The sequence below is a fragment of the Gracilimonas amylolytica genome (assembly GCF_002911695.1).
In the GTDB taxonomy this organism is placed as follows: domain Bacteria; phylum Bacteroidota; class Rhodothermia; order Balneolales; family Balneolaceae; genus Gracilimonas; species Gracilimonas amylolytica.
This window is the reverse complement of the sequence record NZ_PQBS01000005.1, coordinates 57,672-106,484: the sequence shown is the minus strand read 5'-3', so window position 1 is coordinate 106,484 and position 48,813 is coordinate 57,672. Positions and strand designations below refer to the sequence as shown.

Annotated in this window: 39 protein-coding genes and 1 tRNA gene (1 of these 40 cut by a window edge); 19 read left to right on the top strand and 21 right to left on the bottom strand. The window is 44.3% G+C overall.

Annotated elements, in window-relative coordinates; genetic code table 11:
* Nucleotides 1-215 precede the first annotated feature (215 nt).
* The gene (locus C3B73_RS00805) at nucleotides 216-1,442 is read right to left on the bottom strand and encodes an FtsX-like permease family protein (protein WP_103663726.1); all 1,227 of its coding nucleotides are present in this window, start codon (nucleotides 1,440-1,442) and stop codon (nucleotides 216-218) included.
* A gap of 126 nt (nucleotides 1,443-1,568) precedes the next feature.
* The gene (lysS, locus tag C3B73_RS00800) at nucleotides 1,569-3,098 is read right to left on the bottom strand and encodes a lysine--tRNA ligase (protein ID WP_103663725.1); all 1,530 of its coding nucleotides are present in this window, start codon (nucleotides 3,096-3,098) and stop codon (nucleotides 1,569-1,571) included.
* A gap of 253 nt (nucleotides 3,099-3,351) precedes the next feature.
* Here lysS and C3B73_RS00795 point away from each other — a divergent pair, with 253 nt between their 5' ends.
* From C3B73_RS00795 to C3B73_RS00785, 3 genes are all read left to right on the top strand, one after another.
* The gene (locus C3B73_RS00795; RefSeq protein WP_103663724.1) at nucleotides 3,352-5,601 is read left to right on the top strand and encodes a hypothetical protein; all 2,250 of its coding nucleotides are present in this window, start codon (nucleotides 3,352-3,354) and stop codon (nucleotides 5,599-5,601) included.
* Nucleotides 5,601-7,124, top strand: a complete 1,524-nt coding sequence (locus C3B73_RS00790) for a DUF5723 family protein (protein ID WP_103663723.1) — start codon at nucleotides 5,601-5,603, stop codon at nucleotides 7,122-7,124. Before C3B73_RS00795 ends, C3B73_RS00790 begins: the two co-directional genes overlap by 1 nt.
* Before the next feature lie 64 nt (nucleotides 7,125-7,188).
* Complete coding sequence (locus tag C3B73_RS00785; RefSeq protein ID WP_232802895.1) at nucleotides 7,189-7,479, top strand: hypothetical protein; 291 nt, start codon at nucleotides 7,189-7,191, stop codon at nucleotides 7,477-7,479.
* Between the two features lie 58 nt (nucleotides 7,480-7,537).
* Here the strand turns inward: C3B73_RS00785 and pncA are convergent, their stop codons facing one another.
* From pncA to C3B73_RS00765, 4 genes are read right to left on the bottom strand one after another with little or no spacing between them, the layout of a single operon-like run.
* On the bottom strand, nucleotides 7,538-8,146 hold the full coding sequence (gene pncA, locus C3B73_RS00780) for a bifunctional nicotinamidase/pyrazinamidase (protein ID WP_103663721.1): 609 nt from the start codon (nucleotides 8,144-8,146) through the stop codon (nucleotides 7,538-7,540).
* A 6-nt stretch (nucleotides 8,147-8,152) separates the two neighbouring features.
* Complete coding sequence (locus tag C3B73_RS00775; protein WP_198597247.1) at nucleotides 8,153-9,550, bottom strand: nicotinate phosphoribosyltransferase; 1,398 nt, start codon at nucleotides 9,548-9,550, stop codon at nucleotides 8,153-8,155.
* Nucleotides 9,551-9,609: 59 nt separating this feature from the next.
* Nucleotides 9,610-10,215, bottom strand: coding sequence for a penicillin-binding protein activator LpoB (gene lpoB / locus C3B73_RS00770; protein ID WP_103663720.1), 606 nt, complete (start codon nucleotides 10,213-10,215; stop codon nucleotides 9,610-9,612).
* A 32-nt stretch (nucleotides 10,216-10,247) separates the two neighbouring features.
* On the bottom strand, nucleotides 10,248-11,579 hold the full coding sequence (locus C3B73_RS00765) for a COG3014 family protein (RefSeq protein ID WP_103663719.1): 1,332 nt from the start codon (nucleotides 11,577-11,579) through the stop codon (nucleotides 10,248-10,250).
* A gap of 52 nt (nucleotides 11,580-11,631) precedes the next feature.
* Between C3B73_RS00765 and C3B73_RS00760 the strand changes: the two genes are divergently transcribed.
* The 4 genes from C3B73_RS00760 (at nucleotide 11,632) to C3B73_RS00740 (ending at nucleotide 19,029) form a co-directional block, all read left to right on the top strand.
* Nucleotides 11,632-13,260, top strand: coding sequence for an Ig-like domain-containing protein (locus C3B73_RS00760; protein WP_103663718.1), 1,629 nt, complete (start codon nucleotides 11,632-11,634; stop codon nucleotides 13,258-13,260).
* Nucleotides 13,261-13,266: 6 nt separating this feature from the next.
* On the top strand, nucleotides 13,267-14,154 hold the full coding sequence (locus C3B73_RS00755) for a mechanosensitive ion channel family protein (protein WP_103663717.1): 888 nt from the start codon (nucleotides 13,267-13,269) through the stop codon (nucleotides 14,152-14,154).
* Nucleotides 14,155-14,253: 99 nt separating this feature from the next.
* Nucleotides 14,254-17,724, top strand: coding sequence for a methylmalonyl-CoA mutase family protein (locus tag C3B73_RS00750; protein ID WP_198597246.1), 3,471 nt, complete (start codon nucleotides 14,254-14,256; stop codon nucleotides 17,722-17,724).
* Between the two features lie 597 nt (nucleotides 17,725-18,321).
* Complete coding sequence (locus C3B73_RS00740) at nucleotides 18,322-19,029, top strand: TlpA family protein disulfide reductase (RefSeq protein WP_103663715.1); 708 nt, start codon at nucleotides 18,322-18,324, stop codon at nucleotides 19,027-19,029.
* 71 nt (nucleotides 19,030-19,100) lie between these two features.
* On the opposite strand, the gene C3B73_RS00735 is transcribed toward C3B73_RS00740, so the two are convergent.
* From C3B73_RS00735 to thrS, 11 genes are all read right to left on the bottom strand, one after another.
* Nucleotides 19,101-19,784, bottom strand: a complete 684-nt coding sequence (locus C3B73_RS00735) for a tetratricopeptide repeat protein (RefSeq protein ID WP_103663714.1) — start codon at nucleotides 19,782-19,784, stop codon at nucleotides 19,101-19,103.
* Between the two features lie 70 nt (nucleotides 19,785-19,854).
* Complete coding sequence (locus C3B73_RS00730; protein ID WP_103663713.1) at nucleotides 19,855-20,550, bottom strand: ABC transporter ATP-binding protein; 696 nt, start codon at nucleotides 20,548-20,550, stop codon at nucleotides 19,855-19,857.
* Complete coding sequence (locus C3B73_RS00725; RefSeq protein WP_103663712.1) at nucleotides 20,550-21,368, bottom strand: TIGR00282 family metallophosphoesterase; 819 nt, start codon at nucleotides 21,366-21,368, stop codon at nucleotides 20,550-20,552. Before C3B73_RS00725 ends, C3B73_RS00730 begins: the two co-directional genes overlap by 1 nt.
* Before the next feature lie 36 nt (nucleotides 21,369-21,404).
* Nucleotides 21,405-21,701 carry a cell division protein ZapA gene (locus C3B73_RS00720; RefSeq protein WP_103663711.1) on the bottom strand — a complete coding sequence of 99 codons (297 nt, stop codon included), beginning with the start codon at nucleotides 21,699-21,701 and terminating at the stop codon, nucleotides 21,405-21,407.
* The gene (locus tag C3B73_RS00715; RefSeq protein ID WP_103663710.1) at nucleotides 21,698-21,952 is read right to left on the bottom strand and encodes a hypothetical protein; all 255 of its coding nucleotides are present in this window, start codon (nucleotides 21,950-21,952) and stop codon (nucleotides 21,698-21,700) included. The genes C3B73_RS00720 and C3B73_RS00715 overlap by 4 nt, the downstream gene beginning before the upstream one ends.
* Nucleotides 21,953-21,968: 16 nt before the next feature.
* Nucleotides 21,969-24,377, bottom strand: coding sequence for a phenylalanine--tRNA ligase subunit beta (gene pheT / locus C3B73_RS00710; RefSeq protein WP_103663709.1), 2,409 nt, complete (start codon nucleotides 24,375-24,377; stop codon nucleotides 21,969-21,971).
* A 17-nt stretch (nucleotides 24,378-24,394) separates the two neighbouring features.
* A complete protein-coding gene (gene pheS, locus C3B73_RS00705) occupies nucleotides 24,395-25,402 on the bottom strand; it encodes a phenylalanine--tRNA ligase subunit alpha (protein WP_103663708.1) in 1,008 nt (335 codons plus the stop codon).
* A 165-nt stretch (nucleotides 25,403-25,567) separates the two neighbouring features.
* A complete protein-coding gene (gene rplT, locus C3B73_RS00700; RefSeq protein ID WP_103663707.1) occupies nucleotides 25,568-25,915 on the bottom strand; it encodes a 50S ribosomal protein L20 in 348 nt (115 codons plus the stop codon).
* Nucleotides 25,916-25,934: 19 nt separating this feature from the next.
* Nucleotides 25,935-26,135 carry a 50S ribosomal protein L35 gene (rpmI, locus tag C3B73_RS00695; protein ID WP_103663706.1) on the bottom strand — a complete coding sequence of 67 codons (201 nt, stop codon included), beginning with the start codon at nucleotides 26,133-26,135 and terminating at the stop codon, nucleotides 25,935-25,937.
* Nucleotides 26,136-26,210: 75 nt separating this feature from the next.
* On the bottom strand, nucleotides 26,211-26,753 hold the full coding sequence (gene infC, locus C3B73_RS00690; RefSeq protein WP_103663705.1) for a translation initiation factor IF-3: 543 nt from the start codon (nucleotides 26,751-26,753) through the stop codon (nucleotides 26,211-26,213).
* An 18-nt stretch (nucleotides 26,754-26,771) separates the two neighbouring features.
* Complete coding sequence (gene thrS / locus C3B73_RS00685; protein WP_103663704.1) at nucleotides 26,772-28,715, bottom strand: threonine--tRNA ligase; 1,944 nt, start codon at nucleotides 28,713-28,715, stop codon at nucleotides 26,772-26,774.
* Nucleotides 28,716-28,882: 167 nt separating this feature from the next.
* On the opposite strand from thrS, the gene C3B73_RS00680 reads away from it, so the two are divergent.
* Nucleotides 28,883-31,045: a PAS domain S-box protein gene (locus C3B73_RS00680; protein WP_103663703.1), complete on the top strand. Its 2,163-nt coding sequence runs from the start codon at nucleotides 28,883-28,885 to the stop codon at nucleotides 31,043-31,045.
* A 24-nt stretch (nucleotides 31,046-31,069) separates the two neighbouring features.
* Here the strand turns inward: C3B73_RS00680 and C3B73_RS00675 are convergent.
* Nucleotides 31,070-31,143, bottom strand: a tRNA-Val gene (locus C3B73_RS00675).
* A 169-nt stretch (nucleotides 31,144-31,312) separates the two neighbouring features.
* On the bottom strand, nucleotides 31,313-31,687 hold the full coding sequence (locus C3B73_RS00670) for a four helix bundle protein (RefSeq protein ID WP_103663702.1): 375 nt from the start codon (nucleotides 31,685-31,687) through the stop codon (nucleotides 31,313-31,315).
* A 502-nt stretch (nucleotides 31,688-32,189) separates the two neighbouring features.
* Between C3B73_RS00670 and nusB the strand changes: the two genes are divergently transcribed.
* From nusB to ychF, 3 genes are read left to right on the top strand one after another with little or no spacing between them, the layout of a single operon-like run.
* On the top strand, nucleotides 32,190-32,660 hold the full coding sequence (gene nusB, locus C3B73_RS00660) for a transcription antitermination factor NusB (protein ID WP_103663700.1): 471 nt from the start codon (nucleotides 32,190-32,192) through the stop codon (nucleotides 32,658-32,660).
* Nucleotides 32,661-33,338, top strand: coding sequence for a metallophosphoesterase family protein (locus C3B73_RS00655; RefSeq protein WP_103663699.1), 678 nt, complete (start codon nucleotides 32,661-32,663; stop codon nucleotides 33,336-33,338).
* A gap of 14 nt (nucleotides 33,339-33,352) precedes the next feature.
* Nucleotides 33,353-34,447: a redox-regulated ATPase YchF gene (gene ychF, locus C3B73_RS00650; protein ID WP_103663698.1), complete on the top strand. Its 1,095-nt coding sequence runs from the start codon at nucleotides 33,353-33,355 to the stop codon at nucleotides 34,445-34,447.
* Nucleotides 34,448-34,479: 32 nt separating this feature from the next.
* Here ychF and add read toward each other — a convergent pair whose 3' ends face one another.
* On the bottom strand, nucleotides 34,480-35,472 hold the full coding sequence (gene add, locus C3B73_RS00645) for an adenosine deaminase (protein ID WP_103663697.1): 993 nt from the start codon (nucleotides 35,470-35,472) through the stop codon (nucleotides 34,480-34,482).
* Between the two features lie 142 nt (nucleotides 35,473-35,614).
* Here add and polA point away from each other — a divergent pair, with 142 nt between their 5' ends.
* Entirely contained in the window at nucleotides 35,615-38,368 is a 2,754-nt protein-coding gene (polA, locus tag C3B73_RS00640) for a DNA polymerase I (RefSeq protein WP_103663696.1), read from the top strand.
* A 448-nt stretch (nucleotides 38,369-38,816) separates the two neighbouring features.
* Here polA and C3B73_RS00635 read toward each other — a convergent pair whose 3' ends face one another.
* Nucleotides 38,817-39,389 carry a pentapeptide repeat-containing protein gene (locus C3B73_RS00635; RefSeq protein WP_103663695.1) on the bottom strand — a complete coding sequence of 191 codons (573 nt, stop codon included), beginning with the start codon at nucleotides 39,387-39,389 and terminating at the stop codon, nucleotides 38,817-38,819.
* 568 nt (nucleotides 39,390-39,957) lie between these two features.
* Here C3B73_RS00635 and C3B73_RS14040 point away from each other — a divergent pair.
* From C3B73_RS14040 to C3B73_RS00605, 7 genes are all read left to right on the top strand, one after another.
* Nucleotides 39,958-40,752 (top strand): phytoene desaturase family protein, encoded by a 795-nt coding sequence (locus C3B73_RS14040; protein ID WP_232802894.1) that lies wholly within the window; start codon nucleotides 39,958-39,960, stop codon nucleotides 40,750-40,752.
* 87 nt (nucleotides 40,753-40,839) lie between these two features.
* Nucleotides 40,840-41,460, top strand: a complete 621-nt coding sequence (locus tag C3B73_RS14035) for a phytoene desaturase family protein (protein WP_232802884.1) — start codon at nucleotides 40,840-40,842, stop codon at nucleotides 41,458-41,460.
* An 11-nt stretch (nucleotides 41,461-41,471) separates the two neighbouring features.
* Complete coding sequence (locus tag C3B73_RS00625) at nucleotides 41,472-42,104, top strand: rhomboid family intramembrane serine protease (protein WP_198597245.1); 633 nt, start codon at nucleotides 41,472-41,474, stop codon at nucleotides 42,102-42,104.
* Nucleotides 42,097-43,014 carry a rhomboid family intramembrane serine protease gene (locus tag C3B73_RS00620; RefSeq protein WP_232802881.1) on the top strand — a complete coding sequence of 306 codons (918 nt, stop codon included), beginning with the start codon at nucleotides 42,097-42,099 and terminating at the stop codon, nucleotides 43,012-43,014. Before C3B73_RS00625 ends, C3B73_RS00620 begins: the two co-directional genes overlap by 8 nt.
* Nucleotides 43,014-44,234 (top strand): flavodoxin-dependent (E)-4-hydroxy-3-methylbut-2-enyl-diphosphate synthase, encoded by a 1,221-nt coding sequence (gene ispG, locus C3B73_RS00615; RefSeq protein WP_103663694.1) that lies wholly within the window; start codon nucleotides 43,014-43,016, stop codon nucleotides 44,232-44,234. Before C3B73_RS00620 ends, ispG begins: the two co-directional genes overlap by 1 nt.
* A 338-nt stretch (nucleotides 44,235-44,572) precedes the next feature.
* Nucleotides 44,573-47,617, top strand: coding sequence for a SusC/RagA family TonB-linked outer membrane protein (locus C3B73_RS00610; protein ID WP_198597244.1), 3,045 nt, complete (start codon nucleotides 44,573-44,575; stop codon nucleotides 47,615-47,617).
* Nucleotides 47,618-47,642: 25 nt separating this feature from the next.
* A protein-coding gene (locus C3B73_RS00605; protein ID WP_103663693.1) for a RagB/SusD family nutrient uptake outer membrane protein crosses the window boundary here: on the top strand, nucleotides 47,643-48,813 show its 5' portion. Its footprint extends 731 nt past the window's final position; the window shows 1,171 of its 1,902 coding nt (coding positions 1-1,171); its start codon is at nucleotides 47,643-47,645; its stop codon lies beyond the right edge, outside the window.

Sequence of the window (48,813 nt, the reverse complement as noted above, 5' to 3'; positions counted from 1 at the left end):
ATTGGCAGTGAGTTCTATTCTATTTAACACCTAGCTGCTAGTATGTAAGTCAGAGACTTGCAGTTCAAAGACTCTTTATCCATCACCCGGCTCTGGTAATATCAGACGATCTTCCGCAAATAAACTGAGCCGAATGATGGGGTGATATTACTAGAAAGAGAGCCCGAAGGAAATATTTCGAGATTCATTAAAAGATTCGAATTTATCTATCTAAACTACCTACCAAACGTAATGACCTTTACGGGATCAGTATTTGCCGCCACTCTTGCCGGGAACCATGAGGCCAATCCGGAGAGAATGAAGGTAACGAGTGTTACGATCACAAAATCGATGAAATGGGGCTCCACCGGGGCGTAACTCATGTAGTAATTTTCCTGAGACAAGGGGATGATCTGGTAGTTAACCTGAAGGTAGTAAAATAGCAGGGATATGAAGATCCCGATGGCCAAGCCCACACCGGCTACAAGTAAGCCTTCGATCAGAAATACCCGCCGGATGGCCTTTGATTTACTGCCTATGGTTTTCAGGATACCAATATCTCGGGTTCGCTCAAGTACCATCATTAAAATAGCACCAATAAGATTGAAAGCGGCCACGATGATCATCCCGCTGATCACCAATGGGATCATATTCTCCTGAAGCTCCACCCAGGCAAATATATTTCCGAAGATCGTAAAGATGGTTTCTATGTAGAATGGAAAAATGATGGTTTGTCCCAGTGACTCTTTGAATACAGAGATATCTGTATCATCGTTAACCCTGATCTCAACCGCATCAGCCTGGGTCTCAGAATATTTGAAGAGACTACGGGCATGTTGCCGGTCTACCAGGGCAAATACTCCGTCAAACATATCAATACCGGTTTCGTAGATACCGGATAGACGGAATTGTTTGATCTCAGGTGAATTGATGAGGGAAGGGATGCCCTCTATTGTATATAAGGTGATCACTGACCCAATTTCCGCTTGAAGGTCGTCGGCCAGTTCTTTTCCGATCACAATACCCGCTAAGCCGGATGTATCTGTACTGAGATCATAATCTCCCTCTGACAAATAGTTGGCAATACCATGGTCAGGTACTTCACGATCTACACCTTTTAAGGTGGTTCCGGTCACGTTATCGCGGGTCTGAATCATCACCTGACCCTGTATTACGGATTGTTTAAAGGTGATCTCAGAATAGCGATCCAATTGGGTAAGTAGAGTATCTACCCGCTCTATTGGTCGGTTCACAAATGAATTAATGGTCACGTGAGGGGCAAATTCCATGATCTTCCCGTTGATCGTGGATTTGAAACCATGAACGATAGATAAGGCGATCAGGAGTCCGGCAGCACCAATGGCAATTCCGGCAATGGACATATATTTGATAAAGGAAAGAAATCCCGAACTTTTTCGGGACCCTTTGAAGTATCGTTTTGCAAGATACCACTCAAATCTCATGTGTTAGGTATTAGTTATTCGTTATTTGATAAATGTTATTTCGAACTTTGTACTTCACCCTTAAGACGGGATTAATTATTCGTCAAAGACGTTTTTGAATAACGAATATACCATTAACGAACTCTTTTATTCAGGTTTCATTTGTGGGAAGAACAGTACATCACGAATGGAATCTGAGTTGGTCATGATCATGGCCAACCGGTCAATGCCGATCCCAATACCTGCAGTGGGGGGCATGCCGTATTCCAGGGCACGGATAAAGTCATCATCTATGGTCATGGCTTCCTCATCACCACCGGCACGCAGTTTAGCCTGCTCTTCAAGGCGTTCTCTCTGATCGATCGGATCATTGAGCTCGGTGTAGGCATTGGCGATCTCCTTACCATTACAGATGGCTTCAAATCGCTCAACCAATCCTTCTTTGGAGCGGTGTTTCTTGGTAAGCGGGCTCATTTCGATGGGGTAATCGGTGATGAAGGTTGGCTGTATCAGTTTACCTTCCACATACTCACCAAAGATCTCATCAATGATCTTACCGGAACCGAAGGATTCATCAAGCTCGATGTTCAGCTCTTGGGCTACTTTCTTCAATTCATCCAGGTCCTTGCCATACAGGTCGTGCCCGGTTTCCTTTTCAATGGCCTCAAATAATGGAATTCGCGGCCACGGAGCTTTAAAGTCGATCTCGTGCTCGCCCACCTGAACTTTGGTTGAACCGTGCAGTTCAAGAGCTACTTTCTCAAGCATCTTTTCGGTGAATTCCATCATCCAGTTGTAATCCTTGTAAGCCACATACAGCTCAACCTGAGTAAATTCCGGGTTGTGGAACCTTGACAGGCCTTCATTCCTGAAATCTTTTGAAAATTCATAGACCCCATCAAAGCCACCAACGATCAATCGCTTCAGGTACAGCTCATTGGCAATACGCAGATACAGGTCCATATCCAGGGCATTGTGATGTGTAACAAAAGGTTTTGCCGCGGCTCCACCATAAATAGGCTGCAGGATCGGTGTTTCCACTTCCAGGTAGCCCTTTTCATTCATCATATTACGCATGGTCTGAACCATTTGCGTACGTTGTTTAAAGGTCTCCCTTACCTGAGGGTTTACGATCAGATCCACATAACGCATGCGGTACCGCTGTTCCTTGTCAGTAAAGGCATCGTGAATGACCTTTTCGCCATCTTCATTTTCCACTTCTTTGGGAGTGGGGATTGGCCGGATGGTCTTGGACAGAAACTGAAATTCTTCTGCATGGATGGTGGTTTCACCGGTTCGGGTTTTAAATACAAACCCTTTGATCCCTACTATGTCTCCAATATCAGCAAGCTTTTTGAAAACGGTGTTATATTCTTCCACGCCTACGTCGTCACGCCGGATGTACACCTGAATCGTGCCTTCAGAATCCTGCAGATTAAAGAAGGAAGCTTTCCCCATAATACGTCGCGTCATAATGCGACCGGCCACGCTAACCGTTTCTGTTTCAGGATTATTCTCTTCATCCCTGATCAGTTTATCATCGTCTAAGATCTGTTTAGAGGTATGGGTCACATCAAAAGAGTAGGGATACGGGTTAACGCCCATTTCTTCTAATTGTTCAAGTTTTTCCCGGCGAATTTCTTCCTGTTCGGAAAGACTTAATTCCTGATCAGACATGTAGTACTTTTTAATTTTATTTACAGGTTTTTGATAAGCACCAAAAATACCGAATTAAGCTGAGAATTGTGAGTTTAAACGTCAATTAGTTTAATAATTCGGATTTATGAAAATAGTTCATCACACCTTCATAGAAATTACTTAAACAGTTCCTAATACTTTTTTAACAAAGGTCTGATTAGATTCAGTGAAAACAACGATCAATCAACTCTACATTGTGCGGTCAAAAACCACTAACTCAAGACATACCGTTATGCGTAAAATATTTGTTTCGTATCTGGCGGTTTTAGGAATTTTGTTATCAGCTTGTGAAATGCCTGATGATCCTAATTTCAGAACTTCCCATCGTATTGAGGCTCCTGTCATGTACAACAAAACGTTCCAGTTTATGGGGCAGGGCTCAAATGTTCTTATAGATACCACCTCTTCAGATTTTGATTCTCTCTTTTCTGTGGACGGAGATAACTTTATAACCATTTCTAAACAAGAAGATTTTGATTTTGGTGATCTGAATGATGCCATTCCTGAAGTCGATGTCACTCCAACAACTTTCGATACAGAAATCGGAGAGATCGAGATCGGCAGTTTTTCATCGGGATCCGGTGGGAACCTTGGTGAGGCAAGCTTTCAGGAAATTACCGGGTTGAATCCCGCTTTATTTTCAGCAGGGACACCAATACCAGGCGGACAAACCCCGACTCCTGTAAACATACAGGTTGGAGCAAATACCGATTACTTTGTAAGTGCCACCATCAAAAACGGCTCGGTTGAACTCACGCTGACCAACGATCTTGGTTTTGATATTGATGCCGCAGATATAGACCTGAGATCAGGCAGTACGGTGATCACTACAACCACTTTCAACAATGTAACCCATGGCAGCAACGTCTCGGGACAATTTGTTTTTGACAACGGTGATGTACTTCAGGACTTGAACGTGGATGTGTCGGTCACTTGGTCAGCCCAAACCTCTCAGGACAATCCAGGCAGTTTGATCGTGGATAGCCTGGAAGGGGTAGATCTGGTGGCCTCTGAAGTGGAGGCTGCTGTGGAAGCCCAAACTTTCGAAAGCAGTGATGTGACTACCCTGGATAACACTGAATTCCAGTTCACTGAAGCCGCCCACTATGTGGAATTACAATCGGGTGACTTGATGATCTCTGAGATCATCAACAATCTGGATATTACCATAGAAAATATGACGATATCATTTCCGGGGATACGTACGGCACCTTATGCTGAAGGAGATTCATTGGTCATAGTGTATAATGGAGCAACCGAGATCACCAGAAATGGATCAGCTCCGGCCAGAAGTATGGATCTTTCCGGCTACCGCATTTTTGCAGAAGGCAATCAGGTTGAATACAAAATCTCGGCTCAAACCGAAAACACTCAGGAAGGCAGCGGGTCTGAAACCCGGGTTATCTCCGAGACCGATAATGTTGCAGCTACCGTATCTATCAATAACCTGCAAATAGCAGAAGCATTTGGGGTGATTGTATCCAAAGAAGTGCTGTTGGGTGATGATGATCCAAACAACGGGGTCGATCAACTGGACCTTTACAATGACACAGAGGCTGAACTGACAGAAATTGATGGACTTGAAGATCTGTCCGATAAGCTTGATGGCATTGAGTTTACTGAACCAACCATTTCCATCGACTACACGACCAATCTTGAAGTGGGAGCAACCGTTTATGGTGCTTTCTTAGGTATAAATTCCAACAATGAGGTGATCTACCTGACGGGAGATGCCGGAAGTGAGTATGAGGTCACAACACAGGTCCCAGGATTGAATGCGAATGGAGTGGCTTTAGAACCTGAAGATCTCATTAAATTTGATATCGATACAAATACCGGCAGCGGTTCGATCAATTTTGATGCGTCAAACACGAACGTGGATGACTTTCTCAACAACCTGCCTGATCAGATCAGATTTATTGGTAAGGCCATGGTTAATGAAAATAATGAAGCCGGAACCGTGACTTCACCTATCGAATTTGAACCGACGATCAACGTGAATATTCCGCTTGCACTGAGAACCACGCAGGCCGCTACGTTCACGGATACTACAGATCAGGACCTGGGCGATCTGCCATCCACACAAAATGGGGATGACAGCCGGCTCACTGAAGGACGTATCATCATAGATTACACCAATGGTATTCCATTAGAGATAGACCTTGAGGTGACCTTCATGGATGAAAATTATACACCCATTACCAGCATACCGATTTCAGGTGACGAGCTTAAACTGATGGCATCAGGCATTGATCAGGGTACACAGTTTGCCAATGCACCTTCTTCAGGCTCTATGCAGATCGTACTCAACGAAAGCCAGCTGGAGCAACTGTATCAAACCAGATATCTGGAAATATCAGCCTGGTTGCTGACAACAGATACAAACAGTGACGGAGTAGGAGATGATGTCAGGATCAGAACCACAGACGCGATCACACTTTCAGTGAGTGCAGATCTTAGCATCGAAACGGAGGTAAACTAATGAGACGTTCTAATTACTTTAACAGATTACAGAAATTAACCGTTTTGATGATCCTTATAACAGGTCTGATCTCGGTTGATGCACTATCGCAATCCCGCCATTTCAATGCCCAATCCGTAGGAATGGGAGGGGGCGGAACCGCTTATATTGATGGTTTTAATGCCAATTTTGTGAACCCGGCCAACCTCATGCTGGATACGCACAGAAACCGAACACAGATCGGTATTGCACCAACCGGGTTTAAAGCCGGGGGGACACTCGCCAACTTTGCCGTGTATAACGATTACCTGACCACAGGCTTACTGATCTCCGGCGAAACCCGGGAAAATATGCTTAATGACTGGTTTGGTGAAAGTTCTGCCAATACCCGACAAATGGCCGGTACGGTAAATCTATCGCCCATTGGTGTTTCTCACCGAAGAGCCGGTCAGGCTTTTAGTATTGCCACCCGATTCCGGTTCACGGAAGATCTTACGGTCAATAAGGGACTTGCCGAACTAATGACCTATGGTCTGGATGCCGATAAATTCTCGGATCCTACCCCTGTCAATTTCAATTCAAGTACTGTGGCTTTTGCTGAGATCTCGTTCGGATATGCAAGAAAGATGCTGGAGATCCCTAACCTGTTGTTTGCAAAAGATGTGAAACTGTACGCCGGTGTGGCTCCAAAATTTCTGTATGGAGTGTATGCCACTGATGCAGATTTTCAGTCGACTTTGCAAATGACAAGAGGAAGTCAGAGTTCTCCATTTACCGTAAATCATGATTTCAGTTACAGCCTGAATACCATCGGGCAGCTTTCAGAGCAGTTACAAGCCTTTGAAGCGGCCTACAATCAGGATAGTGATGCTGATATCGATGATTATGTGGATTATGAGGGGGATGACATTGGTGATGTGGATGCCACAGGTTTTGGCGTTGACCTTGGGGCAACCCTTGAGATGGATGTATCTTATCTGCCTATTCCGTTATTCATCGATAAAGACAAGACACTTCGGCTGTCTATGTCCATTACAGATCTCGGATCCATAACCTATAAGAAAACCCCATCCCGTATTTATGCAGATGGCGTATTCACGTATAATGGAGCTCAGGATGAAGATTCGTTTGACGACTATTTCGACAACCTTGGAGACAGCCTTAAGACCGATGTGTACGGTAATTTTGATGCCGAACAAACCGGCGGTATCAAACACACCTTGCCGGGTATGTACAACTTCGGCGCTTCTCTGGAGATGGGTAAACTTTTGGTTGCCCTCGACTATGGGTTTGGTTTCAATAATGATGGAATCAACTCAAGACGAAGTGTTCTGAACCTTGGGGCTCAGTACAGACTGTTTGGGTTTGTGCCTATCCGGGCGGGAACCACTTTAGGCGGATATTCCTCAGCAGCGTATTCAGCGGGGATCGGACTTGATTTCCAGTTCCTTGAGTTCACGGTTGGAGCCTCAACAGTAGCAAATTCCCGAAACTCAGGAAGTTCTGCTACAGCTGCTTGGAGTGGGTTTGTGATCAGGTTTTAGAAGAATTTGATCTGTACGAAACGAATTAAACATCTTAAAAGCTCGTTATGTGGGTCAATTAAAAATGATCCGCATGACGAGCTTTGCTATTTATGAATTTGTGGCTTTTATACTTGCCCTACCATTGAGCTATGCATTGGCATGGGCGGCAAGAAAGTACACTTTTTCGACCTACAAAGATGAAGTGGATCGGCTGTTTGCGGCAGTCTGGAATGGAGAGGAGGAAGACGAATTAAACGCCTGGCTGAAAGTGTACCGGATCTATCTTGACAAGAGATCTCCAAAGAAGAAACGATACTACTCAGTAACATTAATTCTCTCAATAAGCAGACGATATACAGTTCGGTTTTGGTAGATGAAAAAGGCAACCTTAAACAGGGCCCGGATCCCAAAGAAACAGACCCACGTCTGACTTAGATCTCCGAAGAAGTAATCATATTAACACCGGCTTCCTTCATTTCTTGCATGGCTTTTTCCACGGATCCTTCGATATCGATTCCGCGTACGGCATCGGTGATCAAATTTACCTTATAACCAAGCTTACGGCCGTCCAAAGCGGTCCATTTCACGCAGAAGTCGGTGGCAAGTCCGCCAACGTATAGCTCCTTAACACCCCGTGCCTGCAGGTATCCGTGCAATCCGGTTACCGTGGTTTGATCGTTTTCGAAGAAAGCCGAGTAGGAATCAATATCTTTTCTAAAACCTTTACGGATGATGAGTTGTGACGGTTCAAGCCGTAGTTCTTTGTGGAAGTCAGCTCCTTCGGTTCCCTGAACACAATGATCCGGCCAAAGAACCTGCTCTCCATACTTCATTTCAACGGTATCGTACGGTGATTTGCCTTTATGATTTGAAGCAAAGGACAAATGAGAGGAAGGATGCCAATCCTGAGTTTGTACAATACAATTGAAGGCATCCATAATGTTGTTGATAGGGGAGATAACCTCGTCGCCACCGGGAACAGCCAACGCGCCTCCGGGACAAAAATCGTTTTGAACGTCAACAATGATCAATGCTTTCATAGATATCTAAGCTTTTTTGAGTAATTCAATTTTCAATTCACGCAGTTGATTACTTAAGCCCACTTTGTAAACATGGGGATTATCAAATCGTTTGTGCTCATCGTTTAATTTCTGAAGTCTTGAATGAGCGTATTGGGCACTCTCTTTAAGGGTAGGGATCTCAATAACAACCTGACCGTTTTCAACCACTTTGTGCTGTAACTCTTCTGACCTGAGGTGCCCTACATTGGTCGAACGATGAGTTATGTATGGGTGATAGATCACGTCCGGGATCTCTTCATCAGCCAGGGCAATGCCATCACTGTAAAAACTCCCATCCTGATTGAAATAGCGGATCACTTTTTTGGCATCCGGCAGCGTGACCTTTTCTTCATTTTCTGAGATCTTAAGGGTGGGCTTACCGTTGATGGAACTCAGTTTATATACTCCATCCAGGGCAGGGTCGTCATAAGCTGTAACCAGTTTGGTTCCAACCCCAAATAGATCGATCGGTGCCCCCTGATCGAACAAACTCTTGATTAGGTACTCATCAAGCTGATTGGAAACAGCTATCTTAACGTACTCGAGGCCGGCTTTATCCAGCATCTCTCGGCTTTTACGGGCAAAATAAGCGAGGTCACCACTATCAAGACGTATACCAACAAGTTTGTGACCTTTTTCTTCCAGTTCCTTGGCGACCTTGATTGCATTGGGAACGCCATGTTTCAGGGTACTATAGGTGTCCACTAATAAGATGGATGAGTCCGGGTAATATTGAGCATAGGTTCTAAAGGCTGTCAACTCATCCTCAAATGATTGGATCCAGGAGTGAGCCATGGTGCCGTTGACCGGAATATCATTTTGCATGCCTGCCAGCACATTCGATGTTCCTTCAAATCCACCGATGATCGCTGCTTTGGATGCCTGTAATCCACCCAAACCCTGAGAGCGCCTAAGCCCAAAATCGACGACCGGTTTTTCACCGGCTGCCTGTTTGATTCGGGCAGCTTTAGTGGCTATCAGTGAAGAAAAATTCAAGGTATTCAATAATAATGTTTCCAGGATTTGAGCTTCAATAATGGTACCCTCAACCCGAAGCACCGGTTCATTAGGAAAGATCACTTCACCTTCTTTAACGGAATGGATGGTAGGTTTGAATTCAAATTCTTTCAGGTAAGTAAGGAATTCTTCTTTGAAACCCTGCTTCCGCAAAAAATCAATTTCATCTACATGAAATTTAAAATTCTGAATCATCTGAAGGAGATCACTTAAGCCTGCGAATATTACATACCCTCCGTCGAATGGGAGTCGGCGAAAGAAGTAGTCAAAGGTAGCGGGTTGTTCATGACGACCGGAGAGAAAATATCCCTGGGCCATGGTCAATTCATAAAGGTCGGTGTAAAGAGCTGGTTTTTTTAAGATCATGAGCGCAAAATAAAAAGGCTTTCCGTAAATCAGAAAGCCTTTAATGATTTTAGGAGAATTTAACCCCTGAAATTTCTGCGTTCAACGATCTTTTTGATCTTCTTGTTGCCGATCCACACTTTCTGATTGGTTTCGACATTGATCAGTTCCATATTGACCGTATAGAAAACTGAAACGGTTCGGCCACTTGGGGTTTCATCCACAATTGAACTGATGTTTCCGATCAGCATAAAATCGGCTCCGAGTTCCTGAGCCATGGCCTTCATGGTTTCTGCCGAAGCATATTGTTGCTGTTCCATACGTTCCTGACGGATATCCTGCCGCTCCTCACTACTGGCAACCACGCTGACCGCTCCGGAGTTTACAAAAGCCCGTTCGATCTCTTTGGTCATTACTTCCGTGTCAATATGTTCCATGCTTTCATTTCTGACATTACCTACGATCACGACAGGCTGTTTCTGATATTCTCTGCTGTATTGATTCAGCCAGGGTTTGGTCATGGCATCACTGATCATTTCTTCCGATACCATACGGGCATCGGTCTCATTCCAGCGACCTGAGAGGTCGGTTGTTTCCTGTGGGTCTGTTCGGGTTACCTTGGCCGTAGGTCTGCATCCGCTAAAAAGGATCAGAAAAGCCATGGTCACTAATGTTGCGTATTTCATAATTCTGAGGGTTGTGTTTGTATGTTAAAAAATTACTGCGAGAAAATGGATTCCACCAACAAGAGCTCATTGGTTCCGGTAACGTTGACTTGATAGGTCTCTGAATAAAGAACGGTATGATTGGCTGATAGGTATTCAATTTCAAGGTCGTGATTTCCTGGCGGAAGCTTTATGGTATTCACCCAGGCTTTACCCGGCATGGTCTGCCAACCTCTGAGATCAGCCTTTTCACTGGCTTCCTGACCTATGATCCCTAATACCTCCAGCAAGAATCCCCAGTTCTTGTGTTTTTCTTTCACACTTGAACTGATCAGGGTGGAACCGGTTGCCTTTACGGTTGCCCTAAGCAAACCACGGGTGTAGATGATCGGTTTTTTGGCCTGATAGATCTCTGCGGAAACCTCATCCATCTCTTCCACCAGATATAAAGGAGCAGAAAGAGAATCGGTTCGGATACGAATGCCGTGCACGCTGGAGTTATACATCATCAGCTTTGGCAGGGAAAATTTTACGTAAAAGCTGTTGTCATCGCCGCTATCCAGAAACAAGCGAAAATCTTCCTGTACCTTCTTTGGGGCCTGCCCGGAAAATGCGGTCACTAATACATTATAAGACTGAGGATCCATGATATGATTCAGGTTTTCCGGATCCGGTTTTGGTAAATGCCCAATGGTACCTTGTTCATGTATAGCCGAAGCAAATTTTTCATATTCGATGCGGGCATTGTCAGGCCGGCCGGTTTTTGAAAATAATACAGAAGACAGAAAATGGCTGAATGCACTGTTCTGAATATTGACATCTCCCGAACTCCACTCGTTACCCGTGCTGTCAGACTTTGCAAAGGCCTCCACCAGGCCCTTAAGCCTGATATCGAGTCGTTCCATTTTGTAAGCCATACGCCGGGCTTCAACCAAAGCGGCTTCCCAATCCTGCTGATGCATAAAATTCAGGCTTTTAAAGGCATTCAGGTAAACGTCTTCATACGGTTCCCCGTCATACACCAATGAATTGTCGTTATTCAGGAAGGAACCGATACCCCGGCTGATGCTTTTGGTGTAAGCGTCTTCGATCTGAATTTCGGCCTGACTAAAGTAGGCATTGGAGCTGTCATAATGGCCGGCAAAGTGATAGATCATTCCACCTTCAAGGTTTTTCAGAACGGCATCTTTAGATCGGTAAACATCTTCGGTCTCAAATGACTGCATAAGCTCGGAAGCTTTATCATAATTGCCTGCGGTAAATGAGTTTCTTAGATCAACCTGTGCATCATCCAATACGTAGGCATGGCATCCACTAAGTAAAAAGAGTACCCCAAGGTAAATTAGATGAAATCGGGCACGATTTATGGTTATCTTTGCAGTCATTAATAGCAGATGAAATAAGTCTGATTGAATTTAAAGTCAACAATAGTAGTGAATGTACGTGAATCTTAACCGATTGTTATATCACATATTGGTGTTAGCTGTGTTTTTTGGAATATGGTCGTGTGCAACACCAATGGCACCAACCGGTGGGCCTCAGGATAAGGCCGGACCTGTGGTTGAAAACACCATTCCTGAAAGTGGTACCGTCAATTTTGAAGGCAGAACCTTTGAGTTTTATTTTGATGAATTTGTGAACCGAAGCAATGTACCCAATGCCATTACGGTGGAACCGGATCTGGGGATCAGCTATGATATATCCTGGAAACGAAAAATGATGAGCATTGAATTCGAGGATGACTTCCCGGATTCTACAACGGTGATCATCAAACTCGGGACAGACATCACAGATACCCGAAATAACAAAATGTCCAAACCGATCACCCTAGCAATTTCAACCGGTGATGAAATTGACAGCGGACAGATCATGGGTAGAATTCGTTTGGCTGAAACCGGGGAATCGGCTCCGGATAAAAAAGTACTTCTTTACCGTCAGCCGTTTGACCTGACTAAACGAGCCACCTATCAGGCACAGACCGACACCGGTGGGGTCTTCAATTTTTCTTATCTATCAGAAGGTACCTACAAAGCGTTGATCGTAGACGACCGAAATCGCAATAAGATCTGGGACAGGGAAAATGAGAGTGCCTATCCATTCTATGAAGAGAGTACTCTACTCAGTAAATCAGGGTCTGACACCCTTGATGTGGTATATACGGCTCAACCTGACACCCTAAAACCCATATTGCAGGGAGTGGGGCTTTTTTCACAAAACAGAATGAGGTTACGCTTCAGTGAAAATATCACCACCCAAAAGGATGTTAGGTTCACCATTACAGACAGCCTCGAAAATAATTATACCACGGCCTATCCATTGTACATTTCTGAGGAGGAGCCCTTTGTCTTGTTTGCTCAGAGTGAAGATCCTTTGTTAGAGGATAATAGCTACAAAATAGACCCACTGGGTGTAACGGATAATGCAGGTAACTTGCCTCAGGAAGACCTCTTTGAATTTACGGGGACTTCACAGGAGGATACCACTCAGCAACGTATCATCGGCCGTGATCTGGAAACAGACCTCTTGGTTAATGATTCACTGACCATAGTTTACGCGGCTCCCATTTCCGAACCTGAGATCGTTGATTCACTGGTTGTAATAGAGGGCGATATCGATTTTGATGATTGGCCTGAAATTATGGTTGAAAACAACCGGTTGATCATTGGCCCTCAGGAAAACTGGATCGAAGGAGTGGATTATCAGTTTCTGGCTTGGAATCCCATGACACAAAGAAGGCAACTTTTTGAGCCGAATATCTGGGATTCAACTGAGTATGGAGAGATCGACATCCAAATACTTGATGCCGATTCAACTCATCAACATGTAGTCAGCTTGAAGGATCCTTCAGGAAGGGAGATCAAAAAACTTGAATTTAATAGACAACAGACAATAACTGATCTGCCCCCCGTTACATATACCATCACGGTATTCAGGGATGAGAATCAGGATGGAAAATGGAATAGGGGGCAGGCTGATCCTTATCGGTCGCCCGAAAAATATTACATTCAACAAAACCTGAATGTGCAGTCAGGATTTACATCAGAAGTACAAATTACGTTTAATTAGATCAGTATGAGTGACTTTTTTGATCAATACATAGATCCGTCTTTTCACATTCCGTTACTGGTAGGCGTCATCATATTGCTGACCATTATCATTGCGTCGGTTACCACACGTATCATCAATTTGATGATCAAACGAACCAAAGCAGCTGATGATAACGAAGATGTGACCAATCTCGTCTTTTTCAAGCGGTCGGTCATTGTTCTGATCTATACGACCGGTATCAGTTTTGCCATTTACATGATCCCTCAGCTTCGAGTGATCGCAACCTCTTTGCTTGCCGGTGCCGGTCTGTTGGCAGTGGCCGTTGGTTTTGCTTCGCAGGCTGCTTTATCGAATGTGATCGGAGGGCTGTTCATTGTGATCTTTAAACCCTACAAGATCGGTGATCGTATTTTGGTCAGAACAGACCTGACAGGAGTTGTTGAGGACATTAATCTTCGTCATACAGTGATCCGTAACTTCGAAAATAAACGCATTATCATTCCCAACTCTGTAATCAGTAATGAGGTTGTGATCAACTCAAATTATGAAGACAGTCAGATCTGTAAGTTCATAGATCTGGGAATCAGCTACGATTCGGATATTGACCTGGCCAAGGAGATCATGAGGGATGAGGTTGAAAAGCACCCGCTTTCGGTGGATGTGCGCACAGAAGAACAAATAGAGGCAGGAGAACCCAGAGTCCCGGTCAGGGTAATTCTGATGGGGGAGTCGTCGGTGAACCTGCGAGCCTGGAGCTGGGCCAATAATCCTCCGGATGCCTTTGTTATGGAATGTGACCTGCTTGAGAGTATTAAAAAACGCTTTGACAGAGAAGGAATAGAAATTCCTTTCCCACACCGAACACTGGTGTATAAAGAACCCAAAAATAAGGGCTCAGGACCTGTTCTCTGATCTGCTGCCGGGTTTAATAAACAACGTAAACAAGCATCGAAAATCCCTAAACAAATCGTTATCTTTTGGAACCGCTTCCAAACATCAAGAAATTAAGTTATGTCTGTAGAAACGAAGTCTAAGTCATCAAAGAAGAACACTACCGAAGAAAACGGAACGCTGAATCCACAGCCGTATCAATCCAAGAACAAGATCCGTTTTGTAACGGCCGCCAGTTTATTTGATGGTCACGATGCCAGTATCAACATCATGCGCCGCATTCTGCAAAGCAGCGGGGCCGAGGTCATACATTTGGGGCATAACCGATCTGTGCACGAGATCGTGAATTGTGCGATACAGGAAGATGCACAGGGTATTGCCATCAGCTCGTATCAGGGTGGTCACGTTGAGTACTTCAAATACATGATCGAGCTTCTTGAGGAAAATGGAGCCGGACATATCAAAGTATTTGGTGGCGGCGGCGGTGTGATCGTGCCGGAAGAAATTGAAGACCTGCACAAAGCCGGAGTAGCCCGCATTTTCTCTGTGGAAGATGGGAGTAAGATGGGACTTCAGGGCATGATCAATTTCATACTGGAAGCCTGTGACTTTGACCCGATCGAGGTGAATAAGCCGGACATGAAGAAAGTGCTGAAACGGGAAAATGGACAGCTTGCAAGAGCTCTGACCGCCATTGAAAATGATCATACAGATGTTTTGACCTATCAGGATGGTAAACTGATCGATGCCAAGGATAAAGTTATAGAGATCAGCGAAAAGACCATTCCACTGATCGGGATCACAGGAACCGGGGGGGCCGGAAAGAGTTCATTGACCGATGAGATCGTACGCCGATTCCTGACAGAATTTGATGACCTGACCATTGGTATTATTTCAGTAGATCCATCAAAGGTAAAAACAGGTGGTGCCTTGCTGGGTGACCGGATTCGCATGAACAGCATTGATACCGACCGTGTGTATATGCGAAGTATGGCAACCCGAGCCTCCAACCGTTCCACAAGTAAGGGATTGCTGGGAGCCATTGAACTCTACAAGGCTGCCGGTTTTGATCTCATTATTGTGGAAACATCAGGAATTGGTCAGAGTGGTACGGAGATCGTGGAATACACAGATATCCCGATCTATGTGATGACGAGCGAATATGGAGCGGCCACTCAGCTTGAAAAGATCAATATGCTGGATCTGGCTGAATTAGTGGTATTGAATAAATTTGAGAAAAAGGGTTCGCTCGATGCCCTTCGTGACATCAGAAAGCAAATGATCCGTAACTCGGGAAGATGGCATGCCAAGCAGGAAGATATGCCGGTGTATCCAACCATAGCCGCCCAGTTCAATGATGAAGGGGTGAACCGCTTGTTTAAAGCTATTGTGGATCACATCAACGACCGTTATGAGATAGGCTGGGAAACCAGAATCTATACGAATCCACATCCTGCAGAAGATATTCAGGCTCAGGCCATCATTCCCGGAAAACGTGTTCGTTATCTGTCAGAGATCTCTGAAGCTGTACGTGATTATCATGAATGGGTGGATGAGCAGGTAGATGTTGCTTCCAAACTGGATCAGGTATCAGGTACCATCGATCAGCTGGAGAACTGGAATCCTGATGAGAAGGAAGTCATAAAAGACAACCTGGCCAAAATGCGCGAGCACTGGCTGGCAAAACTGGATGTGCTTCCCAAGCGGATCATTGAAGGATGGGATGAGCTGTTCGAACAATATCAGCAGGAGTATTTTGAGGTTAAGATCCGTAATAAGACCTTCAAAAATAAATTGTACCGTGAATCACTCAGTGGATTGATGATACCGCGTGTGGCTCTTCCGAAAACGAAGAACAAAGGCGAGCAGCTTAAATTTGCCCTGAAAGAGAACCTGCCGGGTTATTTTCCCTACACAGCCGGGGTGTTTCCATTTAAGCGGGAAGGGGAAGACCCAACCCGAATGTTTGCGGGTGAAGGGACTCCTGAGCGGACCAACAAACGATTTCACTATGTTAGTGAAGGAATGCCGGCGGCCCGACTTTCCACCGCATTTGACTCGGTAACGTTATACGGTGAAGACCCGGGTTATCGCCCTGATATTTATGGTAAGATCGGTAACTCCGGTGTGAGTATTTGTACACTGGATGACATGAAGAAACTGTATTCCGGCTTTGAATTGACCTCTCCAAAAACATCAGTTTCCATGACCATTAATGGTCCGGCGCCGATGATACTGGCTATGTTCATGAACACAGCCATTGATCAGGAGGTAGAGCGTTACCTCAGGGAAAATGGCAAGTGGGAACAGGCTCAGAAAAAGATCAAAAAATACTTCAAAGACCGGGGAGTAAAACAACCTCAGTACAGTAATGAGATTCCTGCCGGCAACGATGGATTCGGTTTGGGTTTACTGGGAGTTTCAGGTGATAATCTGGTAGATAAGGAAACCTATGAGAAGATCAAGGAAGACACGCTGAATGTTGTGCGTGGTACCGTTCAGGCCGATATCCTGAAGGAAGATCAGGCTCAGAATACCTGCATTTTCTCCACCGAATTTGCATTGAAAATGATGGGTGATATTCAAACCTATTTCACTGAGCATAAGGTCAGAAACTATTACTCTGTGTCAATTTCAGGGTATCACATAGCGGAAGCCGGTGCTAACCCGATCACACAGGCTGCTTTTACCTTAGCCAATGGCTTTACTTTTGTGGAGTATTACCTTGCAAGGGGACTGGATGTGGATGATTTTGCCCATAACCTGTCGTTCTTTTTCAGTAACGGACTGGATCCGGAATATGCGGTCATCGGCCGGGTAGCCCGAAGGATCTGGGCGGTTGCCATGAAGAATAAATATGAAGCCAATGATCGTTCTCAGAAGCTGAAGTATCACATTCAAACCAGTGGCCGTTCGCTGCATGCACAGGAGATCCAATTCAACGATATCCGAACTACTCTTCAGGCCTTGCTGGCGATCTATGATAACTGTAACTCGCTGCATACCAATGCCTATGATGAGGCGATCACCACGCCAACTGAAGAATCGGTCCGTCGAGCTCTTGCCATTCAAATGATCATAAACAAAGAGCTGGGAACCGCCAAGAATGAAAATATCAATCAGGGATCTTACTTTATAGAAGAACTGACCGATCTGGTTGAAGAGGCTATTCTGACTGAATTTGATCGTATTACGGAACGTGGTGGGGTGCTTGGAGCCATGGAGAATATGTACCAGCGTGGCAAGATCCAGGATGAATCGCTTTATTATGAATCCAAGAAACATTCCGGGGAACTTCCAATTATTGGAGTGAATACCTTCCAGAAAGAAGAGGGAGGTGAGGAAGAAGAGAAAGAGATCGAGCTCATTCGTTCAACCGAAGAGGAAAAACGACAGCAGATCGAAAACCTGGAAGCTTTTTGGAAACGTAATGATAAAGAGGCCGAGCAGGCGATCGCAAGACTCAAGGAAGTAGCGCGTAACAAAGGTAATTTATTTGAGGAGCTCATGGAAACCGTGAAGGTAGCCTCACTTGGACAGATCTCCCATGCACTGTATGAAGTTGGTGGGCAATACCGGCGAAATATGTGATGTCAGCTTATATAAGATCTTTTCAGTCTTGAGCGAATCGGAGACTGAAAAGTTTATGCTCAGGAAGTCTCAGGCCTCCAATACGGGCTTTGGTTTTTCTTTAGTCTAATTCCTTTTTTTGCCTTAATTCAAGTCAGTGACTTGCTAAAGATCTGCTCTTAAATCAGCGCTCGGCAGGTTTTTGGATATTGAATAATATTATTGAGGCTCGCTGTAAGACTTAAGAGATCTAAGGGAATTCTATTCAAATCAATAGCGAATCAATTTTTAACAGTCCGGTTTTGTCGATGTACCATTGAGCACTACTGTATGGATAATCTTGTGGTCTTTTGCAGAAACCAGCCTTTACAGGATTGTAATGAGTGTATTTCATTTTCTGAGAATAGAATGAGTTGCTTTTGATTTCCATAGGTCGATTATCCTGACGCCAAAACTGGTACTTAGTATTATTTGAGTTTTTACTCCCAGCTTTTCTGAACATCCACAGCATCCATTTTCTTCTGCTTTCCTTTGTATTTGATTCGAGGTCATTCAAAATTGAATAGGCAGTAAATTTTTTAAAATCTCTTAGTATATCCGAAAGGTTAAAACCTTCTCTTGCACTACCGTTTTTTTGAGGGAAAAGTGGAAGGAAATACGCTTGAGATGTCAGTTTTTGATGGGGTGCACGCCTTCCTCTTAATAGGTACTTTTGATGAAAGGGATAACACGTGGAGTGGCGACCTCATACTGGATGATGGATATTCGAGGCCATTTACAGCAATCCCGGATGATAAGGCTGAATTACAGGATCCATTCGAAGTGATCGATCTGAGTAACCGAAAGATCAAACCTGATCTGGATAAGCTGGCTGTTTTGGGTGAGCAAATTGTGGACCCTGAACAGTATGAAGGAAAGGTTCTGATCATTCAGCTGATGGGTACCTGGTGCTCCAACAGTCAGGATCAAACCCGATACCTGACCCAATGGATCGAAGAGCATCCCGATAATCAGGTGGAAATACTTGCGGTCAACTACGAGGCTAATTATTCAGAGGAGTACGGCCTGAACAGAATTGAGACCTATAAGCAGCGATTGAATATCCCATACAACATGATTCTTGGTGGGCCGCTATCCAAGACGAGGGCGGCCGATCCTTTCACTTTTATGGATGAGATCATGGCATTCCCTACGCTGGTGTTTGTAGATAAACAGGGGTATGCCCGCTATGTGCACAGCTACTTTACAGGACCTGCCACCGGGGAATACTTTGAGGAATTTGATCACCGGTTCAACGACATTGTAAATGAGCTTTCGGCAGAGTAGGGCAGGAATTCACTGAAATAAAAAAGGCCTCTGATCGAGGCCTTTTCATATATAAAACGGTTGATTGCAGATCAGTTAGCGGCGATCATGCCTTTCAGTTTTTGTGATTCAGCAAATTTGCTGCTCTGCGGGTAATCTTCAATGATTTGTGTAACCAGTTCGTTAGCTCTTTCGTTGTTACCGGCTTTGTGATAAGCTTGTGCAGCCTCAAACAGGTTTGAAGGAGTGGTAACCTCATTTTCATCCCAGTTGGCCGCCTCAACGAATTTTTGAGCGGCAGCTTCATGACTTTCATTAGCCATTAAAAGACGGGCATGGAAAGTAAGCGGACCAACTCCCATAATGCCATCCGGTATATCAAATGACTCCATGTAATTCAGAGCATTTTCAACGTCCCCTAACTCAAAACTTGAAACAGCAGCGTAATATATAGCGATGTTACCTGCGTTTGTTCTTGGAAATTCATCAGCGATCTGATCGAATCCATAGGTCAACTCAAACTCGTTACCATAAAGAGCATTTTCATAATCGCCCTGAGAATAGTAGCCTTCAGCTATTGCAAGCAATTCCTGGGCTTGACTTTCCTGTGCTCCTGAGTAATAGTTGTATCCAATGATACCGCCAATCAAAACAACGAGTCCGATAATGGTACTTAGTACGGTTACTTTGTTTTCAACATAAAAGTTGGCCGCACGATTGTAATTCTCAATTAACGGATCCGATTCTAATTCTTCTTTTGAAAGCCTTTTCGACATGATTTTTAAATTAACTTACTTTGATTATTAAGGGTGTAAAAATAGGACAGTTTCAGCTTTTACCAAAACATTAAAATGGTTCAAGAATGCCTTTTTTAAGCTGCAGGATACGATCTGAACGTCCTGCAATTTCTTTCTCGTGGGTGATGAGCAGCACCGATACTCCCATCGCATCCCGAAGCTCAAATAACTGATCGAGGATCAGGTCGGTATTTTCTGAATCAAGGTTACCGGTGGGTTCATCTGCCAGGATCACTTTTGGATTGTTCATGAGTGCTCTTGCCATCGAAACTCGCTGTTGCTCTCCACCTGAAAGTTGTGTGGGGCGGTGATCGGCTCTTTCCTGAATGCCAAATAAACCTAACAGCTCATGAGCCCGTTTATAGGCTTCAGTTGAAGAGGTGCCTGCGATAAGGGCAGGCATGGCAATATTTTCAAGGGCGGAAAATTCCGGGAGCAGATGATGGAACTGAAATACAAAACCGATGTACCGATTCCTGAATTCTGCCAGTTCATCCGATTTCAGCTCTGTGATATTCTTACCGTCCCAGAATACATCTCCGGAATCCGGTGTATCTAATCCTCCTAAGATATGCAGCAATGTACTTTTACCACTGCCACTTGAACCGATGATAGAAGTTATGCTGCCTTCTTCAACATCAATATCCATACCCTGAAGCACCCTAAGATCATCTTTATCGGGTCCGCCGGGAAAGCTCTTATAAAGGTCTCGAGCACTAAGTACGATCTTTTTCGATTCTTCCATCAGCCCTGAATAGAATTAGTGAGTCCGGGATACGTCACCGGTTCAATGTGCACACATTTTCCTGTTTCCACATCCACCTTTGCCAGAACGCCGGATATCTGATTGTCACCTTTGGCCTGCTTATATTTTTGATGCACACCGGTCATAAATCGTTTAATAGCTACTTTCTTGTCCATGCCAAGGCAGGAGTTATATGACCCGGTCATGCCTGCATCGGTGATATAACCAAGGCCTTCGGGTAGTATCCGGGCATCATTGGTTTGAATGTGGGTATGGGTTCCGGCCAGCACCGAAGCTTTTCCGTCAATATGCCAGCCCATGGATACTTTTTCAGCGGTGGCTTCGGCATGAAAATCCACAAAAATGATATGCGTTTCCTCGCGGATCTTTTCCAGGGCCCACTCAGCAGCGGAAAAGGGATCATCGATGGCTTTCATGAATGTACGCCCCTGAATATTCAGTACGCCTACTTTTATAGCCTCATTACTTTTCAAGGGGAAGACACTGAAACCCAGTCCGGCATTCCCTTTTGGATAATTGAGAGGGCGGAGGATATGGTCGTGTTCTCTCATGTAATCAAACACTTTCCATTTGTCAAAGGAATGGTCGCCACCGGTTACCACATCAACTCCCAATTCAAGGAGATTCTTGATGATCTTACGATTGGTGCCAAATCCCTCATGAGAGTTCTCGCCGTTAGCGATCACAAAATCGGCGTTATATTTGGTGATGAGGCTGGGTAGAAAGGTATTTGCCATTTCCAGCCCGGCGTCACCAACAATATCACCTACAAAAAAAATGCTGATAGTATCAGCCAAAATAGTCTCCTGAAAATTAGTCGGTATTAGATTTAATTACGTCTCTTTAATCTCTTTAAGTAACCGTTCCAGACTGTGATTCACGCGTTCCATCAACACTTCTTCAGAGTCTTCCAGTTCGCTGTTGGTGCTTCTCAATTCGAAAAGTTCTTCAGCAATACTCAGGGCAGCCAGCGTCATAACAGTTGATTCGGGCTGCTTTACCAGTTGCTCGCGATAGGTCTTGAATCGTTCATCAACGAAACGACAAATGCGTAACATGGCTTCTTCTTCATGATCCTCGACCTTGAGAGGGTATTGCTTGCCAAGTATGGATACTTTAATGGATTTCATGAGTCAGCCCCCAGGTGATGATCGATCTTGGAAATCAGTCCTTTAACATGCTGTCGTAAAGCCAGACGTTCACTTTCGCTAATGGCAGAAAAGATATCGGTTTGTTTTTCATGCTCTTCCTCAAGCTTTGCCTTGAGTCTTGCATTGTCACGTTTAAGCTCGCGGATCTCTGCTTTCAGGCTATCCACCTCGGTTCCGACTTCATCTAAAAGCCGCCTGAACTTATCAGTCTGTTGTGCAAGTTTATTCATGTATCTGACGTTTGAACTAACCTCTGAGTTTGGCAGAAAATTGTTTTTCGAGGGATTTAACGATCCTCTGAATAATAGGTTCTACTTCTTTGATATTCAAGGTCTTGTTACGATCAAGGAAATGTAGTCTGAAGGCAATGCTTTTGTTCCCTTTTCCGATCGATTCTCCCTCAAAAACGTCAAAAATACTGATGTCCTCAAGTTGCTCACCGGCTTTCTGTTTGATCACATTCATCATCTCACCGGCTGTGATATTTTGTGGTACGGTGACTGCGATATCAAATTCAAAAGACGGGAATTTAGGTACGGCTTTGAATGTACTCTCGGGTACGGAACTCAGGATCTCAGCGATGGCTGTAACCGATAACTCGGCTACAAAGGTATCCTGTTCAAAATCATAGGCTTTCTTGAGCTTCTCTGAAGGAATGAACAAACTTCCGATCTTTTGATCTTTCCAGTGATACTCAAGCGTTTCGGCATCAGCCGCATTTGAATGGATATGTTCAGCCAGTCCCAATTTAACAAAGAAGGCATTGACCAAAGCTTTTAGATCAAAAACGGTATAGGATTGAGCGTCCTGAAGCCATGAATCTTTGTTTTTAAAGCCTGCCAGACCATACAAGACATGTACGTCTTCTTTGATGCCTTCATAATAAGTCCCTTCTTTATCGGCATTAAAAACGTGACCAACTTCAAAAAAGCGAACACCGGATGCTTTTCGGTTGAAGTTATAGGAAGCTGACTTCATGAATCCGTGAAGAAGGGAGGGACGCAGGGTACTGTTATCCTTGTTAAGTGGATTCAGGGCGTGGATCATCTGATCTTCATCACCATACAGGGCTGCGTCTTTTTCTGCGATCAGTGAGTTGGAGTAGATCTCACGCAGACCTAATTGCTGAGCCGTTTCCCTGATCTTTTGATTCAGTTTTTCCCAATCGTTAATGGCTTCGGAGGACACAAAAATTCCATGATCCGGTGAAGGGATCTTATTGTAATCGAAAAGACGGCCTACTTCCTCGATCAGGTCAACTTCGCGTTCAAGATCAGGGCGAAAGGTTGGGATCTCAAACGTGATGCTATCCTCATCTTTTGTGGTCACTTCAAGTTCCAGCCCATTGAGGATCTCAACGATGGTGTCAGTATCAAAATCAGTTCCGAGTAAACGGTTGGTATAACTCTTTCTGAGCGTCAGCTGATGAGAATCAGTAACAGTAGGATGAACGTCGATGGTTTCATCTGAAATGGTTCCACCTGCAACCTCCATGATCAACTGGGCAGCACGTTCAGCAGCAATGGCTTGTAAATTAGGATCAATTCCACGTTCGAAACGGTAAGAGGCATCGGTTTGCAGGGCTTGTTCTTTGGCCGTTTTACGGATGGAACCGGGATCGAAATACGCGCTTTCGATGAGAATATCCGTCGTGTTGTCACTGACTTCAGAATCAACACCACCCATAACACCGGCAATAGCAACAGGGCCTTCACCATCACAAATAAACAGCGTGCCCGGAGTGCACTTTCGCTTAATATGATCCAGGGTCTCAAATTCGATCTCTTTATCAAAATCTTTTACGATGATCTCTTTGCCGCGAATGGTGGCATAATCAAAAGCGTGCAGGGGCTGACCCAATTCATACATCACATAATTGGTCACATCCACCACATTGTTTACAGGACGTACACCAATGGCTTTCAGTTTATTTCTAAGCCAGCTTGGTGATTCTTTGATCTCAACACCTTTAACCATTTTACCTACGTAACGATGACACTTGTCCGCATTTTCGATAGCGATCTTAATATCATCAGACGTTTCGACGGTTTTACCTTCAGGTGTATCCGGTTTTTTTAGATCCAGATCTAAAGCGGCCGCAAGGTCGCGAGCTACCCCGAGGTGACAGGTGGCATCCGGTCTATTTGGTGTGATGGCAATGTCAATAATGGTATCTTCATATAGATCAAAGATCTCTGAGATCGGCTTTCCAATGTCAAGGCCGTTATCGAGTACCATGATACCGGAGTGGTCGGTACCCAGTCCCAGTTCGTCTTCAGCACAGATCATACCTTCAGAAACCTCACCCCGGAGTTTGGCTTTTTTAATAGTGAGGCTGGAACCGTCATCCAGTTTGATCGGAAGGGTGGAACCAACGGTAGCAACAGGCACTTTTTGACCGGCGGCTACATTCTTTGCTCCACAAACGATCTGTGTTTTGGAGTCACCAAGATCCACATCACAGATCTGAAGCCGGTCAGCATTCGGATGAGCTCGTACATCGAGTACCTCACCTACGATCACTCCCTCAAGCGAGCTGCCATAGGATTCAATCTCCTCAACTTCGAGACCAATAAGCGTTAGTTTTTCAGCGGTTTCCTCCGGCGAAAGCGGAAGATCTATAAATTCTTTAAGCCAGTTGTAAGATACTTTCATTAAAGTAGAGGAGGTATTTAGTTAAACTGTTCTAAAAAGCGAATATCGTTATCGTAGAAGGTACGGATGTCATCAATACCGTGGCGCAAGATAGCGATCCTTTCCACGCCCATACCCCAGGCAAAGCCCGTGTATTTTTCAGGATCAACACCGGCATGTTTGAAGACGTTTGGATCTACCATGCCTGAACCGAGGATCTCAAGCCATTTACCGTCTTTTTCAGAGCCCCACCAGACATCCATTTCAAGGCTTGGTTCTGTAAAGGGGAAGAAGCCGGGGCGCAATCGATATTTCACATCAGAACCAAACATAAGTTTGGCAAAAGTGATCAGAGTTTCTTTAAGATCGGCTACACTCACGTTTTCATCCACGTATAAGGCTTCCACCTGGTGGAAGAGGAAATAGGATTTTGGTGAAACGGCTTCATTCCGGTAAACACGTCCCGGCATGATAGCACGGATCGGAGGCTTGGTGTTTTCCATCAAACGGATCTGAACCGGAGAGGTGTGAGTTCTAAGCACCAGGTCCTGCATGTTGGGATCATCACTCTTTCGGATGAAAAAGGTATCCTGCTCATCCCGTGCCGGGTGATTCGGAGGAAAATTCAGGGCTGTAAAGTTATGAAAATCATCTTCGATCTCAGGTCCGTCAGCAATGGTAAACCCGAGTCGGTAAAAGATCGATTTCATTTCCTCAAGGGTTTGAGTCAATGGATGCAAAGATCCCAGAGGGTAGGATGGAGGGGTAAGGGTAATATCATCCCTTGCGCTCAGGTCTTTACTTTGATCCTGCTCAAGTGAAAGCTTGGCGTCCTCAAATTTGGTTTCAGCCAGATTTTTAGCCTGATTCATGGCCTTGCCGACTTCAGCACGGTCTTCCTTAGGTACCTTGCCCATATTCTTGAACATGGATTGTACCCGGCCGTTACGTGATAAGAATTCGAGGCGGTAGGCTTCAAGCTGATCTTCATCAGTAATTTCAAACTGCTGAATATCCTGTTCTAATACTTTTATGTCATCAAGCATGTGATGATTTTTGTGGTGGTTAGTTAGGTGAATAAGTGAATAAGGAAATAAGTAAACAGGACGAAAACCTTATGTACTTATTTCCTTATTGACCAATGGCCAAAAATAAAAAAACCGGTAAACCTTATGAAAAAGATCTACCGGTTTATATCATAAATTATGCAATTAAGCAGTGGCTTCCTTTACAATAGCAGCAAACGTGTCTGCATCGTGTACGGCTAGATCAGCAAGTACCTTACGGTTGATCTGCATATCCTTCTGCTTCATCGCGTGGATGAGCTTGGAATAGGTAGTACCGTTTAGTCGAGCTGCCGCATTGATGCGGGTAATCCATAATCGACGGAAATTACGTTTACGATTCTTCCTATCGCGATATTGATACAGAAGACCTTTCTCTACTGCATTCTTCGCAATGGTGTAAACGTTTTTACGCTTGCCCCAGTAACCTTTCGCTTGATTTAAAATCTTCTTGCGACGGCGACGGGAAGCCACAAGGTTTAATGAACGTGGCATTTTGTCGTTAGTTTAATGATTAAAATTTATAAGGGATCTGCTTTTTGATAGACTTTTCATCGGCCTTATCAACCAATGTAGCCTTACCAAGCTGTCTCTTAGTTTTACTACTTTTCTTAGTCAAAATGTGACGCTTAAAAGCTTTCTTACGCTTAATTTTACCGGATCCGGTAACCTTAAACCGCTTTTTAGCTCCACTGTTACTTTTCATTTTTGGCATGGAAATCCACCAACTTTTGTGAAAATTTAAAGACTTATAAAATAGGGAGATTTAAAGCCCTACGCAATGAAGGAATTAACTTTTCGAGGGGGTTAGCATCATGATCATTCTGCGGCCTTCCATATTGGGCTTAGATTCGATCTTACCCACATCAGATAGGTCTTTAGCAAGCTGCAGAAGCAATAATTCGCCTTTTTCGGTATAGAGCATATCACGGCCCCGGAACTGTACAGTGGCTTTTACCTTGTCACCGCCTTCCAGAAATTCGCGTGCGTGGCGAGTTTTAAATTCAAGATCATGATCATCCGTATTGGGACGGAAGCGAAGCTCTTTAACAGAAACAGTGTGTTGTTTCTTCTTGGCTTCTTTCTCTTTTTTCTTTTTCTCGTACATGTATTTACCGAAGTCGATCACCTTGCAAACCGGAGGTTTGGCTTTGGGTGCAACTTCAACTAAATCCAGATTGTACGATTCAGCTATTTTTATGGCGCGATCCACCGTAGTGATCTCGTGCTCTTCATCCGGTTTGATAACTCGAACCTGGGATGCATTGATTTCGTCGTTAATTCGGGGACGATCCTCATTTTGTGGTCGTCTCTGAAAGTTTCTTCTTGCGATAGTAACCTCGTTGTTTTGTTAGTCTTTAGGTAAAGCTTTTGTGTTAATTTCTTCTTTAATGTCTGAAAGAAAATCAGAAAAATTGAAAGTTCCAATATCTCCGCGCTTGTGGCGGCGCACTGAAACCGTGTTATCCTCAACTTCCTTCGCACCAACTATTAACATATATGGTGTCTTGCTCGTTTCAGCATCTCGGATCTTTCCTCCGATCTGCTCACTGCGTTCATCTACTGAAACTCTTACCCCAATATTCAGTAGCGCAGTTTCAAGTTCTTTGGCGTAAGGGATCTGATCATCCGAAATAGGGAGGATCTTAACCTGCTCAGGTGATAACCACAGTGGGAAATCGCCGGCAAAGTGTTCGATCAAAATACTGGTGAACCGTTCCATGGATCCAAATGGAGCCCGGTGAATAATGACCGGACGGTGTTTTTCATTGTCTGAACCGACGTAGGTCAGGTCAAACCGTTCAGGCATTACATAATCGACCTGCACCGTACCAAGCTGCCATTTTCGCCCGATGGCATCACGTATAATGAAATCGATCTTGGGTCCGTAAAAGCTGGCTTCTCCGGGAGCAATGGTATAATCCAGCCCCATTTCATCGGCGGCTTCACGGATCTCGGTCTGTGCCCGATCCCAGTATTCGGTATTTCCGCCATATTTCTTGTCATTGTCATCACGGTAAGAAAGTCGGATATCGACCGGCATACCAAAAGTGTTGAAAACCAACTGAGTCAGCTCAATAGTGTTCTTGATCTCCTGCTTAAGCTGATCATGTGTGCAGTAAATATGCGCATCATCCTGAGTAAAACCACGTACGCGAGACAGTCCACTCAACTCACCGGATTGTTCATACCGGTAAACGGAGCCGAACTCAGCCAGTCTGAGTGGCAAGTCACGGTAACTTCTCATTTCATTGGAGTAGATCCTGTGGTGATGAGGGCAGTTCATAGGCTTCAGCATGTATTCCTCATCATCCACCTCCATAGGGTTAAACTGTGAGTCTTTATAATAAGGGTAATGCCCTGAAGTCTTATATAACTCAATATTTGCTATGTGAGGAGTGATTACCTCTTTATATCCGCGTTTCTTCTGTTCGTCTCTTAGAAAAGCTTCAAGCGTTCTTCTTAAAATTGTTCCGTTAGGTAACCACATTGGCAGGCCACTGCCCACCATGTTATCGATCATGTAAATACCCAGCTCTTTTCCGAGCTTACGATGGTCTCTTTTTTTAGCTTCTTCAATACGGTGTAGGTGTTCATCCAGCATCTTTTGCTTTGGAAAACTTATCCCGTAAATACGGGTCAGCTGTTTGCTGTCAGAATCCCCGCGCCAGTAGGCACCGGCCAGGCTGGTGAGTTTCACCGCTTTTACATCACCGGTGGATGGGATATGAGGTCCACGGCAAAGATCTGTGAACTCTCCCTGTTCATAAAAGGTGATGGTGCCATCTTCAAGATCCTGGATCAGGTCAACTTTATACTCGTTGCCTCTTTCTTTATAGAAGGAGAGGGCTTCCTCTTTGCTCACTTCCCTGCGCTCGAATTCAGATTTCTTGCGAGCCATTTCAATGAATTTCTTCTCGATCTTAGGCAGGTCTTCTTGTGTGATCTGTTTATCCCCAAAATCAATATCGTAATAAAAACCACTTTCGATGGGGGGACCAATACCGAATTTGGCTTCCGGGTATAATTCCTGAATGGCTTCAGCCAGAAGGTGTGCCGAAGAATGCCAGAAAGTGTATTTGCCATCCTCACTGTCCCAAGTATTGATAGTGATGTTGGCATCTTCAGTAATAGGGCGGTCAAGGTCAATGATCTCTCCATTCACGGTAACACTGAGTGCGGCACGAGCCAGGCCCGCTGCAATCGATTGTGCTACTTCCAAACCTGTGACACCTGATGAATATTCTCGTTCGCTTCCGTCCGGTAAAGTTAAAGTAATTTGTTGGTCAGCCATTCAATATTTAATTCTCAAAATTCTTAATGCCTGTAAGATAAAAAAAATGGAATGCACACACAGCCTTATTCCTGAGATATTTTTAAATCAAATGTAATTGGAATTACTAAATGATAAATGGCATATTCGTTCGGCTCGTAACTAAGATATGGTAGTACTGAAACTTCATGATTTTTAACTCCGATGTAAGTTTCTTTGACGCACAACCCATGTTCATCTGCGAACAGGTTTCGTTAAAGATCTTGGATGTAAACAAAGCAGCAACTGATCTTTTAGGTTTCTCTAAAAAATATCTGGTTGGAAAAAAGATACATAAGATAGCTTCTAAAGCGGATGTAGCTGGACTATCGCTGAGTGCCAACGCTCAGAAAAAGTTGGGTTCAAACGACATCTGGCGAATTGAATGTGAGAGCGGAGAGGTGAAATTCTTTCAGCTTTCAGCTCATATGATCAACTACACCGGGGTGCCTTCAAAACTGGTGATAGCACACAACGTGACCAATGTTGTGACCAAAAAGATCCTGAAGGGTAAATTGCTTTCCAGTCAGATCAGCTTCAATAATTTTCCCCTGGCCGAGATCGAATGGAGCCGGGATATGAGCATCACCCGCTGGTCTAAAAAGGCTGAGGAATTGTTTGGATATTCCTCGGAAGAAGCTTTGAATGAAAAGTCCATGATCGAACGGTTCATCCATAAAGATGACCTGGAGTTCGTAAAGCATCAGATCGATAAAACGTTGGAGGAAGGGGCAAAAGAGTTCAAGGTGATCAACAGAAATGTTACCAAGAACGGCAAAGTTGTTTATTGTGAATGGTATAATTCGCTGCTCTTCGATAATGATGGAAATTTAGTATCGGTGTACTCATTGACGCATGATGTGACTGACAGGGAGGAAGCCCTGCTGGAGACCAAGCGGGGTATGATGAGCTATGAAGATCTGTTCAATTCTATCAGTGACGCCATTTACCTGTTAAATAAAGATGCTCACATAATTGAGGTGAATGAAGGCCTTGAGCGTACCTTTGGCTACAAACGCAGTGAAGTTGTAGGAAAACACTATCAGATCCTGACCGCACCCGGTAAATATGATGCAGATCGTTTTATTGAGATCAAAAAGAATGCTGAAGCAGGCTTTACCGAAAAATTCGAGGGCTGGGGCAAGAAGAAAAGCGGCGAAGTATTTCCTACTGAGTTCCAGGTTAGCACCGGAAATTATTTTGGTGAAGAGGTGCTTATCATCATTGAAAGTGACGTCACTGAACGGAAGAGATCAGAAGAAGAACTCAAGCAAAGGGAGGGCTTATTAAGCAAGCTCTTCAATTCAAGTCCGATCGGTATCGCATTGCTGAATGAACACCGTGAAGTCGAGATGGTAAATGATGGATTTGAGCAGTTGTTCGGATATCGTGAAGCCGAACTCAAAGGACTTGAATTGGATAAAATGATCGTGCCGGAGAACGAGCATGAACTGGCTATTCAGTTAAGTGAGAGCGAGAAAGTAAAACAGGTGGTTCAAAAAAGGATCCGGAAAGATGGCACGATCATCGATGTGATCATTTATGTTGTGCCGGTGGTTGTCGAGCGAAAGATCGTAGGAATTTACGGTCTGTATGTTGACATCACCGACCGGATCGAGGCTGAGAATAAGATCTATGAGTCGCTGCGTGAAAAGGAAATGCTGCTGGCAGAGATCCATCATCGTGTGAAGAATAATCTGGCTGTGATCACCGGTTTGCTTGAGCTTCAAACCTATTCAGCTGAGAATGATTCAGCCCGCCGGATCCTTAGAGAAAGTCAGATGCGAGTTAATTCTATTGCCCTGGTGCATGAAAAGCTATACAAGAGTGAGGATTTTTCTGAAGTGGATCTCAGCCAGTATTTTGAAGAATTGAGTGAGGTGATCTATCAAACCCTCTGTCATAAAGACAAGCAAATTGATATAACACTTGATGTGGAAGATGTGAAACTCCCTATCATACAGGCTATTCCGTGTGGATTGATCCTGAATGAGATCCTTACCAATAGCATGAAACACGCGTTTGAAGGTATTTACGAGGGTCAGATACGGATCAAGCTAAGAAAAGAAAACTCACGCATCTTTTTTGAAATGTGTGATAATGGAGTGGGCATGCCTGAAGAACAGGAAGTTGATATTGAAAACTCAATGGGGATGACACTGATCAAGACCTTATCCAAACAGCTGGGGGCTACCTACGAACTTGATACAAGTCATGGAACCTGCTACCGGTTTACCTTCGAAAAGAAAGAAAACGAAAAATTTGATGGACCGGAAAAAGCTAAATTGATTAAAGCAGTAGAATCGGTCTGAGAAAAGATAGGGAGCTAAAAAATGTGCGTCCTACTGGATTCGAACCAGTGACCTCTGCAATGTCAATGCAACGCTCTAACCAACTGAGCTAAGGACGCATTTCTTAAAATAAAGAGCCTCAAATATAGGCACCTTTTCGGGAGTATTACAACGAAAGTTTTTGAGTTTTTAATAGTGGAGCCAGATTCGGTTCATCGCAGATCGGTCTATCGGTTAATCGTAAATCAGTTATTGAACTGCGAACCAACGATGGACCGAAAGACCGATTCACCGATTTATATTCTGGTGTAGCTTTTTTCTGGAAGTCTGAACGCTTTTTACAAAAATTGAGATCAGTTCATTGCTTTCTTTTAAACCTTCCAATAGGTATTGATCAGTTGTGTATAACTTTGAGTGGTGAATAATTCTTAGACATACAAAAGATTCCCTTAGCTCTTTTAGGATGACTTGTAACTTGTGTATAAAATCTTTTAGAGATTCAGCACTTCTTGCTTCCCCATAATTTAAAGCAGGTGATGTTCCGCTTCTTACTAGTTGTCCAGATAGATGATTGCCAGCCTTAGTTGAAGGAATATCATCAAGAATTTTTATGATGAGAACAGAAAATTTGATCAATCTGTTTTCCAGGTCTACTTTATTCATACTCGTTTGTTAGTTATGATCTGAAATGTTAGAGCAGTTTCAAAAGCATTCCTTACAAAGAAAAATCGGTCCATTGCAGCTCGGTCTATCGGTTAATCGTAAATCAGTTATTGAACTGCGAACCAACGATGGACCGAAAGACCGAATCACCGATTTGGAGGTTGGAATAGATTGTAATGCAATTACCGCTCCAACGCAGAGCGTATGGAGCGAGGGCAAAAGGGGGTAAGCGCCAAGTCTCTTTGTACTACTTTCTGCGACCATCCGCCTGATCTGCTTTATTCGCGTTCTATTCCTTAGGTAAATAATGAATTCATCACGGATATAAGGGATAGTCGAAAATCGGTCGTTCGGTGAATCGTTGATCAAAAAGAACTGAACTGCGTATCATCGATGGATCGAATCTCTGTAATTATTAGAGAGAGCTAAAATTTTACGGCAGGCTACACAATTGTTTAAACAAACCCGTATCTTTGGCGCTCATTAAGACTAGTTATTTGGCATGATAAAACGCAGACAAGTTAGAGAAACTGTTCTCAAAGCAATTTACGCTTACCAGCTGAGCAAAGATACGACTCAGCATATAGTGGATACGCTCATTAAAAAAGAAGAATTTGCAAAAGACAAGGAGCTGCGTAGGTTCGCCGAGAAACTCTTTTTCAGAACCCTGGAGCATGAAGAGGAGCTCGACGAAGTCATAGTAGAACATATTAAAAACTGGGATATCCAAAGATTAGCTCTCATAGACCGGCTAATACTTAAAATGGCTATTTGTGAGCTGTTGTATTTTGAGGAGATCCCAACCAAAGTTAGCATAAACGAAGCCATTGAGATCTCCAAACGATACTCAACGGCAAAATCGGGTCGCTTTATTAACGGAATTTTGGATGCAGCGTTGACCGACCTTAATGAATCAGGACGTATTAATAAAAAAGGACGAGGACTGATTCAAAAAACGTTGGGTTCACAGTAAATGCAAAAAGACAAAAAGATAATTGTGATCGGGGATATTCACGGTTGTGCCAAAACCAGTGAAGCACTTCTGGAAAAACTCGAATCCGAGTTCGGAAACCATGTGTTCTATGTGTTTCTGGGAGACTATACCGATCGTGGTTCCAATTCAAAAAAAGTGGTAGATCAGCTGCTGGAATTCGATCAGTATCACGATTGTATATTTCTGAGAGGGAATCATGATCAAATGCTGCTGGATGCCTATGAAAACAACGAGTGGGATCTTTGGTTGAGTAATGGAGGGGATACGACCCTGAAGGATTACGATTCAACTCCGGATCAATTTGATTTACCTAAAGCCCACTATGATTTCTTTAATGACACACAGATCTACTGGGAAACAGAAGATTATTTCTTTGTGCATGCAGGCATTTCACCGGATATGACCATTCAGGAAAACCTGGATAGTGAGTTTGAAAGAGAACAATTTTTGTGGCAGAGAGATCATATCTACTCGACCAGAAACCTTTGGGAGAAAACGGTGGTGTTTGGCCATACACCGGTCAAAGAACCCATAATCAAAGATAATATGATCGGAATTGATACCGGTTGTGTGTACGATCGCCCCGGATTTGGTAAGCTGACCGCGATCTTACTTCCAGATCAAAAGATATTTCAACAATATAGTTTAGACGTTTAAAACAGAGTTAATTCATGAGTTTAAGATGTGGAATTGTTGGCTTGCCCAACGTTGGTAAATCAACCCTATTTAATGCCCTGAGTAATGCAGGCGCTGAATCTGCTAACTTTCCTTTTTGCACCATCGATCCCAATGTGGGCATGGTACCGGTGCCGGATGAAAGGCTTCATAAATTGGCAGAACTGGCGGAATCCCAGAATGTGTTACCGGCCAGCATTGAGTTTGTGGATATTGCCGGATTGGTAAAAGGCGCCTCAGAAGGTAAAGGCAAGGGGAATGCGTTCTTATCTCATATTCGTGAAGTGGATCTGATCCTGCACGTGGTGCGTTGTTTTGATGACGATGATATCATTCATGTTGAGGGCAGTGTGGATCCGGAAAGGGACATTGCCATCATTGAGGAAGAGCTGATCCTTAAAGACCTTGATAGCGTTGAAAAGAGAGTGGAAAAACTCAAGAAAGAAGCCAAAAGCGGCGACAGAAAGATCGTAGCACAATTGGAAGTGGTTCAGCGACTGGCGGATCATTTAGGAGAAGGAAATTCAGCTCGAACTTTTGAAGTCTCTAAGGAAGAAAGAGAGGCTTACAAAGATCTGTTTTTGCTTTCTGCCAAGCAGGTGCTATATGCCTGTAATGTGGGAGAATCTGATCTGGAATCAGGTAATGAGTATGTAAATACCGTCAAAAAGATCGCTTCTAAACACGATGACGAAGTTGTGATGTTCTGTGCGAAGATAGAAGCTGAGATCGCAGAACTGGATGAAGACGAGAAAGAAATGTTTCTGGAAGAACTGGGGGTTGAAAGTGCCGGTCTGGACAGACTTATAAAAGCCGCTTTCAGGGAACTTGGATTGATCACCTATTTCACGGCCGGACCTAAAGAAGCTCGCGCCTGGACCATTAAGGAAGGTACCAAAGCCCCGCAGGCAGCCGGTGTTATTCATACTGATTTTGAGAAAGGATTTATCCGGGCCGAGACCATTGCCTTTTCAGATTATGAAGAACTGGGGTCAGAGAAAGCTGCCCGAGATGCCGGAAAAATGCGTCAGGAAGGAAAGGATTACGTGGTGAAAGACGGGGATGTGCTGCTGTTCAGGTTCAATGTTTAAATATACCAGAAGAGGCGTATCACAATACGCCCTTACTGACTTATTTTAAACCCATTAGATAATTTCTCGCGTAATTTTTCTTTTGTGTCTTCATCACAAAACGCTGCATCAATGGCGTAATGGTTGACCTTCAGGAACTGCTCCTTTTGCCAGTCAAAGTGTTTGTTTAGCTTTTCGTATTCCTCGGTAAGGTTCACGTTTGAGATGGCTCGTCCGTCTGTATTCACACTCAATGAGTTTCCATTATTGTAAATATCATTGATGCGGTGGTGAGCAACTGCATCGTAAATACCGGTTTGAACATTACTGGTAGGGCATACTTCAAGATGGATATTCTTTTCTTTCAGATCGTTCAGTAAAGCACGATCCTCGATACTTCTGACCCCATGACCAATGCGCGAAGGATGGAAATGTTGCATTGTTTCCTTGACACTTTCAGGTCCACGAGCCTCACCGGCGTGCGCTGTACATGGTATATGGTGCTTCCGGGCGTACTCAAAGGCTTTGACGTGGTTATCGATGGGAAGGGTTTCATCGGCAGCAATATCAAATCCGGTCACATTGGTACCCTTGAATTGTTCAACCAGTTTAACCGTTTGAAGGCTTTGCTCTTCCGAAAAATGTCGCAGGGTGCACAGGATTATACGGGCTTCAACCCCTGATTTTTTAATGCCTTTTGACGTAGTCTGATCTACAATATCTACGACCTCTTCAGGTGAAAGTCCTTGTTCAAGATGCTGAAGAGGAGCAAACCGTATCTCAGCATAGATCACATGATCCTCTTTTAGTTGCTGAAAGAGATCAAGGGTTACGGCTTCGAGCTGTTCTGCGGTTTGCATAATGGCAATGGGAGCCGCCGCGCATTTAAGGTACTCTTCCAGGCTGGCACAATTCTCAGGAGCGATGAAATCCCGTTCATAATCTTCCTGTGTTGTTTCAGGACGTAGTTTTCTTACAACCTCAAAGCTCAAGGAGCAATCAAGATGGAGGTGCAATTCAATTTTCGGGAGTTCTTGGATGTTCATATAAATTTATTTCGAAACTCCGTAGGGGTATTTCATGAATTACCCCTGCGGAGTTTGATCAAGTTCGAATCTTCATTCGTAATTCGGGTCAAAAAAAATTAGTTTCCTGTAGAAAATTAAGGCTCTAAACTTAACCAAATTCATGTCGAAAAAACTGCTTTATTTACTGGATGGTATGGCGCTTGCCTACCGGGCACACTTTGCATTTATCAACAGCCGCCTAAAGAATTCTGAGGGAATCCCAACCGGACCGGTGTTGGGGTTTGCCAATACGCTTCAAAAGATGCTGGACGAGAAAGAACCCACCCATATTGCGGTTGCCTGGGATACGCATGCGCCGACCTTCCGCCATGAGAAAGATGAGGAATATAAAGCTCACCGTCCGCCACAACCGGAGGAACTGAAGATCGGGATCCCACTCATTAAGGAAATGGTGGAAGCCTGGGGAATTCAAAATCTGGAACAGGACGGTTATGAAGCCGATGATATCATTGGGACCATAGCTAACGGAGCCAATGCGGATGATGTAGACGTGATGATGGTGACACCGGATAAGGATTTCATGCAGCTGGTGCATGATCACATCCACATGATGAAGCCGGATAACAACAACGGTGGATTTGATATCATCGACCGGGAAGGGGTGAAGGATTATTTTGGGGTGTATCCTGAGCAAGTAATCGATGTGTTGGCAATGATCGGAGACTCTGCCGATAATATTCCCGGGGTGCCCGGAATTGGAAAAAAGGGGGCTCCTAAACTCATCAAAAAATACGGTTCGCTTGAGGCGGCCATTGAAGATGCCCCAAATATCAAAGGAAAACGTGCGCGTGAGGGATTGACTGAATTTGGAGATCAGGCACTTCATGCTAAGGAAATGGTCACGATCAAGACCGATGTGCCGGATACCGTGGAATGGGAAGAGCTTGAATGGACAGGCCCCGATAAGAAACAATTGGGACTTTTCTTCAAGCGCATGGAATTCCGGACTCTGACTAAAAAATACCTGGGCGAAGAAGGTCCGGTTGCCAACAAGGAAGGAGATCAGGTAGACCTGTTCGGTTCCTTTAAAGAAGAAGCCCCCAAGCAGGAACTGGATGAGGAAAAGGTGAATTACGTTTTGCTCGACACCATCGATAAGGTGAAGGGATTAGTGGATGAATATAAAGATGAGGAACACTTTTGTTTTGATACAGAGACGGACAGTGCTGATCCGGTAACAGCTTCTATGGTTGGCATATCGCTGACAGCGACACCGGGTACGGCTTACTACATTCCGGTGAATGTTGAGGGAGGTTTAGATGAGAATGAGGTTGCTGAGGCACTGAGACCTTTGTTTGAAAATGATCACATTCTGAAGATCGCCCATAATTACAAATTTGACTTCATGATCCTTAAACGAGCCGGTTTGGAGGTGAAGGGCAATGCATTTGACACCATGATAGCTGCTTATTTGATCGATGCGAATCAGCGTCTCAAGATGGATGAGTTATCGAAAAGCTTGTTGAATTATAAGCCGGTTCCCATCGAGGATCTGATCGGGAAAGGGAAGAAGCAGAAGTCGATGGCAGATCTGAAGGTTGAGGATGTCTATCTCTATGCCTGCGAGGATGCCGATATCACTCTAAGATTGTATGAGATCCTGAATGAACGACTCAAAAATGATGAACTGCTGGAGATCGCTTATAAAGTTGATTTCCCGCTGATGGAAGTCCTGGCTGATATGGAATTGAAGGGCATCAGGCTGGATACTGAGATGCTTAATACTTTTTCTGATGAATTAGAGAAGGATCTGAAAGAGCTTGAAGAGCAGATCTATGACAAGGCAGGAGAGGAGTTCAATATTAATTCCCCTCAACAACTGGGCACTATCTTGTTCGATAAAATGGGCCTGCCTGCCGGCAAAAAGACCAAAACCGGACAATACTCTACGGCGGAATCTGTGCTTACAAATCTCGCTCCAAAATATGAGATGCCGAGCCTGATTCTGGATTACCGACAGCTGACTAAATTAAAATCCACCTATGTGGATGCCCTTCCGGATCTGGTGGTTGAGGAAACCGGACGCGTACATACTGAATTTAATCAAAGTGTGGCTGCTACGGGGCGACTCAGTTCCTCGAATCCCAACCTTCAGAATATCCCGATAAGAACTAAAAGAGGTCGCGAGATCAGGAAGGCCTTTGTAGCTGAAGATGGTTTTAGGCTAATGTCAGCTGACTACTCACAGGTTGAATTACGGGTTATTGCTCATATCTCGGAAGATAAAGCCATGATCGAAGCCTTTAAAAATGATGAGGATATACATGCCAGAACAGCCAAAGAGGTTTTCGATCTGGAGTCGCTGGATGACGTGACCCCTGATCAGCGAAGAAAGGCTAAGGAAGTGAATTTTGGCATTCCTTATGGTGTGAGTGCTTACGGACTCGCATCACGTTTGGGCATTGAAAACGATGAAGGGAAGCAGATGATCGATCAATATTTTGAGCGGTTTCCAAATATCCTGAAGTACATCAACGACACTAAAGAATTTGCACGCGAGCGTGGCTACGTTAAAACAATGCTGGGTCGCCGCAGGTACATCCCGGACATAAAAGCGAGCAACTGGAATGTGCGCGGGTTTGCGGAGCGTACGGCCATTAACATGCCCATTCAGGGAACGGCTGCTGATATCATCAAACTGGCTATGATCGAGATCCATCACTGGCTGATCGAAAACGATAAAAAAAGCCGCATGCTGCTACAGGTGCATGATGAACTCATTTTCGAGATCCACGAAAGTGAGATGGATGAAGTACCGGATAAGATCACAGAGATTATGGAACATGCTGTGGAGTTGGATGTTCCCCTTAAAGTGGAAGCAGGTATTGCTGATAACTGGCTGGAAGCGCATTAATAGTGAACAGTGAGCAGTGAGCAGTGAGCAGTGAGCAGTGAGCAGTGAGCAGTGTTTGCCTCAGGGTTTCCATCATTCCGTTTTCAACTTACTGACCTTTAGGTTTTGATAGGAGAAGACGAGGTGATGGAGAGGGATCTTGGTGATTAATCTACCTGGAAAAAGTAGGATGCAATTTCTGGATCCATTCATCACCGGCTCGTTTTGAAGCTTCGTTGTTTTTCCTAATTAAGCTGAGCCGAAGGGTGGATGACTGTTGGTCTCGTTCTGCAGCGGAACGCATGGTGGTGGCTCTACTGCTTGTTTTCAGTAAGGTGAGGCAGAGCCTCCACAAGGCATTCCGGAGCAGAGCACCGGAACGAGTATGAATATGACCATAAGACAAATTCTCCCTTGCTTAGACGCTCTGCGCCTGCCTAGTCGGCAGACAGGTCGGAGCGGAAAGGGGTTATGTAACAACAATGCCGTACTTATCCAATAAACCCGGAAGTCCCTGCAGCGAAAATTTGGCACCCTCAATAGTATTCATCTCCGGATCAATGGAGTAATTATAGGAGGTAGAGAGATCCGCCTTTTGCAATGATGTAGCAGAAAAAGTGGCCTTGGTAAGGTCGCAGTTTTCGAAGTGTGTTTCCTTTAGATCAGCTTGAGTGAAATCAACCTCTTGTAAACTGCAGTCAATGAAGGTAGCGTTGTGCAACTTGACCCCGAAAATAGAGGAAAGATTCAGATTACAGGAATGAAATTCGGCAGAGAATGAGAAATCATTACAGGTATCAAACTGCAGTCCGATCAACTTGCACTCACTGAACACGCAATCTCTGATCGCAGTACCATAAAGTTTTGCCATAGAGAGATCGCATCCTTCAAATCTGCACTCAATGAAAGACGACTCTGAAAGCTCGGATTTTGGGAATTGGCAGTTAACAAATCGGCAGAGCTCGTAATCACCGGTCTCAAATGGATCTTTGGAAAAATCGATACCGGTGTAGGTTTCTTCGAAAAAGTAGGGTTTATTCATTCGAACATAATTTTATGAGCAAGAATATACGCATGGAATTTGTTGGAGGTAAATAGATATGGGCAGGTAAATTATTGGGCTAGTGACTCCATCATTCCGTTTCCAATGATTCGAGCTTTAGGTTTTAGTAGGAGAGAAACGGGGTGATGGAAGGGATCTTGGTGAATTATTTATCTGGAAGAAGTTAGGGTGCAATGACTGGATCCATCCATCACCCGGCTTGTTTTGAAGCTTCGTTGGTTTACCTAATTAAACTGAGCCGAATGATGGATAAGTGTTGGTTTCGTTCCTCCGTTTTGCTGCAGTATGTATGGTGGAGGCTCTACTTCTTGTTTTCAGTATGGTGAGGCAGAGCCTCGATAGGGCATTCCGGAGCAGAGCACCGTAACGAGTATGAAAATCATAATAAAAATTTCTCCATCGCTCAGACGCACTGCGCCTGCCTTTGTCAGCAGACAGGTCGGAGCGGATTGATATGAATGTTATACCAGTGACCATCCGCCGGATCGGTGTCATCCGCGTTCCATTGCATTGGAACATTTAGGCAGCGATCTGATGTTACACCCACATGAAAATAAACAAAGACTACGACGCTATTATCATCGGCTCGGGTATGGGCGGAATGAGTACCGGAGCCATGCTCGCTAAGGATGGATATAAGGTTCTGATCCTGGAAAAAGCGCATGCTCCCGGGGGGGGTTCATCCTCATATTTCAGGAGGGGACATGTATTTGAATCCGGAGCCACCACGCTCATTGGATTTGATAAACATCAGCCGTTATGGAAGCTGGAACAGGAAACCGGCATTGAAATTCCTCGTGAGGAGATCACTCCAAGTATGGCTGTATGGATCGACGGGGAGAAGATCACCCGCTACAAGAACAGAGAGCAGTGGATTCAGGAATGTACTCGTATATTCGGAAATGAGAGTGCACAAAAAGCCTTCTGGACTGAGGCATTCAAAGTAGCAGACCTGGTGTGGAAGGTATCCCTGAATAACCCAATCTTTCCCCCTTTGAAATTTAGTGAATGGGGATACTTAGCCATTAATAACAGTCCTTTGGATGTATGGGTGTTAAAATATGCTCTAAGATCGGTTCACTCTGTAATGAAGAAGTTTGGAGTGGATACCCCGAAATTCAAACGATTTGTGGACGAACAATTGATGATCACCGCTCAGGCTAAGTCAGAGGAGACATCATTTTTATTTGGAGCGGCCGGAACCACCTATACCAATTATTCCAATTATTATGTGCCGGGCGGATTACTTGAGATGATCAATACCATTCGGTCTTTTATTCAGGAGAGAGGCGGTGCTCTACATACCAAGGAAGGGGTTGAGCAGATCAAAAAAAATGATTAGGGATTCAAGGTACATACCAAAAATAAACGCAACGAATCTTTCACTTATCAGGCTCCGATCGTAGTATCAAACATCCCGGTCTGGAACATGCAGGATATTACAGAAGGCGAGATGAAAGCGTATTTCAAGTCTGAAGCTAAAGATTTTAATAAGGCCTGGGGCGCTATCACTTTAGGTATAGCCACAGATGATGTGTATCCGGCCGACCTGCCGTTGCATAATCAGATCCATTTGAAAAATGGAGAAACCGTGCCTTACACTAACTCCGATTCCATTTTTGTTTCGATGTCTAAACCCGGAGACAGTCGGCGAACCAAAGCAGGAATGAGAACCTTGAATGTTTCAACGCATGCCTCGCCTGAGTACTGGTATTCACTGAATGGCGATTATGACACAGCCAAACAACAGGTTCAGGGTTTTATCGTTGACACTCTTCGGAGTAAGCTCCCCGGGTTTTCCCGCGCACAAATTGACGTCATACATACGGCCACTCCGGTAACCTGGGAAAACTGGGTGTACCGAAAAAAGGGCAGAGTAGGGGGGATTCCTCAGAGTATGGCACGAAGCTTGCTCAAGTGGACACCTAACGAAACTCCGTTCAAAGGTTTGTATCTTTGCGGAGATACGACCTTTCCCGGACAAGGAATTCCGGGCGTAACTTTGAGTGGGATCAACGTATATTCTCGCATCAAAAAGAATCATCATTAAAGCAGATATTTTTGGATAATTTTTCACCTAATACCCGATTTACTTTATTTCCCCCGGTTATAAAAAATTTATTGATCATCAACGGTTTAGCGTTTCTGCTGACCAAGCAGGTGTTTGGAGCCGGCTGGACACCCATTGGAGCTGAGATAGCCCCATACCTTGTACTGAATCCACTGGGGGAGGGATTTATGCCCTGGCAGCTGGTTACATACATGTTCCTGCATGCCGATCTCACACATATTTTCTTTAACCTATTCGCACTCTGGATCTTTGGTCAGGCCATAGAAAACCTGTGGGGTTCCAAGCGGTTTTTACTTTACTATATGCTCACAGGTATTGGAGCCGCTGTGATCCATATGTTCCTGGGCGGTTATTTTACTTACACCCTTGGGGCATCAGGTGCAGTATTTGGCATTCTTTTAGCGTTCGGGATGATGTTTCCGGATCGCTATATTATGCTGCTGATACCCCCGATCCCGATCAAAGCCAAGTATTTTGTGATGATCTATGGAGCCTTTGAGTTATTCAGCGGTATTGCTCAGCCAAACAGTGGCATTGCTCACTTTGCTCACCTGGGTGGCCTGGTGGTTGGATATGCGCTGATCAAACTCTGGGGTTTAAAGAAACCTGATTACTATGGATAGAGGACGAGGTTCTTTCAATTTTGGTGGTGGCGGAAACATGCGCAACCAGATGCCCTTCGATTCATTTTGGGGAGGGATCAAATACGGATTCATGCGGATGCCGGTGGCTATTCGTACCATCATTCTGGCCAATGTCATTGTATTTATACTTCAGATATTTGGAGGGCAGACCTTCAATACCTGGCTGGTAAACAATCTTGGTTTTGATCCAGCTTTTCCAACATTCCTGACCCAGCCCTGGCGTCTCTTAACCTATATGTTTCTTCATGGGGGCTTCCTGCATATTCTGTTCAATATGTTATGGCTCTGGTGGATGGGGAGAGCTGTGGAAGAAACCGTGGGTCCTCGTACATTTACGGTGATCTATTTTGGAGCCGGAATTTTGGGTGCCTTACTTGATGCCGCTCTGGCCCTGGCATTTGGAAATGCGTTGGTAATAGGAGCTTCGGGTGCTGTTACCGGTATGCTGGTGGCCTTTGCCATGCTTTATCCCAAAGCCCCGATCATGCTGTTCCTATTTCCGCCGATCGAAGCCCGGTATTTTGTGGCAGGGTGGATCGCTATCGACATTTTATTTGTGGGAGCCGGAGATGGAATTGCCCGACTCGTTCATATTGGAGGTGCTTTAGGAGGCTATCTTTTGATGAAAGCTCATCAAAACGGAACCGACCTGAGCATGATCATTCGGTATTTTGAATACTTGTTTGGAAAGGTGAAACCAAAGGGCTCCGGTAAGGGGAGTAAGAGCCGAAATAAGAACATGCATATTGTTCAGGATGCGGAGATCGTGGAAGAAGTGGATCAAACTGAACTGGATGCCATTCTTGAGAAGATCTCCAAAAAAGGATACGATGCCCTTTCTAAAGAAGAGAAGAAGAAATTGTTTGAACTGAGTAAAAAAGACCAATAATGGCAGAGATCAAGAGGCGAAAATCTATTCAGGTGATGGTTGGGAATGTGCCGGTAGGTGGCGCAGCCCCGATCGCGGTTCAGTCCATGACCAATACCGATACTGCAGATATTGATGATACCGCCGATCAGATCGAACATCTATATCGGGCAGGTTCAGAGCTGGTTCGTATCACGGTAAATAATGATGAAGCTGCCAAAGCGGTTCCTCATATCAAAGAGAAACTGTTGAACCGGGGCATCACGGTTCCGGTGATCGGTGATTTTCATTACAATGGACATAAACTACTGACCAAATACCCTGATATGGCAGAGGCACTGGCCAAGTTCAGGATCAATCCCGGTAATACCGGAACAAAGACCCGTGATGAGAATTTTGCCACTATTGTGGAGCAGGCCATCAAGTACGACAAACCGGTAAGGATCGGGGTGAACTGGGGGTCTTTGGATCAACAGTTACTGGCACAGAAAATGGACGCCAATAATGACTTAAAGAAGCCAAAATCGGCCAAGGAAGTCATGCTGGATACCATGGTTGAAAGTGCCAAACGGTCCTCTAAACTGGCTGAAGAGGTTGGACTGGCTTCCAATAAGATCATCATCAGCTGTAAGATGTCGGGTGTGCAGGATGTGGTAACGGTCTATGAACGCATTGCGGAGGAAGTTGACTACCCATTGCACGTTGGACTTACGGAAGCAGGCATGGGGATGAAAGGAATGGTGGCGAGTGCGTCAGCCCTGGCGGTGATCCTGCAGCAAGGAATAGGTGACACCATTCGGGTTTCGCTGACTCCAGAACCGGGAGCAGATCGTGCCCTGGAAGTACAGGTAGCTCAACAAATTTTACAGTCACTTAAAATTCGAAGCTTTATCCCACAAGTTACAGCCTGTCCGGGGTGTGGAAGAACCAAAAGCACCTATTTTCAGGAACTGGCTCAGGACATACAGGAATACATAGTGGAATCCATGCCGATATGGAGAAAGGCATATCCCGGGGTAGAGGAGATGGATGTTGCCGTGATGGGGTGTGTGGTTAACGGACCGGGAGAATCGCGCAATGCCAATATCGGGATCTCATTGCCCGGAACCTTCGAGGAACCCAAAGCCCCGGTTTACATAGATGGTGAGCACGCTACCACTCTCAAGGGAGACAATATTGGGGAAGAATTCAGAACCATTCTAAATAATTACATCAAGGACACCTACGGTTCCAAGGTTTAAAGAAAATAAAAGAAAGATTATGTAAGCCCTTACATAATTTATTTGCTTACAGCAGTTTAAACTAAATTTAGTTTGTGAAAGAGAACCGTACCCCTTCAATATATTAAGTGATACTCTATTCAGATTAAGGATATTAGTTACAATAAAACAGGTACTTAAGCCAAAGTAGTATCAAAATCTAATATCTGGGTTAGATTTAAGGTTGTTATGAATGTGTTAAATCTCGCTTGAAAAAATGTAAGCGCTTACATACCTTAAATGAGAAATAACTTTAACACTTCAGCCAATTAAAAAACCAACATTGGAGATTTAACATGAGAAACACAGCGATACCGATTATGGGATCTACTGTCGATTGGTTTAGCTTCAGCACTTTAAAGATGCTTGCAGTTATACCGTTGATGGTTGGGTTACTATTCTCGGAGATTGGAAACACGGAAGCCATGGCACAAGACAGAACTACCATTACCGGTACTGTTATTGATGGCGAAACCGGAGAAACCCTTCCGGGTGTAAATATTTTAGTTGTAGGGACCACCATTGGTACCACAACAGATTTTGACGGAAATTATGAGCTGGCAGTTCCGAGTTTACAGGATACGCTGGCTTTTTCATTTTTAGGTTTTCAGCGTCAGCTGATCCCTATAAATGGCCGAACAGAAATTAATGTACAGTTAAGATCTCAAACCATTTCCGGAGAGGAGTTGGTTGTAATTGGTTACGGTACACAGCAGCAAGGCGATAATACCGGTTCGGTTAATTCGATCAGCACTTCAGATTTTAACCAGGGTAACATTACGTCCCCTCAGGAGTTGTTCCAGGGTAAAGCAGCCGGTGTAAGCGTTACATCCGGTGACGGTGCTCCGGGTAGTGGTGCAACGATCCGAATTCGTGGTGGTTCTTCTCTTTCTGCGAGTAATGACCCGCTGTTTGTAGTTGATGGTGTGCCATTGGATGGTACAGGTGTTTCCGGTATGAGAAACCCACTGAATACCATTAACCCTAATGATATTGAATCGATCAACATTCTTAAGGATGCATCGGCAACAGCTATTTATGGTTCTCGTGCCTCAAACGGTGTGATCATCATTAACACAAAGAAAGCGCGAGCCGGGCAACAATTGGATGTCAATTACAGTACACGCCTATCTTACCAGACCAACCAGAAACGAGTTGACATGCTGGATGCCGATCAATTTCGGGATGTGATCACCAATGAATTGGGTGGAAATGCACCTCAGTTGCTGGGTGATTCCAATACAGACTGGCAGGACCAGATCTACCGAAATGCTTTTGGGCAGGATCATAATCTGAATGTGACCGGTTCTTACCAAAATATCCCTTACCGTGTTTCAGTAGGTTTTTCTGGTAACGAGGGGATCCTTAGAACCGACCGGAATGATCGCCTTACCGGTGCCATTTCCTTGAACCCAACCTTCCTCAATGATGATCTGAAGGTAAACCTGAATCTGAAAGGAATGCAGGTCAAAAATCAGTTTGGAAATCAGGCTGCGATCGGAAATGCGGTTGTTTTTGACCCAACACAACCTGTAAAAGTAGATGGTAATTATCAATGTGATGGTGAGACTGCTGATTTTGGAGGTTATTATGTTTGGAGGGATGCAAATGGCTGCCCAAACCCGCTTTCTCCTGATAACCCAATAGCATTGTTGGAGCAAAGAGACGATGAGTCTACCGTTTATCGTACCATTGGTAATTTGGAATTGAATTATGCACTTCCATTTGTTTCAGGACTGAATGCCACCTTAAACGTGGGTGCTGATTATTCCGATGTGGCCAACGGTGAAGTTGTTGTTACCGATGAAGCTTCTTTTGAATACACAGGTAATCCTGAAACCTCAGGGCTGCGAGTAGATTATGACCAGTTGAAGAAGAATGAATTGATCGATTTTTATCTCAACTACGATAAAGAAGTAGCGGACTGGCAAAGCAGCTTTGATTTGATAGCCGGTTATTCCTGGGAGCATCACTATGCGGAGGGATCTAGTTATTCGACCAATTATGATCGTTCTGATGAAGCAAACCTGGATGTAAGAAATGACACGGATTATAAAACAGAGAATTACATTGTGTCTTTCTTTGGTCGCCTGAACTACGCTTTCAAAGACAGATATTTGGTTACGGCTACTCTTCGACAGGATGGTACTTCCAGATTTTCTGAAGATAACCGCTGGGGATTATTCCCTTCTGCAGCCGTAGCATGGAAGATTCATGAAGAGTCTTTCATGAGCGGAGCTGAAGCTATTACCGAGTTGAAATTACGTTTAGGTTATGGGGTAACCGGACAACAAAATATTGGACAAGGTGATTATCCTTATCTGCCGGTTTACACCTATAGTGAACCTAATGCAAGGTACCAGTTCGGCAATGAATTTGTAACAACACTCAGACCTGAAGGATATAACCCAGATCTGAAGTGGGAAGAAACCACTACTTATAACATAGGATTGGATTACAGCCTCTTCAACGACCGAATATTTGGTAAGGTCGAAGGGTATATCAGAGAAACCAATGACCTCTTGAATGTAGTTCCGGTAGCAGCCGGCTCAAACTTCACCAACCGGCTACTTTCTAATGTAGGTACCCTTGAAGTGCGTGGAGTTGAAGTTGAAGTTACCGGCCGTTTGATCTCTACCCAGGATACTTACTGGGAAGTGGGTGTAAACGTATCCAAGAACTCTGACGAGATCACACAGCTTACTACCGTTGATAATCCGGATTATATCGGTGTTGAGACCGGTGGAATTTCAGGAGGGGTAGGTAACACGATACAGTTACACAGTGTTGGATTCCCCAGAAGTTCCTTCTTCGTGTTTGAACAAGTTTATGATGCGAATGGAACCCCGATCGAAGGTCTTTATGTAGACCGAAACGGCGACGGTGTGATCAACGAATCCGATAAATATCGCTATGAAAGTCCTTCTGCCGATTATGAATTTGGTTTCAATTCTAGAGTTGAATACAAGAACTGGGATGCTTCTATAGCAGGGCACGCTAGCCTGGGTAATTATGTATATAACAACGTGAATTCAAGCAATGCTTTCTACAACGATATGCAGTATGAAGGCTATTTGAGAAATGCTCCTGAATCTGTATTGGAAACCAACTTCAACACTGCTCAGTTTTTCTCTGATCACTATGTTGAAAATGCTTCCTTCCTGAGACTGGATAACATAAATCTTGGATACACGTTCAATGATCCTTTTAGTGTTCTCAACAGCCTCAGAGTATCAGCCACAGTGCAAAACGTATTTGTGATCACTAACTACAGTGGATTAGACCCCGAAGTGTTCGGTGGTATTGACAACAACATTTATCCCCGGCCACGTACCTTCGTTCTGGGTTTAAATCTGAATTTCTAATTGAAACTATTTAATAACCAAGATCATGTTTAATCAAACATATAAAACATTATTTATTGTACTGACCGTATTCTTGGGTTTTACAGCTACATCGTGTATCGATGATCTGAACACATCGCCTATTGATGATGATGTGGTAACTTCAGAATCGATCTACAATACCCCGGAAGAGTATAGACAGGTATTAGCCAAGCTTTATGCAGGCTTTGCCACAACAGGCCAGCAAGGGCCTGCAGGTGATGCCGATATTCAGGGCATTGACGAAGGGTTTTCAAGCTATGTTCGTCAATATTTCACACACCAGGTAAATCCAACCGATCTGGCGATCATAGGGTGGGGTGATGAAGGACTTCCTGATTTCAACACTATGTCATGGACCGCTTCCAATGACTTTGTGATGGGTATGTATAGTCGCATCTACTATACCATTGCCATGGCGAATGAGTTTATTCGCAATGCCGAAGGCCGTGAAGAAGCAGCTATTCAGGAATACTTGGCTGAGGCACGATTTATCAGAGCACTGAGCTACTGGCATGCTCTTGACCTTTTTGGTGGAAATGTGCCCTTTGTCACTGAAGATAACGAGGTAGGAGCAGAGCCCCCTCAAAGAACCAATGCTCAGGATCTGTTCAATTTCATAGAAAGTGAGTTGCTTGAAATTGAAAGTGAGATCATTGCGCAGGGACAAAATGAATATGGTCGTGCCGACCGTGCAGCCGTTTGGATGCTGCTTTCCAAACTGTACATGAACGCCGAAGTGTATATTGGCGAAGATCGCTATGACGATGTGATCACCTATACCAATAACATCATCGACGATGGTGCCTATCAGCTTCACGATAATTATCAGGAGCTATTCATGGCGGATAACCATACTGCTGATGGGATCATCTTTCCGATCACTTTTGATGGTGTGAATACCACCGGTTACGGGGGTACTACCTTTATTGCTCACGCTGCGGTTGGCGGAAATATGAATGCCGCCGAACTAGGTCTTAACGGGGGCTGGGGCGGTTACCGAACCCTTCCTCAATTTGTCGATCAATTTGATCTTTCAGGCTACACAACACCAAATCCAGGTGGAAATGATGAGATCTATGTTCCCGGCGGATACCAATCTGCGAGTGGGTACTCTAATGACTGGAGCCCTGCAGATGCTCCACCACTGGTTTCAGAGAATAACGATGGTATCTATA

Bases quoted from the DNA above. Each gene is read 5' to 3' on its own strand.
- C3B73_RS00805 (WP_103663726.1), bottom strand. From the start codon at position 1,442: ATGAGATTTGAGTGGTATCTTGCAAAACGATACTTCAAAGGGTCCCGA.
- lysS (WP_103663725.1), bottom strand. From the start codon at position 3,098: ATGTCTGATCAGGAATTAAGTCTTTCCGAACAGGAAGAAATTCGCCGG.
- C3B73_RS00795 (WP_103663724.1), top strand. From the start codon at position 3,352: ATGCGTAAAATATTTGTTTCGTATCTGGCGGTTTTAGGAATTTTGTTA.
- C3B73_RS00790 (WP_103663723.1), top strand. From the start codon at position 5,601: ATGAGACGTTCTAATTACTTTAACAGATTACAGAAATTAACCGTTTTG.
- C3B73_RS00785 (WP_232802895.1), top strand. From the start codon at position 7,189: ATGATCCGCATGACGAGCTTTGCTATTTATGAATTTGTGGCTTTTATA.
- pncA (WP_103663721.1), bottom strand. From the start codon at position 8,146: ATGAAAGCATTGATCATTGTTGACGTTCAAAACGATTTTTGTCCCGGA.
- C3B73_RS00775 (WP_198597247.1), bottom strand. From the start codon at position 9,550: ATGATCTTAAAAAAACCAGCTCTTTACACCGACCTTTATGAATTGACC.
- lpoB (WP_103663720.1), bottom strand. From the start codon at position 10,215: ATGAAATACGCAACATTAGTGACCATGGCTTTTCTGATCCTTTTTAGC.
- C3B73_RS00765 (WP_103663719.1), bottom strand. From the start codon at position 11,579: ATGACTGCAAAGATAACCATAAATCGTGCCCGATTTCATCTAATTTAC.
- C3B73_RS00760 (WP_103663718.1), top strand. From the start codon at position 11,632: ATGTACGTGAATCTTAACCGATTGTTATATCACATATTGGTGTTAGCT.
- C3B73_RS00755 (WP_103663717.1), top strand. From the start codon at position 13,267: ATGAGTGACTTTTTTGATCAATACATAGATCCGTCTTTTCACATTCCG.
- C3B73_RS00750 (WP_198597246.1), top strand. From the start codon at position 14,254: ATGTCTGTAGAAACGAAGTCTAAGTCATCAAAGAAGAACACTACCGAA.
- C3B73_RS00735 (WP_103663714.1), bottom strand. From the start codon at position 19,784: ATGTCGAAAAGGCTTTCAAAAGAAGAATTAGAATCGGATCCGTTAATT.
- C3B73_RS00730 (WP_103663713.1), bottom strand. From the start codon at position 20,550: ATGGAAGAATCGAAAAAGATCGTACTTAGTGCTCGAGACCTTTATAAG.
- C3B73_RS00720 (WP_103663711.1), bottom strand. From the start codon at position 21,701: ATGAAATCCATTAAAGTATCCATACTTGGCAAGCAATACCCTCTCAAG.
- C3B73_RS00715 (WP_103663710.1), bottom strand. From the start codon at position 21,952: ATGAATAAACTTGCACAACAGACTGATAAGTTCAGGCGGCTTTTAGAT.
- pheT (WP_103663709.1), bottom strand. From the start codon at position 24,377: ATGAAAGTATCTTACAACTGGCTTAAAGAATTTATAGATCTTCCGCTT.
- pheS (WP_103663708.1), bottom strand. From the start codon at position 25,402: ATGCTTGATGACATAAAAGTATTAGAACAGGATATTCAGCAGTTTGAA.
- rplT (WP_103663707.1), bottom strand. From the start codon at position 25,915: ATGCCACGTTCATTAAACCTTGTGGCTTCCCGTCGCCGTCGCAAGAAG.
- rpmI (WP_103663706.1), bottom strand. From the start codon at position 26,135: ATGCCAAAAATGAAAAGTAACAGTGGAGCTAAAAAGCGGTTTAAGGTT.
- thrS (WP_103663704.1), bottom strand. From the start codon at position 28,715: ATGGCTGACCAACAAATTACTTTAACTTTACCGGACGGAAGCGAACGA.
- C3B73_RS00680 (WP_103663703.1), top strand. From the start codon at position 28,883: ATGATTTTTAACTCCGATGTAAGTTTCTTTGACGCACAACCCATGTTC.
- C3B73_RS00670 (WP_103663702.1), bottom strand. From the start codon at position 31,687: ATGAATAAAGTAGACCTGGAAAACAGATTGATCAAATTTTCTGTTCTC.
- nusB (WP_103663700.1), top strand. From the start codon at position 32,190: ATGATAAAACGCAGACAAGTTAGAGAAACTGTTCTCAAAGCAATTTAC.
- C3B73_RS00655 (WP_103663699.1), top strand. From the start codon at position 32,661: ATGCAAAAAGACAAAAAGATAATTGTGATCGGGGATATTCACGGTTGT.
- ychF (WP_103663698.1), top strand. From the start codon at position 33,353: ATGAGTTTAAGATGTGGAATTGTTGGCTTGCCCAACGTTGGTAAATCA.
- add (WP_103663697.1), bottom strand. From the start codon at position 35,472: ATGAACATCCAAGAACTCCCGAAAATTGAATTGCACCTCCATCTTGAT.
- polA (WP_103663696.1), top strand. From the start codon at position 35,615: ATGTCGAAAAAACTGCTTTATTTACTGGATGGTATGGCGCTTGCCTAC.
- C3B73_RS00635 (WP_103663695.1), bottom strand. From the start codon at position 39,389: ATGAATAAACCCTACTTTTTCGAAGAAACCTACACCGGTATCGATTTT.
- C3B73_RS14040 (WP_232802894.1), top strand. From the start codon at position 39,958: ATGAAAATAAACAAAGACTACGACGCTATTATCATCGGCTCGGGTATG.
- C3B73_RS14035 (WP_232802884.1), top strand. From the start codon at position 40,840: ATGCAGGATATTACAGAAGGCGAGATGAAAGCGTATTTCAAGTCTGAA.
- C3B73_RS00620 (WP_232802881.1), top strand. From the start codon at position 42,097: ATGGATAGAGGACGAGGTTCTTTCAATTTTGGTGGTGGCGGAAACATG.
- ispG (WP_103663694.1), top strand. From the start codon at position 43,014: ATGGCAGAGATCAAGAGGCGAAAATCTATTCAGGTGATGGTTGGGAAT.
- C3B73_RS00610 (WP_198597244.1), top strand. From the start codon at position 44,573: ATGGGATCTACTGTCGATTGGTTTAGCTTCAGCACTTTAAAGATGCTT.